Source organism: Mycobacterium sp. NPDC050853 (genome assembly GCF_040653875.1).
In the GTDB taxonomy this organism is placed as follows: Bacteria; Actinomycetota; Actinomycetes; order Mycobacteriales; family Mycobacteriaceae; genus Mycobacterium.
Genome location: NZ_JBFAGW010000002.1, coordinates 528,121 through 584,075, shown reverse-complemented (window position 1 = coordinate 584,075; position 55,955 = coordinate 528,121). Strand labels below are relative to the sequence as shown.

Sequence of the window (55,955 nt, the reverse complement as noted above, 5' to 3'; positions counted from 1 at the left end):
CGTGGGCCATTGCGTGCGCCCGAACCGGCCGTCCACAGATATGCGCCCCGGCCCCAGCAGGATCGCGGACATCGCGCCCATCCCGAGCACGAGCGGGAACTTGATCGCTTCCCAATCGGGGGTAAGCCCTAGGTCGGATCGCGCGGAGTAGCCGTGCAGTCCCATGTACAACATCGAGGCCAGCACCGCGCCGGCGCCGAAGGGTGTGAGCACGCCGGCGACGAGCATGGCGCCACCGATCGTGTACGCGCCGACGAGTAGACGTGCCGCCAAATCCGGATACGACTGCGCGGGTGATCCGCCGAGCTGCGCCAACTGTGTTGACCCGAACAGCAGCTCTATGCCGCTCCAGCACAGCACCACACCCAATGCGACACGCAGAGTCAGTAGACCAATATCGTTGCGGGTCAACGCTTCACTATATTGATCCGCACTCGGCACCTCGGAATCCTATGACACGCGCGCTATGGTGAGTCCGCTATGGCGGCGGTCACTTCCCGGTATGACGACGGCAACGACATCCCCGGCATACCGTCCGTACGGGTTGCGCGTGCGGACCTGACAGCGATCACCGTCGTGACTGCCTTGGTGTTCGGATGGGCGAGCAGGGGTTACGGGTACTTCTTCGACGAGGCCTACTTCGTGGTCGCGGGACGCGACCACCTGTCCTGGGGATACTTCGACCAGCCCCCGCTGGTGCCGTTCATCGCGGGCATGGCCGACAACCTCGCCCCCGGGTCGTTGTTCGTGCTGCGCCTCGCGGCGACGGCGGCGGTGGCGATCGGGACGTTGATGTGCGGGCTGATCGCCGCGGAGCTCGGTGGGGGTCGCATGACGCAATCCCTGTCGGCGATCGCCTATGCCACCGCGATGTTCCAGATCCTGGCCCATTGGCTGCAAACGCCGGCGATCGATCCGGCCCTGTGGTCGGTGGTGTGCTGGCTGTTGGTGCGCTGGACCCGCGGATACCGAGAAGGCCTACCCGATGATCGGCTGCTGCTGTGGGCAGGAATCGTCACCGCGATCAGCATGCAGACCAAGTTCCTCATCCCCTCCTTGTGGCTGGCGGTGCTGCTGGGTGCCGCGGTCCTCGGCCCGCGTGCGCTGCTTCGTCGTAGGCAGCTGTGGATCGGGGCGGCCGTCGCCGTCGTCGCCACCATCCCGACCCTCATCTGGCAGGCCACCCACGGTTGGCCCTACCTCAGAATGGCCGGGATCGTGGCCGCGGAGTCCGAGCGCGGAGCGGCCCTACTGGCCGGCATGCTCGTCGGCTCGGCGGTCATCGGATTGGTACTGCTGCTGGCAGGAATCGTCGCGCTGTCGGCGGCGCCGTCACTGCGGCCCTACCGGTACCTGGGTGTGGCGGCTGTGCTGGTCGGGGCTTTCATGTTCGTTTCCCACGGCCGTGCCTACTACGCCATGGGCCTGTACGCGCTGCTGATAGCCGCGGGCGCGGTGGGGCTTTCACGGTGGCGACCTTCGCGGCCCGCGCTGCGTGGGGTGGTCTATGGACTTATCGCGCTGGTCACCGCGGCGTCAGTAATCATGGCGATAGTCCGGCTTCCGATCGTGTCTGAATCGACTGCCGCGCGCTGGTTTTCCTGGGCAGGGCCCATGGGCCCCACCATGCTGTCCGAAGGGGACCACTCCACGGACGGCCTGCGCCGGGTAGCCCGGGACACCTACGACTCGATGCCGCCGGACGTACGCGACCGCACCGCCTTGGTTCTGCAGATCTACCCCATGGCCGCCGCCTATGACCTTGAGGCCGGACGCGAGGGCATCTCCCGTGCCTACAGTTTCCACCGCGGCTACTACTACTTCGGGGCGCCGCCGGAATCCATGACGGACATGATGTACATCGGCGTCGACGATCCGGATCCCACACTTGCCCAAGGATTCCGGGGTGTGCAGCGGATCGAGCTGTTGCACGCGCCCGACGAGGATGAGGCGCATGTCTACCGCTACTACGGCAGAATTGCGCCGTGGCAACAGCTGTGGGACACCTGGCGCACCTACAAGTAGGTGCCCGATATGACTATTGAGCAGATGGCGCCGCGCGACGCCCAGATGTACTGGATGTCGGCGAAGATCCCGAACGATCAGTTTCTGCTGTTCTGCTTCGACGCGCCCACCGCCGATCTCGCCACCGTGGGCGAAACGATCGCCGAGCGTGCGGCCTTGATCGCAGACCTCCGCGTACGGACCGTCGACGTCCCCGGCCATCTCGACTATCCGTATTGGGGGCCGCGCGACGAATCGCACCGGCCAGTGACCGTGCATACGCTCGCCGAACCCAGTTGGGGGCACTGCCGGGCCGCTATCGCAGCGCTGCTCACCAGCACCGTGGACATTCGGGAAAGTCCGTGGCACCTGCATCTTTTCCCGGGAGTGAGCGGTGCACCTCAGGTGTCGGTCCCAGCGCTCGTTGCGGTGCTGCAGGTATCACACGCGCTGGCCGACGGTCGCCGCGCCAGCGCCGCCGCGCGCGCATTGTTCGGCGGTGAGGCACCGGTCGGTGGGGCGCAGCCTTCGGTGCCCGCGCACACCGCCCTGCGCGGGTTGGTGGATTTCCCGGTGAAGTTGGGACGGCTGCTGGGTGCGAGCAGGGGTGGCTACCTGGCCTACCGTCGGCAACAGGAACTCGTCGCATTGGGCGAGTTGGAGCCGGAACCGCAAGGCTTTCCGCTGATTTCACTCAACGCGCGGCCCGATGAGCGTCGCGAGATCCGCATGATCGTGCGGCCGCGCGACGAGCTTCGGACCTTCGATGTGAGCGTGACCGTCGCGGTCATGGTGGCGATCGGCATCGCGTTGCCGCAGTACCTACGTGACCACGGGCAGTGGGTTCCGGATCGGCTGGGTGCCGAGCTCACCGTCGCCGACCCTGGAGAATCGGCTGCCCGCAATCACTTTCGGAATGTCGGCGTCGACCTGTGCTGGACCGAGCCGAATCTGCGTGCCCGGGCACAGCGGATCTCCGAAGGCATCGACAGCAGGCGACGTCGGGCCGCGCACCCGGTGTTGGTCGCGCAACGCGCGGGCGGTGCGGCGATACCTGCACCGATGATGTGGGCCGGAGTGAACGCGTTCAGCCCCGATGTCATGCCGCCCACCGTCGCGGGCAACACCGTGGTGTCGAGCGTGGTTCGCGGCGCCGCGGACCTGACGCTTGCTGGTGGGCGAGTGGTGTTCACTGCTGGGTTTCCGGCGCTGTCACCGGTGATGGGTCTGACGCACGGGGTGCACGGGATCGGTGACACCGTAACGGTGAGTGTGCACACGAGCGCGGCGGTGATGCCCGACGCCGACCACTACGAAAGCCTGCTGGCCGACGCACTCACCGAGGTATCCCGCCAGTTGCGATGAGTTTTTACGGTGCGACGGGTCGATATGGATATGCCGACGATTACCCCTTGCCTCTGGTTCGACACCCAGGCCGAAGAGGCCGCCAACTTCTATCTGTCCGTGTTTCCGAACTCACGGATTCTCGAAATCACCCACTACGGGCCGAACACTCCACTTCCAGAGGGAACGGTGCTCACGGTGGAGTTCGAACTCGACGGGCAGCGGTACACCGCTCTCAACGGTGGACCCCAGTTCACCTTCGATGAGGCGATCTCCTTCCAGATCGACTGCGAATCGCAGGAGGACGTCGACCGCTACTGGACGGCGCTCACCGCGGACGGGGGAGAGGAGTCTCAATGCGGTTGGCTCAAAGACAAGTTCGGGGTCTCCTGGCAGGTGGTTCCGCGCGAGCTGATCGACCTGATCTTCCACTCCGATCCCGTCACCGGTAACGCGGCGATGCAAGCCATGATGGGTATGCGCAAGCTCGATATCGCGGCGGCTCGGGAGGCCGTGGCCGCAGCGACGGCTGGCTCCTGAGACATTCCACATCGGCTGACGCCGTCGCGTGCGGCATGTTTTGCCGGAGCTTCATACACTGAACGCGATGGCCGTCGAGAGTTGTACCGGGTACACACGCGGCTGTCGCTGTCCGCAATGCGCCAGGCATCGGCGGAAGCGTGAGGATCGACTCGTTCAGGCCGAACAGCAGGCGGTGCACGAGCGGGTCGAACGCCGGGCCCAATTGCAATCGAGCCTTGCCGACAGCGCCCCGGGAACCTCTCGAAGTCAGGTTGCAGAGCCGGCGAATCATGCGCGCGAGTTGGAACGAGAGCGGTCCCGCGCCCGGCATGTGCAGGGTCAGATCGCGGCACTGCGCCAGATGGCGACTCAACACTCGCCGGGCGTGGACAGCGCCGTACTGGCGTTACTTCAGATGCGCCAGCTCGTCGAGCTACTAGAACAACACCGCGATCAGCTGCGCGTGCTGCTCAACGGATCGTCCGTCGAGGAGCAGCGGTCGGTGCTCGATCCCTAATCCTCGTCGCCGAAATCGACGTTCCAGCCCATGGACTTGTAACGGCGTTTCTCTGATTCGCGGCGCTGCTTTTCGGCGCGCTCGTGTTCGGTCCAATCACCGATAACGCCGGGGGATGCCTTGGGGAGATCGCCGAACAGTTCGTTGCCGTTGTCCCAGTTGATGAGGAATTCGGGTGTCTGGTGTTCGTCGTCCTCTTCGCCCTTGCCGCCGCGGCCGTGGGCGCCGCCCATACCGGCCATCCCCACGCCGCCCATACCCATTGCGCCACCGCGGATTCCGGCGCCACCGATGCCCGCGGGGTTGGTGCCGCTGCCAGCTCCCGGTCCGGGAATGCCTGCGCCGCCACGTAATGCTCCTGGGCCGCTGAGGGTTCCGGTGCCCGAGCCCGGGGAGCTGAATCCCGCCGAGGTGGTGGTGCCCGGTGCTAGACCAGCGCCGGATCTGTCGGAACCGGCACCGAGGCCGCTCAGTGCACCGCCGAGTCCGCTCCCCGAACCGCCGGAGCCGCTTTGGGGGCTGCCGCCGCCCGAGCCACCGCCGGGGCTGCCTGCGCCCTGGCCTTGGCCTTGCCCGTTCTGACTACCCGCGCCGTCGCTGAAGGCAGGTTTGGTGTCCTTGCCGTCGCCGAACTTGTTCGCATCGTTCGGGCTCTGGCCGCCGCCACCACCGTTCTGGCCACCACCACCGCCACCGCCACCGGTGTTGTTGATCACGGGATTCGGTTCGCCACCGCCAGTTTCGGGGTTATATGCACTCTCAAACTTGCGCTGCTCACCGCTGAGCGGGTTGGTGTATGTGGACTGCGCGTACCCCTGCAGCAGCTTGAGCTGTTTGTCGTACTCGTCGGGATTCTTCTTCTTGTCTGGCCCAGGATCGTGGCTGAGCGCCATCTGAATCGCCGCCTGCAGATTCCGGGAATCGCTCCGCAGGATGTCCGCAACGTGCCGAGTTGTGATCGCCAGACTGTTGGACTTGCCGTCCAGTGCGACATTCTGCTCGTTCTTGGAGACCCCTTCCTTCGCTGCGTCAGCGGCCTTGCCTGTCCAGAAATCTGATCGGCCTAGCTTGCCGCTGAGAGCCTTCATCTCATTGCTGGCAGCGTTGAGCTCGGTGGCGATGCTGTTCCATACATCGGCCTTGGCCGAGACAAGGTCGGGAGCTAGACGTTTGAGTTCATCAATTATCTGCCGATAGTCATTCTTGCCGTACCAATTGTCATTGCCCATCTCGTTTCCCTCCCACTACTGTGGCAATCTTCCCGCGACAGCTGTCGCTACATCGATGGCCTTGTTGCATGCATCGGGCACCAGCTTGGGTCCCTCGTCCCCGCTGTAGACGTTGACGGTGAAGATCACGACCGCCTTCTCCGATGGCACGATCACATCGCACGAGGTTTGGCGGCCGTCCGGCGAATTCACGGCGCTTGATCGCCCGCCGATCGTTATTGGCTCCTGAAGCTTCAGGGTGTTATCCGGTTGTAGGTACTTCTCGACGGCTGAGTTGTGGACTCTGATGCCAAGAGACCACGATCGGTTTGTTGGCCTCCAGCGGCATCCACGCAGAAGGGGATTTCCGACGCCGACGTCCTCCACATTGGTGGGGTCAACACCCCAGTTCCGGAGCTCGTCGGCGCCGAACGCTGTGCATGGCTCGAATGTGGTTCCATTTGTGTATTCGTTAGGCGGCGGATGCGGCCCAGGCAACGTGCTACTTACCGTTGGTAAGGGCGACACGGACGAATTCGATTCACGAGAGTTTGGTGAGGTCGGACGGACTGCCTCGCCAGTGGTCGGGATCGAGCAAGCTACGAGAACACATCCCACCGTCGCAACCACCGCCAGCCGCGTTGCCCTACTGCATGCTGGGTGCATGAGGATCAATCGAGAGCTGCTGGCCTTTTAAGGCCTGGGTGTTGTTTGACTCCACGGCGCGGATGGCCATTTCGGTAGCGACGAATCGATCCGCAAAACCCTGGTATTCCGCGCTGAGAGCCGTCAGTGCCTCCCGAAGGCTAGCCGCCACCGATTTGTATTGATCGGCTACCGCTCGTCCCGTATCCAAGGGAACGTCCTCACCGAAACCCTTAACCACTTCTAGGTCGCGAATCTTGTCTACCTGCGCGTCGACTTTCTCTTTGGCGCGCAGGCAGTAAGCGGCGGCCTTCTGTCCGGCGTTCTCGGCCATGTGCAATGTCTGGCCGTTGGAGGCGTCGTACATCGCGTTCTGCTGTAGGTCGGGACTGAAGTTGTCCCAGTTGAAACCTGTAGCCATCGTGTCCTCCCCTCGCTCGTCAAGTGGACATGTTTGTCCTACGTATAGCTCTGACGTTAGAACACCCCGTTTGGTTCCATGTTTTTTCGAGTGATTCGCGGAGGTGCCAGCGCGTGAAGTTGTCAGGTTCCTGCGGTAGGGCAACCGGGGTCAGCGGTCAGGGGCAGGAAGTCAGATTGGGCGTGTTCGCCCCATAAGGTAGGACAGGCGTTCTCGTAGGAGCCAGGGATCTTCTTGGTGCACTCATGTATCGCGGTCAATCTGGAGAAATCGCGAGAATCATGGAACCGAATCGGGTCCGGCCTCGTCGGAGCATTACAGAGGGACATCCATGCCCTTAAGACGGGGGAGTCAGATATGTCGAGCGTTCCGGGTTCATCGGGTGGCCACCTGCATGTGGACCCGGCCGAGTTGCGGGCCCATGCAGACCGGCTCCACGGGCACGCTTCGGATCTCAAAGAAGCGCACGAGGCCGCCCATCGCGCGATGACGGATGCGCAGGCCGGTTTCGGATCGGGGCGGGCGGCCAACGCCCTGAGCCGACGGATTTCTGATTGGCAGAAGGAAACCGCAGGCCATTACGCCGAACTGACCAGTCACGGTGAGAACCACACATCAGCGGCGGCCAAGTTCGTGACGCTCGACGCGGCCAATCGTGGCCACATCGAACAAGCCGGGCCAAGCAGCGCGGTCTGAAGGGGGAGTCGATATGGGGATGACACTCGACGAATTGCAGAATTGGCCACCGCAGATCAAGGCGCTCGCGGACGCCGCGTCGAAGCGTGGTGACGCCAGCCAACAGGCTGCGGACAACGTACAAGCCATCGTCGATGCGTCGACCTGGAAAGGTGATGCCGGCGATGCAGCCAGGGACGCGATGACACGCTCGGCCGCCCGATTCCAGACCGCGGGATTCCAGACGACCTATGTCGCGATGCACGCCAATAAGGCCTACGGAGAGTCCCAAACGCTGGCCGCCGACATCGGCGACTTCTTGGGGTATGCCGCGGCTCCTCCCGCCGTGGTCATTGATCCCAAAACCAACGGCGCGACACCCCCCGACATCACCGGGATGGACAAGGACCAGCTACAGAAAGTCATCAACAAACTCAAGGATCTCCAGACTCGCGTGACGGGTCTTTTGGCGCGCGGCGAAACGCTCGACGGTGAGTTGGCCCGTGTGCTCGACGAGGGCACCGGCGGCCACTCAATGGCAGACAAAATATCCGGGGAGGAAATGCGGCGACCAGAAATGCGTCGGCGCGCCGAGCAGGATGTTCAGGACGCACTGGCGGGTGACCAGGAAGCGGCCAAGCGGGTCGAGACTGTTCTGAACGGCGTAAAGCCCGGGGAGGAGTTGACCGCCGAGCAGGGCTCATATTTGAGCCAGATGCAAGCCCAACAAAAGGGCATGACTGTCGAGGAGCTCAAGACTGCCGAAGAGCGGTTAGGGGATCGGAAGCACATCATCGGCGACTCCTGGCAGCTGATGAGCAATGAGAGCGTCCGCTTCCCGAAGACGGAAACTACGGTCGACGCCCTTGATGACCCGAACAACGTAGTCAAAGGCGGTTTCGATCAACTGCCGGATTCGGTGAGAAACACAATCTCGAACGGTGGGTACGACACACAAGCCGATCCCCGGAAGATTCAGGACCTGACTGACATCACGGACATTGTTCGGGATGGGCGGCGGGAGCTGCAGACCGGTACGGAGGTCGATCGTGAATTGATTCGCTTGGCCGACCGGAGGATGGATTTGCCTCCCCCGTCGGATGATTGGCAGGTGAGGGACATCTTCACGTCGGCCGGGCGCGATCATCAGGTGATCCACGACCAACTGCTCGGCCGTCGTGGTGAGGACGGCGACGACTTCCTGCACGACATCACTAATGTGCCGTGGGCTGACAAGGGTGCGGCTGCGGGGTCGTTGTTCAGTTGGACGAACGAGCACGCGACTGGCCCCGAGGCTGATATCGCTGCGGAGACTGCCGAGAAGTATGCGAACTACATCGGCTCGCACAAGGACGAGCTGTTGACCGATCGAGGCCCGTTCGCGAACCAAACTCTTGGGCAGGCCAATCCCGAATTGGTGAAGGCGTTCGCCCACGGGCTGACCCCATACATGGATGACATCGCCAGCGTGGCGGGTGCCGAACGTGACGGTGACAAGTTTGACCCGCTGGATCCCACGAACTCCGAAAGGCCAATCGCCAAGGGCCTTTTTGCGGTACTGGGCACGCAGCAGGACGCCTATGTGGAATTCAATGGGGCAGCCGACCATCTCGCGCTGGATAGAGCACATAACTATGCGGAGGACGTCAAGAACGGCGTACCGGTGAGCAAGGATGACTCGAGGCTGCTCGACGCAGCAATCCTCAAGGGCTTGGTGGCCTCGGGGACGGCTGAGGGGCTGCATGCAATTGGTCTCAACGATGCCGAGGCTCAGAAATGGCGGGGCTACGCGTATGACGCCGGTGCGAAATCGCTGTTGGGAAGCAACCCCCTTGCCGGAGCGTTCGGCGCCGCGATGAAGGAGTCGATCATCGGGGCACCGCCGAATACCTCGACACCGGTGGTGCCCAATATGGCTGGCGACGAGTCCGCACGATTCGTGCTCAATGCACTCATCGCCGATGGTGTACCTGTTCAGGGAATCGATGAAAGGTACGTCGTCAATGGGCACATCGGTTCGCGAGAGGAATTGCTGGAGCAAAAGATCAATCCGCCTTCGGACTCCGAGTACCAGCGGCAACTCAACGACGCGCTGAACAATACGCTCGGCAAAGAGAACAATCCGTCGGGAACGTTTGCGCAGAAATACGAGGACGTCATCAAGCGGCCGGACGCCAAGTGATGACGCGTATCCGAGCGATTACAGCGCTCATCCTGGCGGCGGCCGTGCTATCGGCAGGATGTCACTTCTCCGCCGACGGTGAATCACAGATTCAGCGGTGGGGCGGTTTGTTCAGTGAGGTGCGTGATCAGTGGAGCGCTGAACCCGGGATTGAGTTGACGACCGGCCCGGTTGTCTCTGTGCGGGCATACATTGAGTCAACATTCCTGGCGGCCGCGATGGGCAACCTCGACTACGCCTATCCCGGTTTCACGGAAGCGGTGGCCCCCAACGACACTACGGGCGCCTTGGGTGCCAACACTCGCAGACCCGCCCTCGACATACCTTTGAAGTCGGCGCTGGTTGGCAACTACCGCCTCCATGTTCTGTCGGTGCAGCACTCAGGGCGAGATGTCGCGGCGACGGTATGCACCTATAGCTATCGGGTAGCCAAAGAGCAAGACAATGGAACGTTCAAGAGTGTGCAATCAGGAATCGGGGAATCGCGTGGCATCTACGTCGAACGGGTAATGCTGGTCGCCCCCGCCGGCGATGTGGTCCAGCCGTCTCCGCAGGCTGGCTTCGGGTCGGCCCCCAGTAACAATGTGTTCGGCGGCTGGCGGATCACTGCAAATTTGGAGTTTTTCCACGCGCGCCAGCCGGGATTCGAAACCCTATGGCCGACATACGATGCAGATAATCAGGCATGCATCGACAAAGCGCCTGACCTGCCGCAGCGGCGGGCGTTCCTCATCGATGGCGAGCATCCCCGCAGCGAGTTCCCCACGGCGCCTCCTGACCCCGGCTGGCCGGCGCCCTGACGCACCAACGCGGCCCCTTGACCGCCTAACTTACCGCTGATAACTTAACGCCGTTATCTTCTGAGGGAAGGCGCGGCAAGATGCTGGAACGTTTGGCTCGGTCGGTCATCGCGGCACCCCGCCTGGTCTTAGGTGTGGCACTGCTTATCGCGGTGGGCGCCGCCATTTTCGGGGTACCGGTGACCAAGTATCTCGCCGCGGGCGGGCAGCAGGATCCCAATTCAGAATCCGCCTACGTGGCAAAGGCTCTCACCGAGAAGTTCGATATCAGCGACCAATCCCTGGTGTTCATGCTCACCAGCGAGCAGGGTGTCCAGAGCCCGCAGACGCGGGCCGTCGCGGCAGATCTGGAACGCAAACTCAAAGACTCGGGCGTGGTCCTCAACCTGACCTCGGCGTGGACCGCTCCGCCGCCCGTCGCTGGGGAGCTTTTCAGCACCGACGGCAAGTCGGGGTTGATCGTCGCCGGACTGACCGGAGGCGAGAACCTCGCCCAGAAACACGCAGCGACCCTCATCAAGACGCTCGCCATCGATCGCGACGGAGTCTCGATCAAGGCCGGAGGCGTTGCGACGCTGTACAACCAGATCGTCACGCAGACCGAGAAGGATCTGCTGGTGATGGAATCGATCGCGATTCCGATCAGCTTCGTGGTGCTGGTGTGGATCTTCGGAGGGCTTTACGCGGCGCTGCTACCCCTCGTCGTCGGGGTGTTCGCGATCCTCGGCGCGATGTCGATACTGCGGGGCCTGACCTACCTGACCGATGTGTCGGTGTTCGCGCTGAATCTCACTGTCGCACTGGGATTGGCGCTCGCCATCGACTACTCGCTATTGATCATCAGTCGCTATCGGGAGGAGGTGAGCGCCGGGAAGCCGCGGGACGAAGCGCTGGTATTGACCATGGCCACGGCCGGCCGCACCGTGCTGTTCTCGGCGCTGACGGTCGCCCTCGCGCTGGTGGCGCTGATCCTGTTCCCGATTTACTTCCTCAAATCATTCGGGTACGCGGGTGTCGCCACGGTCTTCGTGGGTGCCATCGCGGCCCTTGTCATCGTGCCCGCGGTGATCACCCTGCTGGGTGATCGGATCGATGCCCTCGATGTGCGCCGGCTCATTCGGAAAGTCCTGGGCAGGCCCGAACCCGCAGCCAAGGAGGTCACCGAAACCTTCTGGTACCGGACCACCAAACGGGTTATGGCCCGGGCGGTTCCGATCGCCATCGTGATCGTGACGGCATTGGTGGTTCTCGGCCTGCCGTTCCTCGACGGTAAGTTCGGCTTCCCTGATGACAGAGTGCTACCCGCATCCGCGTCGGCGCATCAGGTCGGCAATGAGATCCGTCGAGACTTTGACAACAACAGCTCCACCAATCTGTCCGTCATCGCCGAGGGCGTCGGTCCGGTGCGGCCACCGGAAATCGACCGGTATGCCACGGAGCTGTCGAAGATCGAGGATGTCAAGGAAGTGGCCGCACCCACCGGCGCCTTCATCCGAGGGATGAAGGTAGGCCCCCCGGCTGGTGCGACCGGAATCAAGGACGGTACAGCGTTTTTCACAATTCAGACGGGGGCCAAGCCGTATACCCCCGCCGCAGATCGTCAGCTCGACGCCGTGCATGCCTTACCGGGCCCCGGCGGCGTCGCCGTCAAGATCGGTGGAGGAGCTCAGCTGGATCGGGATGCTGTCGACGGCATCGTGCACAAACTTCCCTTGGTGTTGGCCATCATCGCGATCGTCACCTTCGTGCTGCTGTTCCTGCTGACGGGCTCGGTGGTGCTGCCTCTCAAGGCTCTCGTACTCAACGTGCTGTCACTGACGGCCACCTTCGGCGCGCTGGTCTGGATATTCCAGGAGGGGCACCTGGGTGGTCTCGGTACCGAGGTTACCGGCACGATCGTCGCCTCCATGCCGATGCTGTTGTTCTGTATAGCGTTTGGGCTGTCGATGGACTACGAGGTGTTCCTCATATCGCGGATCCGCGAGTACTGGGTGGCGTCCGGGCAGACGCGTGCCGACAGTGACGAGGCGGTGGCGCTCGGGGTGGCCCGCACCGGCCGAGTGGTCACGGCGGCGGCGGTGATCATGTCGATTGCCTTTGCGGCGCTCATGGCCGCGCAGGTGTCCTTCATGCGGATGTTTGGTACCGGACTGACCATTGCGATCCTGGTCGACGCCACCGTCATCCGGATGCTGCTGGTGCCGTCGTTCATGCGAATACTCGGGCGCTTCAACTGGTGGGCGCCCAAGCCGCTGGTCAAACTCCACGAACGGATTGGGGTAAGTGACTAGTCCGCGCCGCCAGCGTTCCTCGCGTGGCGAAGGTGAACAACTCCGCGACGAGATTGTCAACGCCGCAATCGATCTGGTCTTGGATACCACGGAGCTGCGGGCGCCATCGATTCGTGAGGTGGCGCGCAAGATCGGTGTGACCCCGCCGTCGATCTATCTGCATTTCGCGGACAAGGACGAATTGATGGACGCGGTATGTGGCCAGTACTACCAGCGACTCGACGATGAGATGGTTACCGCGGCCCTCGACCAGCCGACAGCCCTGGAGCGCCTGCACGCGCAGGGAATGGCCTATGTGCGCTTTGCCGTCGCGACACCGTTGATGTATCGGCTGGCCACCTCGGCGCCACCGCGCAACGACAGTGAGCTGGATGAAACGTTGGTCAGTGCGGCATTCGCACACCTGCACAAAGGAGTTCAGGAACTCGTCGCCGAAGGTTTCTACCCCGACGGTGACACGGTGGCCATGGGCTTACAGCTTTGGGCGGCGGCGCACGGGGTGGCATCGATGCTGGTCACCAAGCCGTACCTGCCCTGGGGTGACGGGGAGGTGTTCGCCGACAACGCTTTACGTGTCGCCTGCCTGGGTCAGGCGGTCAGCGATATCGATCTGACCGGCCTGCTGCCGCGTCAGAAGTAGAGCCGCACCGAGGACAGCGTGCCCGGGGCGGCCGAGTTGTCGGAGAACTCGAAGAGCCCGACTCCGCGCCGGTCGGCCAGACGCACCGTCGCGGAGACGGAGGAGCCCGCAGCCAACAGCTTGTCGACCGTCAAAGAACTTGCCGCCGAGCTGAACTCATCCAGCGATGCTTCGGATATCCCGTCGACGGACAGCGTGGCGTCACGAGAAAGCAACCTGGTGACCGTCGCGATATCGCGGGCCGTTAGGGCTGCCGCCAACTCCTGGACGCGCTGCCTTCCCGTGTCATGGACGCCCTTGAGTCCACGCATGAATCCCAGTACTCCGTTGAGGCCCTGGTTCTTCAGCAGCTGCGGACCCAGCTTCACGCTCGCGAGTAGACCGTCACTACCGGCGCCCAACAGCTGGCCGATCATCGCGCGCAATTCCCAGTACGCGAACAAACGGTCGATCTTGAGGGATGAGGCCGGTCCGTCCTCGACCAGGTCGTAGCGCAGGTGCATCGGAATGTGCATCGTGACGCCCGTTGACATGGTCGTATGAATGGTCAGATCGCGTAGCACCGACATTCCGGCGACCACATCGTTTTCGACCTCGAACACGATGGTGTTGGGCGCGATGAAGGTGTCATAGAACTTGCTGATCGCGTCCTCGCCAATGTGCGGTCGCGAACCTACCGGGTCATTCACCTGGCCGTAGGTGGCGAACAGGCCGACCCAGGTGTCCTTGTCATGTGCACCGACAGCTGCCGGCGACGCCTGAACGGTCGCCAGCAGCTCGTCGGAATAAGGGGTGCTCGACACAGCTCCTCAGATCAGTCTTAGGACAGTGCCGCGAACACCGCGTCGTAATCGGGTTCCTGGGCGATCTCGGGCACCAACTCGGTGTAGGCCACATTGCCGTCGGCGCCGATGACGACGATCGCCCGTCCCAGCAGGCCGGTCATCGGGCCGTCGGCAATGGTGACGCCGAAGTCCTCGCCGAACGAGCTGCGGAATGCCGAGGCGGTGCCGACATTCTCGATGCCCTCTGCACCACAGAAGCGCTTCTGAGCAAACGGCAGATCCTTGGAGATACAGAGCACCGGGGCTCCGGCCTCGGCGGCGCGCTGATTGAAGGTCCGCACGCTGGTCTGGCAGACGGGCGTATCAATCGAGGGAAAGATGTTGAGGATCACCGGCTTATCGCGGTACTGCTCGCTGGTGACGGGGCCGAGATCGGCGCCTACCAGCTCAAATGCCGGGGCAGGAGAGCCGACGGCGGGAAGCTCGCCGACCGTGTTGATGGGGTTTCCGCGCAACGTGATCTGTGCCATGAACCCAGTGTTCCAGAGTTGGGTTGCTGATTGGGTGGTGGGTGGGTGCTAGATCAGCGTCGGCGGGGCTAGGTTGGAGATATGGCGACGCCCGTCAGCTTCGACAACAAACTCTTCTCGGCCATCTGGTCGGCCATCGCACGGCGGGAACCTCCTGAGATCAAGGAGCTGCGTGCCGAGAATCTGCGCGGTCTCACCGGACGTGTCCTGGAGGTGGGTGCGGGAGTCGGCTCGAACTTCCCGCTTTACCCGGACACCGTCACCTCCGTGACGGCGCTTGAACCGGAATCCAGGCTGCGCCCGCAGGCGCAGGATGCGGCCGCCGCAGCCGCCATCCCGATAACCGTGACCGCGGGCGTCTTCGAGGACCTCACCGTCACGGGTGAAGACCGATTCGACGCGGTGGTGTGCTCGCTGGTTTTGTGTTCGGTGAGCGACCCTGATCGCGCCGCCGCGCAGGCATTCCAGGTGCTCAAGCCAGGAGGCGAGGTGCGCTTCTTCGAACACGTGGCGCACGGCGGTGCACTCGGACTGACGCAGCGTGCGGTCGATGCGACCTTCTGGCCGCGACTGTTCGGCAACTGCCACACGCATCGAGACACACTGGCCGCGATCGAACGGGCCGGATTCGAGATCGAGGGGCAACGCGACGACTGGCTGAAGGTTATGGGTATTCCGATGCCGTCCTCGTCGGTCGTGATCGGACGTGCGGTCAAGCCTGCCTAGGGGAAAGCCTGCGGATCAACCGAATTCGACGACGGTCATGGCCGGCCTCACCCGATCGGAAAACGGGAGATCGTAGAACAGCGGCGTCGCCAACTTCAGGAAGGTGCCGCGCCCGGGAGGCATCCGTACCTCCCGCACCGCGCGAACTCCGTCGAGGGCACGTAGCTCACCGTATTGGTGGGCGGTGAAGGAGAAGGGCATCGGCGGCACGGTGTAGTGCTCACTCAGTTTCCAGCCGCGCCGTTGCGAATACACACTCATCAACCAGGGAATGGTGTCGAAGACCATCCATCCACCGGGAAATCGTCGGGCGCAGGCGGCGATGAGGTCGAACACCACATCGCGCTCCAAATACATGAACAGCCCCTCGGCGGTGATCAGTACGCCGTTGGAGTCGTCGACCTGATCCATCCAGGAGTGGTCGAGTGCCGACTGTGCGAGATAGCGGAGCCGATCCGTCGGAGGAAGCAACTGCTGGCGCAGCCGCACGATGGGTTCCAGATCGACGGTCAGCCAGTTCAGCTCGCCGTTATCGATGCGCCAGAAGCTGGTCTGCAGTCCCTCGGCCAACGCCACCACCGTGGCGCGCGGGTGATCCGCCAGGTACTCGTTGGACACGTTATCGAATGTCAACGCCCGCAGCGCAATACCTTGATGGGTGCGACCAAAATGCTGGTAGTCGTAGTCGAGGCTGTCGCGCAGGACGATGGCCATCGGGTCTTCGAGAACACCGTCCAGCCGAGCCGCCTCGGTGGCCCGCTGATTCAAGGTGATGAGCGCGGTCTCGGATACGCCGTCGAGGTGGCGGGCGTCAATGGCAGCCATGGTTGCCAGAGTACTAGCGAACGAGCTTGTGCAACGTCCGCAGATTTCGGGTGGTCGTCGTCGACTTGTACCGCTTCTTTCCGGTGGTCTTGCCGATGGGGCTGCCCAGCGTCTGTGACCTGGGTACTTGCCAATACAGCACGCCATTACCGGCGGCTATGCGTTCGGTCTCGTCGAGGTCACCGCCGAGCGCGGCTAGCTCGGCAAGCACCGATGGGTCGCTGCAGAACATCACGTACGAGTGGACGTCCTCGATTTCGGGCTCCCAGGGGAATTCCGCGATGATGCGGCCGATGGTGTCCAGGTCGTACACCAGCACCCAGGCCTCGTAACCAAACCGAGCGCCGAGCACCTGCTGCAGTCGTTCCTTGACCGTGGACGCAGATTCCGTGGAGTCCAACAGCACGTTGCCGCTGGCGAGAATCGTTGTTACACCGGTGAATCCGTCGGCCTCGATGGCATCGCGGACATCGGCCATCTTCATCGTGATGCCGCCGACGTTGACACCGCGCAAGAGGGCGGCATATCTGCTCATGGTTTCTCCCAGGTGATCAGGTGACGCCACAGCACGTTCGGTGCGGGCATGCCTATCCGAACTGCAGGAGTGTCATGGAGGGCCGGGTTCGCCGCAGAAAACCGCGATCGAGACGCTTGGAGTTCACGAACTTCCAGATGCCGCGGCCCGGGTGCAGCGGTATGTCGATGGCCGCCACCACGCCCGGAACAGAGGTCAACGCCTCGCCTTCATCGGGGGTCAGCGCGAACGGCATGGGCGGCGCCACATAACGGTCGGACAGTTTGAATCCTTGTAGGGTGCGCTTGCTGAACCAGTGCGGGATGTTGTCGAACATCATCTGCCCGCCGGGAAAGCGTTTGGCGCAGGCCTCGATCAGTCCGAGCGATTCCTCGGGCTGCAAGTACATGAGGAGACCCTCGGCCGTGATGAACACGCCGTTGGAGTTGTCCACCCGGTCCATCCAGCTCAATTCCAGGGCCGACTGCGCCAGCTCGACGATCCGCTCGTTCTTGGGCAGCAGTTTGTTGCGGAGTTCCATAACCGGGGGAAGATCGACCGAGTACCAAGCAAATTGGGTTGTGGATTCCGCGCCGCCTAACCGCCAAAAGCTGGTTTGCATGCCCTCGGCGAGAGCGACCACTGCTGCCTTGGGGTGTGTCGCCAGATACACCCGTGCCTGCGTGTCGAAGGCCAGTGCCCGCAGCGCATGGGTCTGCGATGGGCGGCCGAACTTACGGTAGTCGTACTCGATGGCGTCGAAGAGCTCTGCGGCCAGCGGGTCCTGGATCACACCATCCGGGCGCTTGGCCTCGGTTCCGCGGTTGTGCAATGTCCACAAGGTGGTAGCCGAGACACCCTCCAGGCTGTCCCCGCTGATCCGCGATGAGCCGCTTGGGCGAAGAGCATCAGACTCGGTCATGAATCTGATGCTAGTGAAATGGTGCGACGACCGGGCTCTCCCTTGGATAGGCTAGCTGGCATGACCGAATCGAACGGGAGCGGCGAGCCGGCCGCTGACGACGCCAAGCGCAGGTTCCGTGAGGCGCTCGAGCGTAAGAACACCAAGGCCTCAGCGGCCGCCGACAACAAGGACACCGGAAGCAAGCCGACCCACGCACATGGCCGGGCCGGCTCGCACCGCGAATTCCGTCGTAAGAGCGGCGGTTAGACACCCTTCTTGTCACTGGCCAGTGCCCGTGCGGTGATCAAGCCGGCCAGGACCACCACCCAGCACACGAGGCCAAAGCCCTTGAGCCCCCAGACGACTGAGGCCAGGGTGAATCCGCCTGCGATCATCAGTGCTATCCCGACGGCGGCACTGCGTAGACCGGGATGCGCGACGTACCCTCCGTCCCAGCCGGGCAGCGGGTTGTTCTCCAGCGGTCGCAGGGCTAGGAAAAGCCCGGCCACCAGGACGAGCATTGTCGCCACCTGCAACACCGAGAGCAGTATGAAATCAGGTGCGGCGGTGTCGTATCGGGGAAACCCGAGGAAGTCGAACGCCAGGTGCATACCCAGTAGCGCAGGCATATGCCAGAGGTACAGCGTCATCGCGCCCGAGTTGCCGATGGCGACCGCCCACCACACCCGTGGGCGCTGAGCCCAACGATTGATGGCGGGCATCGCCGCGATGGCGAGTGCGGACAGGATGACTGCGTGCCCGGCCAGTACCAGCGACGGCGGGATCATGTTCGGCACCTTCTGCCCAGCCACTCCGACCAGGCTGATCGTGTACGGACCGAACGTCACCAGTGCGATGTTGACCGCGAGTGCGGCCAACGCGAGCATCAGCGCCGCCTTCTGGGTGATCAGCTGCCGGCGGTACCCCACGCCCAAAACCGCCGGCAGCAGCCACACCACGAAGTTCACGTACCCGATGCCCGAGGGTGCTCCGAGCCCCAGACGCAGCACGTCGACCGCCGCAATTCCCAGGTAGATCCCCGCCAGCGCGCCGAACATGCTCCGCGTCGTCGTGATGCGGGCAAGCAGCGGAACCGCGGCCAACACCAGCACATAGGCGCCGAGGAACCAGAGGAGTTGGGTGCTGACACCGGCGACCGGCTCGTACACGTGCAGCGGCAGGATCTGCCGGAGAATCAGCAGCGCCGCTGCCCAGAAGCCCACGTAGTAGAACACCGGGCGGTATAGCCGGGTGCAGCGATGCATGAGCCAGGACCCCCAGCTGGTCCCGGGCTTCCAGGACCCCACGCTCGCGGCGACACCGGCGAAGAAGAACAACGGCATGATCTGGAAAATCCAGGTCAACGCCTGGAAAATCGGGCGCCCGTTGAGCAGGTTGCCCCATAGCAGCACACCGTTGTCGATGGTGCTCACCGCCATGATGGTGTGCCCGAGAACCACGCCGACCAGCGACACGATCCGGATCACGTCAAGTGCACGGTCGCGCGTTGTCGGGGTGGCTGAGCACACCTCGTCGGCGGTGGGCAAGCCCAGAGTCGTCGTCATGCACCCAGCGTCGTCGAGTGGATCGCGCCGACACAGCGCGTCGCTACGCGACCTTGCTAGGTAATTTCCCCTGGGCCTGGCGAGTAGGACTAGCCGCCGAGAGCGGCGATGAGGTCCTTGATGCGCGCGGCCTCGTCATCGGTGACGGCTTCCTCGGCTTCGACCGCCGTCAGGAATCCGACCTTCAGACCGGCACCGTTCGCGGTTTCCTGCGCGGTGAGCCGCGCACGCCGACGTGCGGTGTAGAGACGTTGGCCCAGCGTCGCGCTGGAGCTGTCGGCGGCATCCTTCATCAGATCGTCATACCGATGGCGTACCCCGCTCAGCGCGAGGATGACCGAGGGCGTGACGCGGCTGCGGCCGGCCGCCTTCGCGATAGCGCCCTCGAGCTTGCGCAGCCCACCGAGAACGACAGCGACACGCTCGCCGTACTCGGGGTCGGTGGGTTCAGGCAAGGTGTCGATGGCGGATGCGTACATATGCACCGCCGCATCGACGAGGCTGACAATGACTGGGGCTTCTCCGTCATCCGGCACGACTTCAGGCACGACCCATCGACTCCTTCTGAAATAACCGGTGTATGCCCCCGAAAGACAAAAGACAGGCGGGGTCGCCGACACCGTAGCGCCGATCCGGATCCGGTACAACCCTTGTCGGATGAACGATTTTCTGACACCAGCGTCCATCTTGGAGAAGTGAACTGTGCTGTGCTACCTATCTTTTCGGTAGCGAAGCTGTGGACATGGGGTGTGGTGGCAACGGCAGTTGATTAGCCGGTGGTCGTGCTCGCCGCGACTTCTCGACGTGGACGCTCCTGCCAGATGACGGCGATGAGGCATAGCGCAGTCAGGGTGGCTACCGCGAGGGAGAAACTCACCCCCGCAGTGCGCAGTCCCCACTCTTGAGCGGCCAGCCCCTCACCGATAACCGGCAGTGCGATTCCGATATAGCCGACGACAAAATAGCTGGACGTCACCCCGGCGCGGTTGTCCTCGGGAACCTTTTCGGCGATGGAGGCCAGGCCGCGGCTGAAGCTGATGCCCTGGCCGACGCCAACCGCCACGGCGCTGGCCAAGTACCAAGGCAGCGATGATGTCAAGAGCGCGATCGCGATGAGCAGCATTCCTGCGAGCAGGATCGCGCAACCGATGATCAGCGCCCGGGCCGCCGGTACCTGTCGGGCGAATATCTGTGCAACACAAGAGGATCCGAACACAAGAAAGACGGTTGCCCCGGCCACGGCATGATTGTCGATGCCGATCACGGTGGACAGAAATCCGGGTGCCACCGCGGTGAACGACCCCAGTGCCGCGAATCCGGCGAAACCCGCGGTCGCGGCGGCGGCGAATGTGGTGCGCACCTCCTGCGGCAACGAAAGACGTTGCACACCAAGTTTTCCGTGTTTTGGCGCGGTTTCGGGTGCCAGGAGTAACGCCACCACGGCGATGAGCACAAGTGCGATATGAATGACGAATGCCAGGTGTGTCGGCCAGGGGGCGTACTGGACGAGGAACCCGGCCATCAGCGGGCCCAGGCCCAGGCCGCCGGTGTTGGCGACAGTAGCCACCGCGGCCGCCCGGCCGCGCCATTGCTCGGGTGCCGCCTCGATGACCGCGACCGTGGCTGCGCCGGTGAAGAACCCCGCCGATAGCCCCGAAACGATTCGCGCGATCAGCAGCAGGGGAACTGAGTCGACGAAGAGAAAGATGACCGAGCTGAGGATGGCGAATCCGGCGCCCGTCAGCAGCAGTGGGCGACGGCCGAGAACGTCTGACCAGCTGCCGAACAGCAGGAGCGCGAACAGCACCCCTGCGGCATAGGTGGCGTAGACGACCGTGGTGGTGAGCACAGAAAAGTGCATCTGCTGCGAGTACAGCGCATACATCGGGGTCGGCATCGTGGTGCCGATCATGACTACGGAGAAGCTGAACGCGAGCAGTGCGAAGGCTGCCGAACGGCGCAGACGGGCAATCACAACTCACTGTAAGTCGTGGGCGATGGAAGGTTGTTCCCGTCGAGATGACATCTACATGGGTGATTACCTCACAAAGACCAGCGTCAACGTCATCTCGGCGGCGGTCTACTAGTGCTGGACGGCCTTCTCCGCGCCGATACCCGTCAGGGAGCGCACCTCCATCTCTGCGTTCAGCCCCGGGTCACCGGTTTCCTTGGACGTCAGGGTCCCGACGATGCCGAGCAGGAAGGCCAACGGAATCGACACGATGCCCGGATTGGCCAGTGGGAACCAGGCGAAGTCGGCACCCGGGATCATCGCCGTCTTGGTGCCGGAGACGGCGGGAGAGAAGACGATCAGCACGATAGTGGAGATCAGCCCGCCATACATGCTCCACAGCGCACCGCGGGTGTTGAACCGCGGCCAGTACAGGGAGTAGATGATGGTCGGCAGGTTGGCTGCTGCCGCAACCGCGAACGCCAGGGCTACCAGGAACGCGACGTTCTGCCCGTTGGCCAGGATGCCGAGCCCGATCGCGACGACGCCCAGCACCACCGCGGTGATCCGTGACACCCGTACCTGCTCTTCCTCGGAAACTTTGTGCCCCTTCAAGACCGATGCGTAGATGTCGTGCGCGAACGATGCCGATGCGGTGATCGTCAGTCCCGCCACTACCGCGAGGATGGTCGCGAAGGCCACCGCCGAGATGACCGCCAGCAGAATGACCCCGCCCAGTTCGAAGGCCAACAGGGGCGCGGCCGAGTTCTGGCCGCCGGCCGCCGCCAGGATGCGATCGGGTCCCACGAGCGCCGCGGCGCCGTAGCCCAGCGCCAACGTGAAGAGGTAGAAGGCGCCGATCAGTCCGATCGCCCACACCACCGATCGACGCGCCTCCTTGGCGGTGGGGACGGTGTAGAAGCGCATCAGGACGTGGGGGAGACCCGCGGTGCCGAGTACCAGCGCGAGTCCGAGCGACAGAAAGTTGATCTTGGATGTCAACGAGCCGCCGTATTGTGCGCCCGGAGCCAGAACATCCCGGGATGCAACACCTTTGGTGTGGCTGCCGGAGACGGCATGCTGAGCCGCGCCGAGGATGTCGGAGAAATTGAAAGCGAACTTGGCCAGCACCATTGCCGTCATGAGTGCGGCGCCGGCGATCAGCAACACTGCCTTGATGATTTGCACCCAGGTTGTGCCCTTCATGCCGCCCACCAGGACATAGACGATCATCAGTAGGCCCACCACTCCGATCACCACCGACTGACCCACTCGGCTGTGGATGTTGAGCAGTAGCGCCACCAAACCTCCGGCGCCTGCCATCTGTGCGAGCAGGTAGAACAGCGACACCGCGAGGGTGGATGTGGCCGCCGCCAGCCGCACCGGACGCTGCCTGAGTCTGAAACTGAGCACATCGGCCATCGTGAATTTGCCTGTGTTGCGCAGTAATTCGGCCACAAGGAGCAGAGCAACCAGCCAGGCCACCAAGAACCCGATGGAATATAGGAATCCGTCGTAGCCGTATACGGCTATGGCTCCCGCGATTCCGAGAAAGCTTGCGGCGGAAAGGTAGTCGCCGGCAATGGCGATGCCGTTCTGCGGACCGGAGAACGCGCGGCCGCCGGTGAAGAACCCCTCGGCGGTCTTGTTGCTGCCGCTGGCTCGGATGACGAGGTAGAGGGTGACGGCGACGAAGACGGTGAAGATCGCGATGTTGGTGGCCGGATTGCCGACGGTATCGGCCGCCAGCGTCGATGGAGTGGTCATGCCTGTTCCACCTCGGCGCGGATGGCTGCGGCCCGCGGATCCAGCTCGCGATTGGCGAACCTGACGTAGAGGCCGGTGATGACGAACGTCGTGACGAACTGACCAAGGCCCAGCACTAGTCCCACGTTGATATTGCCGATGAGCTTGATCGCCATGAAATCGTGAGCGAACGCACCGAGCACCACATAGAGGCCATACCAGATGAGGAAGAACGCAGTCATAGGAAAAACAAAGCGGCGCAATGTTTTCCGGAGCTCTCGAAACTCTGGGCTGGCCTGGAGTTCCAATGCGCGTTCGGTGGATAGCTCGGGAGGATCGATAGCGGTCAACGCGGGCTCCTTGTCGATACCTGGCAGGCTGCTGGGAGAGCGTAATGAGGGCCGGGGTCACACCGCGGGGTTTCCAGCGCTGATTAGTCAGGTGTTCATCTGACAAGGCCCGGGTCGGTGGGCCCGAACGTCATACTTTCTTGGGTGACGGATCTTCCCAATACTGTTGGTTGACTGCACGCAAGAATTTCTCTGCATCGGTTGGCTCGCTGGGGGGAGCCATGGTGATCGTTTCGCTGACGATGCCGTCGGGAAGACGGGGTGCGGAACCCACATCGGGTATGAAGTTCTTCAATGCGCCATCGGTATAGGGCACGCCGGACTTGACCTGATCGTTGGACACCAGGGAGAACGCCCGCGCCATGGCGTCCTGAGATTCCTCGGGTAGTCCTGCCTTGATTGCGGCGATCTCAGCGGAGGATTTGCCATCGAAGGACTGTGCAAATTCGTACAGATACTGCAGCTGGTTGGACGGGATCGTCACGCTCTTGCCGGCCGCGAGGTCTTTGAGTTGTCGATCGTCCAGGAGTGATGCCGCGTTGACCCGGTTCAGCACGTTCGGATCTCGCTGGCTGCTCTCTTGGAAATGGGCCCCGTCCTGATTTCCCTGTGTGGAGGTCAGCCCGCTGAAGGGGTTGAAGGAGGCCGCCAGCTCATCGCAAATAGCGTCGATTTGATGCTGGGCTTCCAGTTCGGCTCCCCACCACTTGTCGTAGGCGGTCCGCATCATCCGTGTGAACTTGGCGGCGTACTGATTCCCCTTCTCGATGATCTCCGGGGTGGAGCGAGCCTGCGCGATCCAGGTGGTGGTGAGATCCTCTGCCACGGTGTAGCCGTGGTCGATGGCCTCGTTGTACAGGTCGACCGCCTCGCGGCGATACTCGATTGCCTGGAACTCTAAGGTGACCAAGGCTTTCGGGGCGTCCTCGAGTAGCACCTCGGTGGCCATGTAGATAGTCTTCTCGTCGTTGGCTGCGGTTTCTTGGACCGCGCGCGCGGTCTCACCGTCCCAGGGCAGGCCGCCAGGTCTTTCCACCGCATGCTTGTAGTCCTGGGCGCGATGCTGCAGCTCGGCGGCAGCAAGCATCGCTTGCCGCAACGGCACGATCGACTGCTCGGGGTGATTGGTCAGCAACCGTCTGGCCGAGTACTCGGATTTCATCGTGGCCTCGACAACGAGGCGGCCGAGAGGATGGTCTGCCGCACGTACTCTTCGGTGTCACCGAAGCGAGTCTGCGCCTGCTCGGATAGATCGGCCATGTTCTCGCAGCGCGCAGCGAACATGCGCTGTAATTCGGGAATCACCTCGGTAACGAGTCGCCTGACTGCAGTCAGCGATGGTGCATCCCCGTATTCAACCCTCGTGGGGTTGGCGGCCCTGCTGCATAGCTTTTGAGCCTGTTCTCGTAATTCCGGCGACAGCTTGCGCAACGCCTCTAGATCAACGTCCAATTGGCGTGACAGCGGCAGCCTCCCCGAGCAACGACGATCTTGGTCGCCTAAGTTGCCGTAGCGTAGCACCGCTGAGGTTGTCAAAGTCGGGAAGGAAGGAATGTCACATTGGCGAAATTGCAGCTAGCGCAGGACCCGGCCGCCGATGAGTTGCTGGAGGAGAATCCCCTGGCGTTGTTGATCGCGATGCTCCTTGACCAGCAAATACCTATGGAGGTTGCGTTCGCGGGGCCCAAGAAGATTGCCGACCGGATTGGCGGTATCGATGCGCACCAGATCGCCGAGTACGACCCCGACAAGTTCGTGGCGTTATGTTCCGAACGGCCCGCGATACATCGATTCCCCGGCTCGATGGGCAAGCGTGTGCAGGTGCTCGCGCAAGAGATCGTCGAGGAGTACGACGGCCGCGCCGAGAACATATGGAAGGCCGGCGACCCGAATGGGGCCGAGTTACTCAAGCGACTCAAGGCGCTTCCGGGTTTCGGCGAGCAGAAGGCCAAAATCTTCGTGGCACTGCTGGGCAAGCAGTACGGAGTTCAGCCCGCGGACTGGCGTAAGGCTGCGGGAAACTACGGCGAGAAGGGGACGCATCTGTCGGTGGCGGATGTCGTCGACGCCGAGTCTCTGGGTCTTGTGCGCGCCCATAAAAAGGAAATGAAAGCGGCTGCCAAAGCAAAGGCGGCCAAGGCATAACGCCCTGACCGCCTTGCCTCTGTATTGAAAAACTACGGCAGCGCCGCAAACATCGGTGCCGACGGAACCAGGCCCGCACCCGGGGTGGCCACGGTGGGCAGCCCCGCGGCCGGAGCGACGGCGGCCGGGACTCCATTGACCAGCGCCGGCGGGACCAGCGCCTGCTGCACACCGGCGGGTAGCAGCTTGGGCAGGTTGGTGGCCCACAGATCAACGGTGGAGGTAACGCCCTCTGCGCCGGGAATCTGCGGAATGGCGGGCAGGTTGTTGGCGGCGGGGACCGAAGCCGGTGACAAGGCCTGCGCGGCGGCCGGGGTCAGTGCCTGTGCGGCGACCGGAGGCAGTACGGCCGGGGCCGCGGGTGCCACACCCGGTGCCGGTGCCACTGCCGGAGTGGCGGGTGCCACACCAGGAATCGGTGCGACCGCCGGAGCGGCAGGCGCCAGGGCAGGCGCCAGGGCGGGTGCCGCAGGTGCGGCGATCGCGGCGGGTGCCGCAGGAGCTATCGCAGCCGGGGCGGCGGGGGCATTACCGAAGCCCGAGGCGGCCTGGCCGAGGATCGCGGCCGGGTTGGTGGGGTTCGGCCCGGGGGCCGGGATGGGGTCAGCGCCGGCGGTTGAGGCCAGGCCGAGTGCCAGGCCGGCCGAGGCGAAGGCCGCGATCGACGCGCCAACGAAGACGTTGGGGAGCCGGGACATAAACCGTGACATATTGAACTCCAATGCTGTTTCGCTAGACATGTGTACCGGTGTTAAACGCCAAGGTAATCCGTTACTGGTGTTACTCAAGTGACGCGAGTGGTGTAGATGGAACCGTTACCAAAACGAGTGAGCGAGGTTATCTAAGCCCCCATGGAAACGGAGCGAACCGAGCCGACCAGGGCGGATGAAGAGCCGTTGGTGCCGACACGCGGCGCGGCAGTGTGGCGGCGTGTCCGGGAATGGGGTCCGTGGCTGCTTGTGCTGAGTGTCGCGGTGCGGGTCGCCTGGGCCTACTTGACACCGCATGGCGCCGACCTTGTCGACCTGCACGTCTACGTCAGCGGTCCTGCCACCCTGGGACACGGAAATCTCTACGAGTTCACCTATGCGGATAAGACGCCAGGCTTTCCGCTGCCCTTTACGTATCCACCCTTCGCGGCCGTGGTGTTCTGGCCGCTTCACCTGCTTCCGTTCACCCTGCTTGGGCTGTGCTGGATTCTCGGCACCATCGCCGCGCTGTACGCGGTGGTTCGGCTGAGCCAGCGGCTGCTCGGATTCGACGACGCCCGTGCGGCGGCCATGTGGACGGCGGTGACGATGTGGACCGAGCCGGTGCGCTCGACGCTCGACTACGGGCAGATCAACGTGCTGTTGATGCTGCTGATCCTGCTGGCGGTGAGCTCCCCGCGCTGGTGGATTTCCGGCACGCTGGTGGGGCTCGCCGGAGGGGTGAAGCTGACCCCACTGGTCAGCGGGCTCTACTTCCTCGGCGCGCGCCGCTGGACGACGGCCATCTGGGCCGGCCTGGTCTTCGTGCTCACTGTGCTGGTGGGCGTCGCAGTCGTCGGGGCGCAGGGCCGGTACTACTTCACCGACCTGTTGGGTAAGCCGGACCGGATCGGGCCGATCGCCACCGTCTTCAACCAGTCCTGGCGTGGCGGGATCTCCAGGATCCTCGGACACGACGCGGGATCCGGAGCGCTGGTGCTGGTGGCCTGCCTGATCACCGCCGTACTGGCCTTCCTGGCATGGCGCGCCGTGAACGACAGGCTGGGGCAGATCTGTGTGGTGCAGATATTCGGCCTCCTCATTTCGCCCATCTCGTGGACACACCATTGGGTGTGGATGGTTCCCTTCATGGTGTGGCTGATCTACGGACCGTGGCGAGAGAAATTGGGTGCCAAGGTCTTTGGCTACGGGTGGCTGGCGCTGCTGCTGGTCGGAGTGCCCTGGCTGCTCAGCTTCGCCCAACCTGATATCTGGCGGATCGATCGCCCGTGGCCCCTGGCCTGGGCAGGGCTGGTGGACATCGCGGCTGCGGTGGCGACGCTGACCTGGATGGCGGTGACCGGGATCAGGTCGGCGCGGGCTTCAGGTCGAGCGGTATCGACCACCGGCTAGCGTTGCCGTCATGACAGAGCAGCGCACCGTCCTTGTCACCGGCGCCTCCAGCGGGATCGGTGCGAGCGCGGCCCGAATCTTCGTCGAACGCGGGCATCGTGTGTTGGGCACCAGCCGCAACCCCGACACCATCGCCGCCCCCATCGCCGGGGTGCAGTATCTGCAGCTCGATCAGACAGACAAGGCGAGTATCGCCGATTGCGTCGCGCAGGCGGGCGAGGTGGACGTGCTGGTCAACAATGCTGGAGAGAGTCAGATTGGCGCACTCGAAGACGTCCCGATGGATGACTTCGAGAAGCTGTTCGTCACCAATGTCTTTGGGCCCGTTGCCCTCATCAAGGCGGTGCTGCCCGGTATGAGGGAACGGCGTCGGGGCGCCATCGTCATGGTGGGGTCGATGGCGGGCACCCTGCATGTCCCGTTCCGGTCGACCTACAGCTCGGCGAAATCGGCGCTGCATACCGTGGCCGATTGCCTGCGCTACGAGGTGGCGCCGTTCGGGATCGCCGTGAGCACCGTGGAACCCGGAGTCATTGCGACCGGGATCGAGACACGGCGCAACCGCATCGTGTCCGAGGGCTCTGCCTATCGTGAAGCGTTCCAGACGGTCGACGCGGCCATGGCCGCACGGGAACAGCACGGTATGGCCTCCGACGACCTGGCGCGTCTGGTCGTCGACGTGGCACTGAATCCGAATCCGAAACCCTTGTACGCCAAGGGTAGTAATGCACCGCTCATCATGGCCGCCCAGCGACTGCTGCCCGCCGGACCGTTTCTCAAGTTCCTGGCGCGCATGCACGGTCTGAAGTCGAGGTAGGGCATGTTTCCGCAAGGTATGCACCCGACCGGTTCTTCAGATGCCTTCCACTCCAAGGACATCGGCAGGTTGCTACTGCAATGTCCCGACCGGATCGGCGTGGTGGCCGCAGTCAGCGCTTTCCTGGCCAACGCCGGAGCGAGCATCATCTCGCTGGCGCAGTACTCGACCGAACCGCAGGGCGGCTGGTTCATGCAGCGCACCGTGTTCCACCGTTCCGGACTCACCGCCGCACGAGAGAGCATGGAGACAGAATTCGCCTCTATTGCTGAAGAATTCGATATCCAGTACCGGTTTAGCGAGGCGACCAAGCCCAAGCGTGTCGCGATCATGGTCTCGCGCACGGATCACTGTCTGCTGGATCTACTGTGGCGCAACCGCCGCGGCGAGCTCGACATGTCGATCGTGATGGTGATCTCGAACCATCCCGACCTCGCCGAGCAGGTGCGCTCATTCGGGTTGCCCTTCGTGTATATCCCGGCTACCCGTGAGAATCGCGCCGAGGCCGAACGTAAGCAGTTGGACCTGCTACAGGGAAACGTCGACCTGGTGGTCCTGGCCCGATACATGCAGATCCTGTCGCCGGAGTTTCTGGCCGAGATCGATTGTCCGCTGATCAACATCCATCATTCGTTCCTGCCCGCGTTCACCGGTGCGATGCCGTATCGGCGTGCGCGTGAGCGCGGCGTCAAAATGATCGGTGCCACAGCGCATTACGTGACGCGGGAGCTCGACGAGGGACCGATCATCGAGCAGGACGTGATCCGGGTCGATCACACCCACACCGTCGAAGACCTGGTGCGGCTCGGTTCCGATGTGGAACGCCTCGTGTTATCGCGTGCGGTGGCCTGGCACTGTGAAGACCGGGTCATGCGGCACGGCAACGTCACCGCGATCTTGTGATCCCGTGACGCGCTAGCGCCCAACCTCCGAGTCGATCGCCTGGGCCAGCGCCACGTCTTTCTCGGTGAGACCGCCCTCGGAATGGGTGGACAGTGCAAACGTCACTGTGCGCCAACGGATATCGATATCGGGGTGATGGTCGACCGATTCTGCGTGCTCGGCAATGCGGCGCACCGCGGCGATACCGTCCAGGAAGGCGTCGAACTTGACGGCGCGGCGCAGTGTGTCACCGTCGCGAGTCCACCCGGGAAGTCCGGCGAGCGCTGCGCTGATCTGGTCATCGGTGAGCAGGGCCATGGACTCAACGTATAACGTCGACCGCCATGGCGATAGTGGTCGCGGGCGCGGTGATCGATGGGGACAAGCTGCTCATAGCGCAACGATCCAAACCCGCCGAACTTGCCGGGCAATGGGAGCTTCCTGGAGGAAAGGTCGTCGAGGGCGAGTCGGAGCCGCAGGCGCTCGTTCGTGAGCTGCACGAGGAACTGGGTATCACGGTGACCGTCGGGTCGCGGCTGGGGGAGGACATCGTCGGGATAGGCCCAGCCGGAAATCTGGTGCTGCGGGCCTATCGGGTACAGCTGCACAGTGGCACGCCGCATCCCCATGAACATCTGGCGCTGCGCTGGGTGAAGTCCGACGACCTGGACGCGGTGCAGTGGGTGGCCGCCGACCGCGAATGGATCGGCGCCCTACGGGACGCGTTAGTGGCCGCGCGCCCGGTGTAGCGCCTTTTTCAGCTCTTTTTCCGTCAGCCCGTGATGCTCGGCCTTCTGCATCTTGTGCACCACAACGGGGCACTTCATGCAGCGTGGCTTGCTTTTACAGCACTTCTTTTTGGGCTTGAGCCGTGCGACCTTGCTGGCCTTCACTGGGTGTCCTACTTCTGGTCTAAATGTGTCTTGGGCTATGTCTGGATCTATGTCGGGCGTCACACGTGATAACGCCAGTTTCGTGAACTGGGGTGTTCACTGCCAGAATTGACAGACGTGACCCATAGTTTCCGGAACGTAGCCATTGTTGCGCACGTCGACCACGGCAAGACAACCCTGGTCGACGCGATGCTCAAACAGTCCGGTGCGCTCACGCATCGAGGTGATGACGCCATCGAACGCCTGATGGACTCCGGTGACTTGGAGAAGGAAAAAGGCATCACCATCCTGGCCAAGAACACCGCGGTGCACCGCCAGAACCCTGACGGGTCCATGACGGTCATCAACGTCATCGATACCCCCGGGCACGCCGACTTCGGCGGCGAGGTGGAGCGCGGCCTGTCCATGGTCGATGGTGTGCTGCTGCTGGTCGACGCTTCCGAGGGCCCGCTGCCGCAGACCCGCTTCGTGCTGCGCAAGGCGCTGGCCGCGCACCTGCCGGTGATCCTGTGTGTGAACAAGACCGACCGGCCCGATGCCCGCATCGCCGAGGTCGTCTCGGAAAGCCACGACCTGCTGCTCGACGTCGCCTCCGATTTGGATGACGAAGCGCAGAAGGCCGCCGAGGAAGCGCTGGGTCTGCCGGTCCTGTACGCATCGGGCCGCGCCGGAATCGCCAGCACCGTCGAGCCCGCCAATGGTGCCAATCCCGACGGCGAGAACCTCGATGTGCTGTTCGACGTGCTGCTCGAGCACATCCCGCCGCCGCAGGGCGACCCCGAGGCCCCACTGCAGGCGTTGGTCACCAACCTGGACGCATCCGCGTTCCTGGGCCGTCTCGCGCTCATCCGCATCTACAAGGGCCGGATCAAGAAGGGCCAGCAGGTGGCGTGGATGCGGGAGGTGGACGGCCACCCCGTCATCACCAACTCAAAGATCACCGAACTCCTGGCGACCGAGGGCGTCGAGCGCAGCAGTACCGACGAAGCCGTTGCCGGTGACATCGTGGCCGTCGCCGGAATGCCCGAAATCATGATCGGCGACACACTGGCCGACCCTGAACATGCCCACGCGCTGCCGCGGATCACCGTCGACGAGCCCGCCATCTCGGTGACCATCGGCACCAATACCTCGCCGCTGGCAGGCAAGGTGTCCGGGCACAAGCTGACGGCGCGGATGGTCAAGTCGCGGCTGGATTCGGAACTCATCGGCAACGTGTCGATCAAGGTCGTCGATATCGACCGTCCCGACGCCTGGGAGGTGCAGGGTCGTGGTGAGCTGGCGCTGGCCATCCTCGTTGAGCAGATGCGCCGTGAGGGCTTCGAGCTGACCGTCGGAAAGCCGCAGGTGGTCACGAGGCAGATCGACGGCAAGCTGCACGAGCCGTTCGAGGCCATGACCATCGACTGTCCCGAGGAGTTCGTCGGGGCTGTCACCCAGCTGATGGCAGCCCGCAAGGGCCGCATGGAGGAGATGGCCAACCACGCCGCGGGATGGGTCCGCATGGACTTCATCGTGCCCAGCCGTGGTCTCATCGGCTTCCGCACCGACTTCTTGACGCTGACCCGAGGCACCGGCATCGCCAACGCCGTCTTCGAGGGCTACCGGCCGTGGGCCGGGGAGATCCGCGCGCGGCACACCGGGTCGTTGGTATCCGACCGCACCGGCTCTGTTACCCCGTTCGCGATGACCCAGCTGTCCGATCGCGGGCAGTTCTTCGTGGAGCCAGGGGATGCCACCTATGAGGGCCAGGTCGTCGGCATCAACCCACGTGCCGAGGACCTCGACGTCAACGTCACCCGCGAGAAGAAGCTGACCAACATGCGGTCCGCGACCGCCGACGTCTTCGAGACCCTCGCCAGACCGATGGAACTCGACCTTGAGAAGGCCATGGAGTTCTGCGCGGGCGACGAGTGCGTCGAGGTGACGCCGGAAATTGTGCGGGTGCGCAAGGTGGACCTGGACGCCAACACCCGCGCGCGCAACCGCTCGCGGGCGAAGGCCGCCTCCAACAACAGCTGACCTGGCGGATTTCTCTCCCTACGCTCGCGCGGCCGACGAAATCGGCGCACACTGCACTACGTGGCCGACTTCAACGCCGTCAAGCGGCGCGTGGTGCACACGGTGCAGAAGTACGTCGTCAACCCCGTCGGCCGGCGCGCGCCGGTCACCATGCTCGAGACCATCGGCAGGAAGAGCGGGCAGCCGCGTAACACCGCTGTCGGCGGTCGCCTCGTCGACAACCAGTTCTGGTTGGTCTCCGAGCATGGCGAGCACTCGGATTACGTCCGCAACATCAAAGCCAACCCCGCGGTGCGGCTACGCATCCGCGATCAGTGGCGCACCGGTACTGCGCACCTGCTGCCTGAGGACGATGCACGAGCAAGACTGCGAGAGCTGCCGGACTCGCGCTGTATCGCAGCCACCGCGGCGACCGGAGCGTCACCGGGTTGATCTACACCCATTCGCATGTCGACCACTTTGGCGGTGCGCTCGGGGTCACCACGAATGAGGATGTGGCGGCAGGGCGTTGTCCGGTGATCGCGCCCGCCGGGTTCCTGGAGCACGCCGTCGCCGAGAACGTCTACGCCGGCACCGCCATGACCCGCCGTGCTGTCTACATGTACGGAGCGGTATTGCCCAGGGGGCCGCTCGGGCAGGTGGGGTCCGGTCTCGGACAAACCAATTCGATCGGCACCGTGACCCTGATCGCGCCAACACTGGACATCACGCACACCGGGCAGGAGGAGACCGTCGACGGTGTGCGCATCGTCTTCCAGATCACCCCCGGTACCGAGGCCCCGGCCGAAATGAACTTCTACTTCCCGGCGCACCGAGCTCTGTGCATGGCCGAGAACGCCACTCACACCCTGCACAATCTGCTGACGTTACGCGGCGCGCTGGTCCGCGATCCGCATGTGTGGGCGCGCTACCTCACCGAGTCGATCAACCTGTTCGGCTACGACTCCGATGTGGTGTTCGCATCGCACCACTGGCCCACCTGGGGCACCGAACGTTTGGTGGAATACCTTTCCCTGCAGCGTGACCTGTACGCCTACCTGCACGATCAGACGCTGCGCCAGCTGAACCAGGGCTATGTCGGTTCGGAGATCGCTGAAACCTTTCAACTGCCTCCGGCCATCGCCAGCGCCTGGCATGCCCGCGGCTACTACGGCTCGGTGAGCCATAACGTCAAGGCCATCTATCAGCGCTACATGGGCTGGTTCGACGGCAATCCCGCGCATCTCTGGGAACATCCGCCGGTGGCCGGCGCGCAACGACACGTGGACTTTATGGGTGGCGCCGACGAGGTGCTGCGTAAGGCGCGCAAGGCATTCGATGAAGGCGACTATCGCTGGGTGGCGCAGGTGGTCAACTATGTGATCTTCGCCGACCCCGCCAATGAGCCGGCAAAAGCATTGCAAGCCAGCTGTTTTGAACAGCTCGGATATGGCGCGGAAAACGCGCCGTGGCGCAACTTCTACCTGATGGGTGCCCATGAGCTGCGTCACGGGAGCGTCGGGACCCCGATCGCGACCAACGCGCCGACCATGCTCGCTGCGCTGACCATCGACCAGGTCTTCGATGCGCTCGCGCTCCGCGTCAACGGGCCCAAGGCGTGGAATGAACGGTTCGTCAGTGACTGGCACTTCACCGACGAGGATCGTGTCCATCGTCTGGAGCTGCGCAACGGGGTGCTGGTGCACTACCCACGCCCGTCCGGGACATCGCTGCCCTCCGCCGATGTGACCTTCACCCTCACCCGACCCGCCCTGATCGCGGTGCTACTCGGCGGCGGCGATCCTGCCCAGGCGTTCGCCTCAGGCGACATCACCGTCGACGGTGATGCAGGCGGGTTCGTGCGGCTGGTCGCGGTGCTTGATCAGCCGGATCCAGACTTCGCGATCGTGACCCCATAACCAGTTGGGGCGCAGGTGCATGTGGCGGGTAACTAAGGTTGGTCCTCATGCTCACGTCGCGACTCGCTGCCCTGGCTGGGGCCGTGCTCCTCGCCGGGTGCACCGTCAGTGCGCCTCCGGCCGTGCAGGGCAGTGAAACAACCGACTCCACGACGCCGCCACCACCCAAGAAAGAGCAGATCGTGGTGGGTATCGATTCGATCGGCGCGGGATTCAACCCGCATCTGTTGTCCGATCAGTCGCCGGTGAATTCGGCGATCAGCTCGCTGGTGCTGCCCAGTGCGTTCCGCCCGGTGCCCGATTCCGCGACCACCACCGGCTCACGCTGGGAGCTGGACCCGACGCTGCTGGTATCCGCCGAGGAAACCAGCCAGGAGCCGTTCACGGTGACCTACACGATCCGCCCCGAGGCGCAATGGACCGATAACGCACCCATCGGGGCCGATGACTTCTCTTACCTGTGGCAACAGATGCTCACCCAGCCCGGGACTGTCGACCCTGCGGGCTACGGAAACATCACCGATGTCCAGTCGCGCGACGGTGGCAAGCGTGTGGTTGTCACCTTCGACCACAAGTACCCGGCCTGGCGCGAGCTGTTCACCGACTTGCTGCCCGCGCACATCGTGAAGGACATCCCGGGCGGCTTCGCCTCCGGGCTGGTCAAGTCGATGCCCGCCTCCGGGGGACGATTCCGGGTGGACGCGATCGACCCTCAGCGGGACGAGATCCTGCTGGCCCGTAACGACCGGTACTGGGCAGCCCAAGCGATTCCGGACGAGATCCTGTTCCGTCGCGCGGGTGCTCCGACGGTATTGGCGGATTCCGTTCGCAACGGGGACACCCAAGTGGCTCAGGTACATGGCAGCGCGGTGACCTTCGCCCAGTTGTCCAACATTCCCGGCGTGCGGACCGCACGGATCGTCGCACCGCGGACCCTGCAGCTGACGCTGCGCGCCGGGCAGCCGACGCTCACCGATTCCAAGGTGCGCCGGGGGCTGCTCGGTCTGCTCGACATCGGGCTGCTGGCAGCGGTGGCCGCGGGGAACGACAACGCCGTCACCCTGGCAGCGGCGCAGGTGCGCTCTCCCTCGGATCCCGGATACAAGCCCACCGCGCCCGTCGCCCTCACCCGTGACGCCGCCCTCGCGTTGCTTACGGAGGCCGGGTACGAGGCGGTCGAGGTGCCCCCACCACCCGGCGCACCAGCGGGTCCCGCGCAGATCACCAAAGACGGAGAGCCGCTGCGGCTCGTCATCGGCGCTGCCGCCAACGATCCGACCTCGGTCGCCGTCGCCAACACCGCCGCCGATCAGCTGAGCAATGCGGGGGTGCGGGCCACTGTCCTCGCCCTCGATCCGCCCACGCTGTATGGCCAGGCGATTCCGGATGGTCGTGTCGACGCCATCGTCGGCTGGCATCAGTCCGGTGGGGATCTGGCCACCGTGCTGGCCTCTCGGTACGGCTGCCCGGCGCTGCAGTCGGGCAAGGTGCCCGATACCCGCACCACCACGCCCCCTCCACCGCCGGCGAGCAATACGCCGTCTCCGCCGTCGAGGGAAGAATCTGTCCGTGCCCCAAGCAATCTCACCGGGTTGTGCGATGAGGGACTGCAAGCCGGTATCGACGCCGCGCTGACCGGTCACGCTGACGTGGGCAAGATCGTCGATCAGGCCGAGCCTCAATTGTGGAAGATGGCAACGGTTTTGCCGATCATGCAGGACACCACGATCGCCGCGGCGGGGCCCAGCGTGCAGAATGTCGAGCTGACCGGCGCGGTCCCGGTGGGTATCGTCGCGACGGCCGGGGAGTGGAAGAAGACACGCCCATGACCCGACGACTCATGCTGGTCCACGCTCACCCCGACGATGAATCTCTCACGACCGGCGGCACTATTGCGCGGTATGCCGCCGAAGGTGCCGACGTCCGCGTGGTGACCTGCACCCTCGGTGAGGAAGGCGAGGTGATCGGCGAGCGCTGGGCACAGTTGGCCGTCGATCACGCCGATCAACTCGGCGGGTATCGGATCGCTGAATTATCCACCGCGCTAAGGCATCTCGGTGTGAATGAGCCCACGTTCCTGGGTGGTGCGGGGCATTGGCGTGACTCCGGCATGGCGGACACCGGACCGCTGCATCCACGGGCGTTTGCCGGCGCCGACATGGGCGAGGCGGTGGCGGCGCTGACTGCGTTGATTGAGGAGCACCGCCCGCAGGTCATCGTCACCTATGACCCCTTCGGTGGATACGGGCATCCCGATCACATCCAGGCACACCTGGTGACCACTGCTGCTGTGAAGAAGGCCACCTGGCAGGTGTCCAAGCTGTACTGGACCGTCATCGCAACCAGCGCGTTGGATGCAGGACTCGCAGCAATGACGCAGCTCCCTCCGGGATGTGAACCGGCACCCGTCGATCTCATACCCACCTATGCCGACGAGGAGATCAGCGCCGCCATCGACGTATCGGCCCACCGCGGTGCAAAGGCTGCGGCGCTGCGCGCGCATGCCACCCAGCTCACGGTCTCCGAAGACGGGACCGCGTTGGCGCTGTCGAACCTGATCGCGTTGCCCATCGCGGACACCGAACATTTCGTGCTGGTGCGTGGTGTGCGCGGCGTCGACAGCGGGTGGGAATCCGATCTGTTCGCCGGGGTGGAGTTGTAAGCTCGACCCATGCCACCCGATCAAGACCTGGATCCCAACCAGCAGCACTGGCAAGACCGGCTGGATAATTTCCAATGGGTCGTCGGCTCGCTGGCGGCTCAGCTCGACTCGATCCCGATCTAGACGCCTGAACGGTTTCTTGCGCGCGTTCGTCCTGACCGCGCTCATTGTCGACGGGATCATCAGCGCCATCCTCGGCGCCGCTCTCCTGAATCTGCGGATCGGCGGGGTGCTTGTTCCGCTCGGTCTGATCATTAGCGCTGTGCTCAACGTGCTGCTGGTGTGGTGCGCCGACCAGTGGGCGCCGTCGCCGCGGTGGGCGGGCGCGCCGCTCTGGGCGTTCGTGGCGACCACGACGCTGCTGCTCTTCGGTGGGCCGGGCGGCGATGTTGTCTTCGCCGGGCTCTGGCCCCTTCTGCTGATGGTGGTCGGCGTGCTGCCCGCGGCGTATGTCTTGCGTCGCGCGAACGGCTAGCCCAAATACTCGGATTCGAGAACCAAGTCCTTCACCAACGTCTGGTACTCGACATGGGTCTCGTGCTCGACGGTCTGCCAGAGCTTGCCCTGCTGTTCCTTCATGTACGCGCGGTACTTGGGGGAGCCGGGGAATCCGACGTTATCGGCGACCACGATCGTCCCGGGATGCAACCAGCCCCGTTCCATCAGCCGCTGCAGGTCGTCGAGATACACGTCCTTCCAGTGGTCGATGAACACGAAATCCAGGCATCCTTCGGTAAACCCGTAGTCCTTGGTCAGTGCGTTCAGGGTGGTGCCGTCGTCGGCCGTGCCGTTGATGCAGGTGACACGGTCTGCCAGGCCGGCATGCGACCAGACCCGGCGAGCGACCGAGGCGTTGGCGCCGGACTTCTCTATGGAGAACACCTTGGCGCCCGGAGCCGCACGAGCGATCCGCAGGCCGCTGTACCCGCAGTAGGCGCCCAACTCCAGGGCGATCTTCGGGTTGGCGCGCGTGACAGCGGCGTCGAGCAGCTGCCCCTTCTCGTCGCCGACATTCATCAGGATCGATTGGTCGTACGCGAAGTTGTCGATGGCCTCGATGGCGGCGTCGACATCCCCCGCCGGGGCGGTGGCGATGACGTGCTCGGCGGTGGCCTCCTCGCGGCCATCGCCCATCTGACCGGTGCGCATGACGGTCAAACCGCCGAATACCGCCCGCAGAAATGAATACCGCAGAAACGGAAGTTTCTGCTTAAGGGTTCTGGTGAGACTCACGGATATCAGCCTAGCGATCCCTGGCGTTTCCGCAGGGTGGCCCCGTTGATGAGCCCCCGAGTGGTCGGCTTTTTGGTACGGGCGGATGATCTGGGGGTGACCGACGGTTGTACAGGCGTGCCCGACGACGTAAAGCCGCTGCCGAATCCTGCGTTTCCCGCTAAGAAGGCGGTGTCCTCTGCGGCGCTGCGACGGGTGTTGCGTCGCGCACGAGACGGCGTGGTGTTGAACGTCGACGAGGCCGCGACGGCTCTTACTGCGCGTGGTGAGGACTTGGCCGATCTGATGGCCAGTGCCGCGCGGGTGCGTGATGCCGGGTTGGAGTCTGCGGGCCGCCTGGGTGCGTTGGGCCGTCTTCCGATCTCGTATTCGCGCAAGGTGTTTATCCCGGTCACGCATCTGTGCCGCGACAAGTGCCATTACTGCACGTTCGTGACGGTTCCGGGCAAGCTGCGCGCCCAGGGTCAGGGTATGTATCTGGAGCCAGACGAGATTCTGGATATTGCCCGCCGTGGCGCCGAATTGGGATGTAAAGAGGCTTTGTTCACGCTGGGGGATCGGCCCGAGGACCGCTGGCCGGAGGCCAAGCAGTGGCTCGATGAGCGCGGCTATGACACCACGCTGGACTATGTGCGGGCGATGTCGATTCGGGTGTTGGAGGAGACGGGTCTGCTCCCGCACCTGAATCCGGGGGTGATGAGCTGGTCGGAGCTGGCGCGGCTCAAGCCGGTGGCGCCGTCGATGGGCATGATGTTGGAAACAACCTCGCGCCGGTTGTTCGAGACCCGCGGTGAGGCGCACTACGGCAGCCCCGATAAGGACCCTGCCGTGCGGCTGCGGACGCTGACCGATGCGGGCCGGCTGTCGATCCCGTTCACGACAGGGCTGCTGGTTGGGATCGGCGAGGATCTGACCGAGCGTGCGGAGACCATTCACGCGATCCGCAAGGTGCACAAAGAGTTCGGTCATGTTCAGGAAGTGATCGTGCAGAACTTCCGAGCCAAATCCGATACCGCGATGCAGACGGTGCCCGATGCCGATATTGACGATTTCCTGGCGACGATCGCGGTGACCCGTTTGGTATTGGGTCCCAAGATGCGGGTGCAAGCACCGCCGAATCTGGTGTCCCGCAGCGAATGCCTGGCCTTGATAGGTGCCGGAGTGGACGATTGGGGTGGGGTGTCGCCGCTGACCCCCGATCATGTGAACCCCGAGCGGCCGTGGCCGGCGTTGGAGGATTTGGCTTCGGTGACGGCGGAAGCCGGATACGACCTGGTGCAGCGTCTGACGGCGCAGCCTCAGTACGTGCAGGCCGGGTCGGCGTGGATCGATCCTCGGGTGCGTGGGCACGTGGAGGCCCTGGCAGACCCGGAAACCGGTTACGCCCTGGATGTTTCGCCGACGGGGTCGCCGTGGCAGGAGCCCGACGAGACGTGGGAGTCCACGGGCCGGGTCGATTTGCACGCGGCCATCGATTCGGAGGGCCGCAATACCGATACCCGCAGCGACCTGGCGAGTGCGTTCGGGGATTGGGAGTCGATCCGCGAACATGTACGAGAACTGAACGCGCGGGCACCGGAGAAGGTGAGTTCCGATGTGTTGGCGGCCTTACGTTCGGCCGAGCGGAATCCGGCCGGATGCAGCGATGACGAGTATCTGGCGCTCGCGACAGCCGAAGGGCCTGCGATGGATGCCGTTGCCGCGCTCGCTGATTCGATCCGCATCGATGTGGTCGGCGATGACGTCACCTACGTGGTGAACCGGAACATCAACTTCACCAACATCTGCTACACGGGTTGCCGTTTCTGCGCGTTCGCGCAGCGTAAGGGTGATGACGACGCGTTCTCCCTGTCTGCCGAGGAGGTGGGTGAACGGGCGTGGGAAGCCTATGTCGCCGGAGCCACCGAGGTCTGCATGCAGGGCGGCATCGACCCGGAACTGCCTGCGACCGGGTACGCCGACCTGGTGCGCGCGGTCAAGAAGCGGGTGCCCAGCATGCATGTACATGCCTTCAGCCCGATGGAGATCGTCAATGGCGCCTCCAAAGGTGGTCAGAGCGTGCGTGATTGGCTGACCGAGCTGCGTGCCGCAGGTCTGGACACCATCCCGGGCACCGCCGCCGAGATCCTCGACGACGAGATTCGGTGGGTGCTGACCAAGGGCAAGTTGCCCGCCTCCGAATGGATCGACGTCATCAGCACCGCGCATGAGGTGGGGCTACGGTCCAGCTCGACCATGATGTACGGGCACGTCGACACTCCCAAACATTGGGTGGGGCATCTGCGGGTTCTCGCCGGAATTCAAGACCGCACAGGCGGGTTCACCGAGTTCGTGCCGCTGCCGTTCGTGCACCAGAGCGCACCGCTGTACCTAGCGGGCGCCGCCCGCCCGGGGCCCACAAATCGGGATAACCGGGTCGTACATGCGCTGGCGCGCATCATGCTGCACGGGCGTATCGACAACATTCAGACCAGCTGGGTCAAGCTCGGTATCGAAGGCACCCGAGTGATGCTGCAAAGCGGCGCCAACGATCTCGGCGGAACGCTCATGGAGGAAACCATCTCCAGGATGGCCGGCTCCGAACACGGATCTGCCAAAACCATCGCCGAGCTGCAGGAGATCGCGGAGGGTATTGGACGTCCCGCGGTGGAACGCACCACCACCTACTCGCGGCGGCCGTCCGCCGCCTGACGCCGAGCGTGAAGCCATGGCGGGATTTCTCGAGAATCTCCGCCACAGGTTCACGCTCGGCGAGATAGCCTCGTGCCCTGATGACCAGTATCCCGCCCGATGAGGGGTCGATGCCGCCGACTACCCAGCGGCCGTTGGACTCGCCTTCAACCGCGTACTCCGAGGCCGATGATTCCGAAATCCTCGTGCGTGATCGCTCTTGGCGCTGGGTGTGGATCATCTGCGCAGCAGCGGGCGTGGCCATTGTGGTGGCGCTGGTCCTGGCCCTGGTGGAGGTCGACAAGGTTGAGGAGCCGGCGACACCGGCCCCGGCGACGTCAACAACCGAACGTCCGGCTGCGCCAAGTAGTTCGGTGCCGGTAGCGCCGCCGCCTCCGACCGTGATCAGTACCGTCATCGAAACCACCGTGGTGGTTGAGACGCCCGCGCCGGTCGCACCGACGGAGGTAGCGCCGACGGAGATCGTGCCGACGCGCCCAGGGGAGGGCCGGTTGTGCCACGAGCTGCATCCGCGCCGCGACTGTGAGGGATACCGGTAAGTTGACGGTCTCTGTCCGCACCTGACTGACTGGTTTGCGGTGAGTTAACTCCGTGGGTCGTTTTGGGCATCGTGATGTTCGTGATTGCCCGCCTTGTAGCGACAAGTTTCATCGTTGCCATGCTTGGGTTTCCCGATGCCGCCCCGGCCAACGCTGAGCCGAGAGAAATGGCGCCGCAGTCCTATTCGAGGACGACCCGGGACGGCTGGCAGCTGCAGATCCGGCTCGATAACGAACGTGTGAACCCGGTGCCCAATCTGGCGGCGGCCACCAACTCACGCGAGGCGTTCATCACCCTGTCGGGCACTGCGACGGCGAACGGCGGCACCAACCCCATCACCGACAGCCTCTTCGTCATCGGCTACCAACTCGGTTGCCAGTCCGATGTTTCCTCGGGTTTGCAGCTCGGCGGATCGGCAGGTATCGCCCCGTCAGTGAGCCTAGGTGTGGCTCCCACCCCCTCAGTGGGAGTGGGTGGGAGCGCCGGGGTGAGTGGGTTCGTGCAGACCGTGGTGCAGCCTGGTGTCATCGTCAACCTGCCGATGGGCAATATGGTGCTCTCCCATGGTGGTACGGGGGCACTGGACTTGGACAACGTGCACGTGAAGGCCGACGCCTGCGGTGGTGACGTGACGATCCGCTCATTCGCCTCCTTGCGTGCTTCGACCGAGACCGGTCACACCGAGTTCGCCGTCTACGGCGATCCGATCAAGATCTGACGATGAAATTCGTCTGCGCCGCAACACTCTTGGTGTGCTCGTTGTGTTGGGCGCCACTGGCCGCAGGAGAGCCGAACCCCGCAGTACCTATTCCGGTGCCCGGTGGGACGCCCAACTATGCGGCCACTGCGTCCCAGCCGCCTTTCGGACTATCCCCGGCACCGCCGCGCGGAGCCCGGATCTCGGCCGGTGTCGACTCCGGGTACACCACTCGGATCGGCGCCGGGATGACCGGCGGGCAGCTGGAGGACCCTCGTGGACTGTCAGAAGGAGTAACACCGTGATTCGATCACTCTGTGTGGCAACGATTATCGCCGGACTTGCGATCGGACTTGCCGCGCCTGTCACCGCCGCGCCACCGCCTCCGAATCCGGCGCCCTACAACCCGGTCTTCGTGCCCGGGCAGCTTCCTGCACTGCGTCCGTCGCGAGGGACGCAACTACCGGTGCTGATGTCGGGTCCGTCGCGTGGCCCCAAGATCTCCGCGGGGGTGGATGCGCCGGCGCCACCGGGCGGTGTCAAGGCGGGTGCCGGTATCGGAGACGGGAAGCTGGAAAGCCCCACCGGGGCGCCTACGCGATAGCCACTCTCCGCGCATTTGTCAGTCGCATTGACATGTTTTGCGAGTCGGCGCACGCTGGGTGCATGAGTGAGCCGATCGTCTTCATCAACGTTTTCGAAGTCGCCGCAGAGAAAGTCGACGCGTTCCTCGCCGGATGGCGGAAACGGGCTGAGTTCATGACCGAGCAGCCGGGGTTCCTGTCGTTCCGGATACACCGGGCGGTGGTGCCGGGCGCTCGGTTTCAGCTCGTGAACATTGCGACCTGGGAGAGCATCGAAGCGTTGACCACGGCCACGAGCGGTGACCGGTTTCAAACCATGGTTCGCGAAGCCGCCGCCGAGTTCGGTGCGGTTGCCTACCCGGCGGTGTACGAGGTCGCCCTGGAGATGTAGCCCCTGTCTGCTCGCGAGGGAAACTACAGCTTGGCGGCCAGCTCCGTGCCCTGCCTGATGGCGCGCTTGGCATCAAGCTCGCCGGCGAGTAAGGCCCCACCGATGACGTGCGCGGTGACTCCGGCTTCCTTCAGCACGTCCTCCAGATCGCGCACCGATTCCTGGCCCGCGCAGATCACCACGTTGTCGACCTCGAGAACGCGCGGGTCCTTGCGCTCCTCACCGAAACTGATGTGCAGCCCGGCATCGTCGATCTTCTCGTAGTTGACCCCCGCAAGCTCCGTAACCTTCTTGGCCTTGAGCGATGCCCGGTGTACCCAGCCCGTGGTCTTGCCGAGGCCCTTGCCCAGCGAGCCCTTCTTGCGCTGGCACAAATAGACCTCGCGAACCGCCGGAGCCGGAATGGGTTTCGTGAGCGAACCGCGGGAATCGTGTTCCTCCGAGATGCCCCACTCGGCGCGCCACTCCTTGAGGTTCAGCGTCGGTGACTCGTCGATCGTCAGGAACTCTGAGACGTCGAAGCCGATACCGCCCGCGCCGACGACTGCCACCCGCTTACCGACGGGCTTACCCCCCTTGATGACCTCCGGGTAGGAGAGCACCATCGGGTGGTCGATACCGGGGATCGCGGGAACGCGCGGCTTCACGCCGGTGGCGAGGATGACGTCATCGAACTTGCCGGTAATGAGTTCCTGGGCGTCCACCTTCTTGTTCAAAAGCACTGTGACGTCGTACTTTTTGAGCATGGCGGTGTAGTACCGGATGGTCTCGTTGAACTCTTCCTTACCGGGGATGCGCCGCGCCATATCGAACTGGCCGCCGATCTCGGCGTTGGCCTCGAACAGCACGACCTTGTGTCCGCGCTGCGCGGCGCTCACCGCGGTTGCCAGCCCGGCGGGTCCGGCGCCGACTACCGCGACCTTCTTGGTGTGGCGGGTGGGCAGCAGCTTGAGCGTCAGCTCGTGACCTGCCCTGGGGTTGAGCAGGCAGCTGGCCTTCTTGTTCACGAACGAATGGTCAAGGCAGGCCTGATTACAGGCGATGCAGGTGTTGATCTCGTCGGCGTGATCAGCCGATGCTTTGTTGGCCCAGTCCGGGTCGGCCAGCAGTGGGCGGGCCATCGAAATCAATTGCACCTGACCGTCGTTGAGAATCTGCTCGGCGGACTGCGGCATGTTGATCCGGTTGGAGGCCATTACCGGGATGCTGACTTCTTGGGCGATCTTGTTGGACAGGTCGACGAATGCGTTCTGCGGGACCGAGGTGACGATGGTGGGCACCCGTGCCTCATGCCAGCCGATACCGGTGTTGATGATGGTTGCACCGGCGGCTTCGATCTCCTTGGCGAGCGCCACGATCTCGTCCCAGGTTTGGCCGTCGGGTACGTAGTCCGCCATGGACATCCGATAGCAGATGATGAAGTCTGGGCCCACGGCCTCGCGGACCTTCTTGACCACCTCGACCGCCAGCCGCCGCCGGTTCTCCGGACTGCCACCGAACTCATCTGTGCGGTTGTTGGTGTAGGGCGCCAGGAACTGGTTGATGAAATAGCCTTCGCTGCCCATGATCTCGACACCGTCGTACCCGGCCTTCTTGGCCATCTTGGCGCTGTGTGCCCAGTCGTCGATGGTCTGCCAGACACCCTTGGTGCTGAGCTTGCGAGGCTTGAACGGGGTGATGGGCGACTTCTTGCTCGACGCGCTGACCGAGAATGGATGGTATCCATAGCGTCCTGCGTGCAGGAGCTGCACGATGATCTTGCCGCCGTTCTTGTGCACCGCGTTCGTGACGATCCGATGCCGGTATGCCTCAAGAGAAGTGGTGAGTTTTCCGGCCAGCGGCTTAAGCCACGCGGCGCGGTTGATGGCATATCCACCGGTGATGATCATGCCGACCCCGCCCTTGGCGCGTTCCGCGAAATATGCCGCCAAAGCCGGGGTGTCCCAGGGGAAATCCTCTAGGCCGGCGTGCATGGATCCCATGACGACGCGGTTCTTCAGCGTTGTGAAGCCAAGATCCAAGGGGGACAGCAGGGTTGGATAGGGGTTACTCATGATTCTCGCTTTCAGTCCGGGCTGTGGACAAGGAAGTGATCATTTCGTCGCACCAATCGATGAAGCCCTCTTCCATGCGGACACCTCCGCGTAGGACGAGATATTGGTGCAGGGCCGCGCCGGTGAGTTGATCCGGAGCGGAAAACTGGCGTTTTTCCATCTGGCGGTAGTTATCGAGCATGACGGCGTGTGTGTCGCGTTGAACGCGGATGTTCTCGACCACAACCTCAATCTCGCCATAGGTGCCTGCGCGGACCTTGAGAGCCAAGTCGCGCATATCGGTGCCCTCGGCGCTGTTGACCCACCGGGACAACTCGCGATAGCCGAGCTCGGCAACGTCGTACACCTTCTTGGCTGGCCGCCCTTCTTGGTCGACGACCGTGCAGCGCAACCAGCTGTCGTCTTCCATCCGGCGCAGAGTGCGATAGATCTGCTGGTGGGTGCCGCTGTAGAAGTACCCGATCGACCGGTCGAACCGGCGCGTGAGCTCGTAACCCGACCCGTTCTGCTCGGCCAGGGACAACAAGAGGGCGTGGGTGAGTGCCACGGCAGCATGTTGGCACGGAACGGGACCCCTATGCAACTTGTTGCAGTGCAACAGTCTGCATACGGCAGGTCAGTTAAGTGTTGCCATCGGTAACTGTAACTGCTAGAAACGTGTAGTCGCCCGGAACTCACCAGGAGGTTCTCTCGTGACGTATGTGATTGCCGAACCGTGTGTTGACGTGATGGACAAGGCGTGTGTCGAAGAGTGTCCTATTGGATTGCATCTACGAGGGTGCTCGGGCGATGTGCATCCACCCGGACGAGTGCACGGATTGCAATGTGTGCGAATCGGTTTGCCCCGTGGAAGCGATCCTCTATTGGGATGCTGTGCCTGACGAGTGGAGTGGCTACGTGCGGGCGAATGCTGACTTCTTCGCAGATCTCGATTCGACGTCCAGCGCGCGGAAGGCCGGCAAGATCGACCGGGACGTACCCCTCGTCCCGCAACTCCCGCGCAAGGTCTGGGCACGCCTGCTGGACGCCAGGCCAAGTTAAACGATAAGCTAAGTATCTGTAACCGGTAGAAACGGCTAGATGGTCCGGCAAGTTAGGACAGCCTGTGTCGTTGGGCACAGCTGCGGACCGGAATACTGGCCGCAACGCATGAACTGGACATCGAGGAGACCTGCGTGACCTACACGATCGCGGAACCGTGCGTCGACATTATGGACAAGGCATGTATCGAAGAATGCCCCGTCGACTGCATCTACGAGGGTGGGCGCATGCTCTACATCCACCCCGATGAGTGTGTGGACTGCGGTGCTTGCGAACCGGTGTGCCCGGTGGAGGCCATCTTCTATGAGGACGATGTGCCGGATCAGTGGACCGGTTACATCCAGGGCAACGCCGACTTCTTCGTAGACCTGGGCTCGCCCGGCGGTGCCGCGAAGGTCGGCAAGACCGAATACGACCCGCCGTCGGTCAAGGAGCTTCCTCCCATGGGTGAAGGACACTGAGCTCGTCGTCTGGGTCTCGACGCCGGGTATCGGCTGTGTCCTCCTTGCTGCCTGAGTTTCCCTGGGACACCATCGCCGAAGTCAAGGTGACGGCTGCGGCGCACCCCGATGGGATCGTTGACCTTTCTGTCGGTACCCCTGTCGATTCCGTCGCGCCGCCGATCCGAGAGGCGTTGTCCGCGGCTGGCGACCTGCCCGGATATCCGGCGACCGCCGGCACACCGGAGCTACGCCTGGCGATTCGTGAATCGGTGACCCGCCGATATGGCGTCATTCCGTTGGCCGACAATGCGGTGCTGCCGGTCATCGGTACCAAGGAGCTCATCGCGTGGCTGCCCACCCTGCTCGGCTTGGGGGCCGACGATCTGATCGTCATCCCCGAATTGGCCTACCCCACGTACGAAGTGGGCGCACGGTTGGCCGGGGTACCCACGGTTCGGGCGGACTCGCTGACGCAGCTGGGACCGCAGCACCCCGCGCTGATCTATCTCAACTCGCCCAGCAATCCGACCGGCGCGGTGCTGCCGGTCGAGCATCTGCGCAAGGTCGTCGACTGGGCACGTGAGCGAGGCGCTCTTGTCGTCTCCGATGAGTGTTACCTCGGCCTCGGGTGGGACGCCGAGCCGGTCTCGGTGCTGGATCCCCGGGTCTGCGACGGCGACGCGGCCGGGTTGTTGGCGGTGCACTCGCTGTCCAAAACCTCATCGCTGGCGGGGTATCGGGCAGGTTTCGTATTGGGTGACGCATCGGTGGTCGGCGAGCTGCTCGCGGTGCGCAAGCACGCCGGGATGATGGTGCCGGGCCCCGTGCAGGCCGCGATGACCGCGGCACTGAGCGAGGACCAACACCAGCTCGACCAGCGCGCACGTTACGAGGGTCGCCGCGCCAAGCTCTCGAAGGCATTGACCGGTAATGGATTCCGGATTGACCATTCCGAGGCTGGGCTGTACTTGTGGGCCACTCGAGGTGACTCCTGTGACGACGCGCTGGCATATCTGGCACGGCGGGGGATCCTGGTGGCCCCCGGACGGTTCTACGGCCCCCGCGGTAGGGAACATGTTCGGGTGGCACTGACCGCAACGGATGAGCGCATCGACGCCGCCGTCGCCCGCCTCGCGGACTGACCGTCGAAGACCCGCGCTACCACACGTAACGTCCTGCCGGATTTGGCCGGCACCTGGTGCTTCGTTGCGCATTCTCCGGAATCCTCGACACCCGCGGGGCAACAGGACGATGCTGGACACATGGATGCCATCACCAACGTGCCGGCTCCCGCCAACGAGCCGGTGCTCACCTACGCGCCGAACAACCCCGAACGCGACCGATTGATTACGGCACTGTCCAGCCTCGCCGCGACGCCGATCGACCTGCCACACGTCGTCGGTGGTGCTCGCCGGATGAGCGATGGCGAACGCATCGACGTGGTGCAGCCGCACAACCATCGCGCCGTGCTGGGCACCGTCACCAACGCCGGACATGCTGAGGCCCGCGACGCGGTAGAAGCCGCCCTTGCTGCTAAAAATGATTGGGCAGCACTATCTTTCGATGACAGGGCGTCGGTCTTCCTGCGTGCCGCTGATCTGTTGTCCGGCCCATGGCGTGCCACGCTCAACGCGGCCACCATGCTTGGGCAGTCGAAGACCGCCTATCAGGCCGAGATCGACTCGGCCTGCGAGCTGGCCGACTTCTGGCGGTTCAACGTGCAATTCGCGCGGCGTATCCTCGCCGAGCAGCCGGACAGTGGCGGCGGTGCATGGAACCGGATGGAATACCGGCCGCTAGAGGGCTTCGTCTATGCCATCACGCCATTCAACTTCACCGCGATTGCGGGCAACCTCCCCACGGCCCCAGCGCTTTTGGGAAACACCGTGGTCTGGAAGCCGTCCATAACCCAGGCCTTCGCCGCACACTTCACCCTTGAGCTCCTCGAAGCGGCCGGGTTACCGCCCGGCGTCATCAACCTGCTCAACGGGGACGGGATCGCGGTATCCGATGTGGCACTGGCCGATCCGCGCCTGGCAGGTATCCACTTCACCGGCTCCACGCGAACGTTCCAGCATCTGTGGCGTGAGGTCGGTGCCAACATCGACCGGTATGACACCTACCCGCGGCTCGTCGGTGAGACCGGCGGCAAGGACTTCGTCGTCGCACACACGTCGGCCCGTCCAGACGTGTTGCGTACAGCGCTTATTCGCGGCGCCTTCGACTACCAGGGTCAAAAGTGTTCCGCAGCCTCCCGCGCCTTCGTGGCCAGGTCGGTATGGGATCAGATGGGCGATGAATTCCTCGATGCCACCTCCGCGCTGACCTACGGCGACGTCACAGACCTCTCGAACTTCGGTGGTGCCGTCATCGATGAAAAGTCCTTCGCGCGCAATGCGGCCGCAATCGATCGTGCCAAGAGCGCCGGGGTGACGATTGCCGCGGGAGGCGAATACGACGACAGCGAAGGATATTTCGTCCGGCCGACCGTGCTGCTCTCGGACGACCCGACCGACGAGGCATTCTCCACCGAGTACTTCGGTCCCATCCTGGCGGTGCACGTCTATCCGGACGACGACTACGAGCGCATCCTCGATGTCGTCGACACCGGCTCGCGATACGCACTCACCGGTGCCGTCATCGCCGATGACCGGCAGGCCGTTCGGGTGGCAGGCGACCGGCTTCGTTTCGCGGCCGGAAACTTCTACGTCAACGACAAGCCCACCGGTGCCGTCGTCGGCCAGCAGCCCTTCGGCGGCGGCCGGGCGTCCGGCACCAACGACAAGGCCGGATCGCCGCTCAATCTGCAGCGCTGGCTGTCGCCGCGAACCATCAAGGAAACATTCAACGCCCCAACAGAATATCGATACCCGCATATGGATGAGCCGCTTGCGCGACGACCAGCAGCCGGGGAGCGTGGGGATGGCTGAATGGTTCGGAAGAACGGCGAGACCCGTCATCCTGGCGGCCAGTAGATCGGGGCGGCTGCGGCACACCGCCGAACGGATGCCGCTGACCCGGCAGGTGGTGCGCCGCTTCGTCCCCGGTGAATCCCAGAACGATGTGATCGCGGCCGGTACGGCGCTGCTCGACTCGGGGCGATTCATCTCGATTGACTACCTGGGGGAGGACACCACCGATATCGAGCAGGCCACTCGCACGGTTTCGGCCTACCTGTCACTGCTGGATGCCTTGGCGTGGCGCAGTGACACCGTGCATACCGGCGTACGGCCGCTGGAAATCTCCCTCAAGCTCTCCGCCCTGGGGCAGGCGCTGCCGCGCGATGGGGAGCGTATCGCCCTGGAGAACGCACAGCTGCTGTGCGCCAAGGCTGATCAGGCCGGTGTGTGGGTCACCGTCGACGCCGAGGATCACACCACCACAGAATCAACGCTGAGCATCGTGCGTGAACTGCGTGCCGACTTTCCATGGCTGGGCGCCGTGCTCCAGGCATATCTGAAACGCACCTATGCCGATTGCGCGGACCTCGCGGGCGAAGGCTCACGCATCCGGTTGTGTAAGGGCGCCTATGACGAGCCCGAGTCCGTTGCGCACCGAGACCCCGAGGACGTCGATGTCGCCTACCTGCGCTGCCTGCGCGTACTGATGGAGGGCGAAGGGTATCCCATGGTGGCCTCGCATGACCCTGCCATCGTCGACGCGGCAGGGCTGATGGCGCGCGAGACAGGCAGAGGGCCGGGCGATTTCGAGTATCAGATGCTCTATGGGATCCGCGATGCCGAACAACGTCGACTCGCCGGTGAAGGCCACCATATGCGTGTGTACGTGCCGTTCGGCGAGCAGTGGTACGGGTACTTCGTGCGGCGCATCGCCGAACGTCCCGCCAACATGACATTCTTCCTGCGCGCGCTGCTCTCCCGGGGGTAGCTCTAGGCTGGCCAGATGCTGCTGAACTCTCTTCACCCCACGGCGCCCGACCTCGCGGATGCGGTTCGTATCGGTGAGGACAGTTGGGGCCGCGGCGACCTCGTGGGTGCTGCCACCGCCGCCGCCGAGCGGATCGGGGGCGCGGCAGGACCGGTCGCCGTGCTGGCCCGCCCGAGCGTCGAGACAGTGCTGGCGGTCATCGCCGGCCTCATCGCCGGGGTGCCGATAGTGCCCGTACCCGCGGACGTCGGAGTGGCCGAACGCCGCCACATACTTGCCGACAGTGGCGCGATCGCCTGGCTGGGCGAATCACCGGATGAACCAGAGGGATTGCCGCATGTGCCGGTGCGCCGGCACGCCCGATCCTGGCATCAATACTCAGAACCGCGCCCCGAGTCGACGGCACTCATCGTCTACACCTCGGGGACCACCGGCGCACCGAAGGGGGTTCAGCTGAGTCGACGCGCGTTGGCCGCCAGCCTCGACGGACTTGTTGACGCGTGGGCGTGGACGCCCGATGACGTTCTGGTGCACGGGCTTCCACTGTTCCATGTGCACGGTCTGGTGCTCGGCCTGCTCGGATCGTTGCGGGTGGGAAATCGGTTCATTCACACCGTCAAACCAGCACCCGAGGCCTATGCGGCTGCGCAGGGCACGTTGTACTTCGGCGTGCCGACGGTGTGGTCCCGGGTAGTGGCGGACGAATCCTGCGCGCGTGCACTGTCTACCGCGCGGCTGCTGGTATCGGGTAGTGCTCCACTGCCGGTGCCGGTTTTCGATGAGCTGCGCCGACTAACGGGGCAGGCCCCCGTCGAACGATACGGAGCCACCGAAACCGTCATCACGCTCTCCACACGCGTCGACGGCGAACGTCGCGCCGGTTGGGTCGGTCATCCGTTGGCGGGCGTTCAGACTCGCCTGCTTGGTGAGGATGGCACCGCAGCCCCGCATGATGGGGAAACCGTTGGCCAGCTACAGGTTAAGGGGCCAACGCTGTTCAGCGGCTATCTCAACCTGTCGGAGAAGACCACCGAGGTGCTCACGGAGGACGGGTGGTATCGCACCGGCGATGTCGCCGTCGTCGACGAGGGCGGGATGCACCGCATTGTCGGACGCGAATCAGTTGACCTGATCAAATCGGGTGGCTACCGCATAGGTGCCGGTGAGATCGAAACCGTGCTGCTCGGGCATCCCGGGATCGTGGAGGCAGCGGTCGTGGGAGTTCCCGACGACGACCTGGGGCAACGCATCGTCGCCTACATTGTCGGTGACGTGGCGGAGGATGACGTCATTGGCTACGTAGCGCAACAACTATCGGTACATAAGCGTCCCCGCGAGGTGCGGAAGGTGGATGCGCTGCCCCGGAACGCCATGGGCAAGGTCCTCAAAAGGGAGCTGATCACATGAACTGGACCGAAGAACTTCTGGATCAGATCGAATTGCACTGGCGCACCCAGCTGCGCCCGCGGTTGGACGGACTCACCGACGACGAGTATTTCTGGGAGCCGGTACGCGACTGTTGGAGCCTGCGTCCCCGTGGCACCTCGAATGCGCCACTGGTAGGAGGATCCGGCGATTTCGTCATCGAATTCGCTGCCCCGCCGCCGGACCCGGCACCGGTGACCACGATCGCCTGGCGGCTTGGCCACATCCTGGTAGGCGTGCTCGGGGCACGCATCGCCAGCCACTTCAACGGGCCGGCCGTTGATTACATGACCTTCGACTACCCAGGTACGGCTGAGGGTGCCCTACAGCAGCTCGACGACTTCTATGCGGCATGGCGCGAGGGCATTGCGAGCAAGGATGAGGCCGGGCTGCTGACTCCTTGCGGCCCCGCCGAGGGCCCATGGGGCCACCGGTCTTTCGCGACGCTCGTCCTGCACATCAACCGCGAGCTGATCCATCACGGCGCGGAGATTGCGCTACTGCGCGACCTATACGCCCGGCAGTGATTGGCTAGTTGGCGTGCAGGGCGGCGTTCAGCTCGAAGGTGCCGCCGTCGCGGGCCACCACCTGGACGGCACCGGTCTGTGAATTGCGCCGGAACAGCAGGTTATTGGTGCCGGACAGTTCCAGCGCCTTGATGGTCTTGCCGTCCGGTGTAGCGACCTTGGTGCCCGCCGTGATGTAGAGCCCGGCCTCGATGATGCAGTCGTCGCCCAAGCTAATGCCCAGACCCGAATTGGCGCCCAAGAGTGAGCGCTGGCCCACCGAGATCACCTGGCTGCCGCCACCGGAGAGGGTGCCCATGATCGATGCGCCGCCACCGATATCGGAACCGTCCCCGACCACGACACCGGCCGAGATGCGCCCTTCGACCATGGAGGCGCCCAGCGTGCCCGCATTGAAGTTCACGAAGCCCTCGTGCATGACCGTCGTACCGGGGGCCAGGTGCGCGCCCAAGCGCACGCGGTCGGCGTCGGCGATCCGGACACCGGCCGGCACCACGTAGTCGACCATGCGCGGGAACTTGTCGACGCCGAACACCGTCACGGTGCCGCGCGCACGCAGCTTCGCGCGCGTCGTCTCGAATCCCTCGACGGCGCACGGGCCGAAGTTCGTCCACACCACATTGGTGAGCACACCGAACAGCCCGTCAGTGCTGGCGCCATGCGGCTGGATCAGCCGGTGCGACAACAGATGCAACCGCAGGTACGCGTCGTAGGCGTCGGTGGGCTTATCCGCCAGCGAGCCGATCGTGGTGCGCACCAACACCTTCTCGACACCGCGGTCGGCGTCTGTGCCGGCCAGCGCAGCCAGCTCAGCGGGTGCCACTGTTCCGTCGATACGTTCGGTGCCCGGCGTGCCGGGTGCGTCGGTCAATTCGGGCGCCGGGAACCAGGTATCCAGAACCGATCCGTCTGCCGCGATGGTCGCCAGGCCAAGTGCTACTGCTCCGCTCACGGTGTACACGCTAGCCTGAATCGGTGGTGCTTGATCTCGCTGGTGACCCGGTTGCGCTGACTGCTGCACTGGTGGACATCCCCAGTGAGTCCCGGCACGAGGCCCAGATCGCGGACGCGGTCGAGGCGGCCCTGCGGGAACAGACCACCGGCTTCGAGGTCATCCGCAACGGCAACGCGGTACTGGCCCGCACCAACAACGGCCATGACACCCGCGTGATGCTGGCCGGGCACCTGGACACGGTGCCCGCCGCCGATAACGTCCCCAGCCGCCGCGAGGGCGATCTTCTCTTCGGATGCGGCACCGTCGACATGAAATCCGGCGATGCCGTGTTCTTGCACCTGGCCGCCACCGTCACGCCTCGTGTCGACCTGACATTGGTGTTCTACGACTGCGAGGAGATCGAGTCCTCGCTCAACGGCCTCGGCCGCATCGAGCGTGAACTGCCCGAGTGGCTCGATGCCGATCTGGCCATCCTCGGTGAGCCCACCGCCGGCCTCATCGAAGCGGGTTGCCAGGGCACGCTGCGGGTGGTTGTCCGGGCCGCGGGAACCCGCGCGCATTCGGCACGGTCCTGGCTGGGCGACAACGCCATTCACAAACTCGGCATGGTGCTGCAGCGGCTGGACTCGTATCGCGCACGCATAGTCGATATCGACGGCTGCGAGTATCGGGAGGGCCTGTCTGCGGTGCGGATCGATGGCGGTGTCGCAGGGAACGTCATCCCCGACGCCGCGGCTGCCACCGTGAACTTCCGGTTTGCCCCCGATCGCAGCCCCGAGCAGGCGCTCGTGCATGTGCGCGAGGTCTTCGACGGGCTCGACGTCGAGATCGAGCTCACCGACTCCGCCGCCGGGGCGTTGCCGGGCCTGGATCGACCCGCGGCCGCCGAATTGGTCGGCGCGGCAGGGGGAGTGGTGCGGGCCAAGTACGGATGGACCGATGTGTCCCGGTTCGCGGCACGCGGTATCGCCGCAGTCAACTACGGACCGGGTGATCCCAATCTGGCGCACACCCGCGGCGAACACGTTCCGGTCGAGCAGATCACCGATGTCGCCGAGGTGCTCCAGCGCTACCTCAGCGCGTAACGGGTGAGGCGTACGTCCCCGGAGTCTGACCGAGGGTGCGCCTGTACACATCGATGAACGCGCTCGGTGTGGCCCAACCACATTGATGCGCCACGTAGGTCACCGGTCGATCCTCCGCGAGCAGCCGTAACGCCTGATGAAGGCGGATCTGGGTGCGCCACTGCGGGTACGTCATACCCATATCGGTGCGGAACAGTCGGGTCAGCGTCCGTTCACTGGCGCCCACTCGCCGTCCCAGCTCGGCCACGGTCCATATCTGTGTCAGATCGGCTTCCACCAGCGCGCACGCCTCCGCCAGGCGCTCATCGCGAGGAGTGGGCAGCTTGAGGGCCTGTTCCGGGCTGTGCCGCAGCTGGTCGACGAGAACGACACGGAGCCTTGCGATCTCGTCCTCGGGTAGCGACCCGGGATCGGAGCACGTGATGATCAGCTCCCGCAGCAGCGGTGACACCGCGATCACCGTCGGGCCGCTCATGTCCACGGCGTACTTATCGGGATTGAAGCCCACCGAATGAAATGCGGTGAGCCCGTAGAACCGGTGCTCGTGACGGGCGCCCGCGGGGATCCACAGCGCACGGTTCGGCGGCGCGATCCAGGTGCCCTCGGCAGTGGTCACCGCGATCACCCCGGTGGCCGGGTACACGATCTGGTGCACCTCATGCCAGTGCCTGTCGATGCGCTGCCCACCGGGCACCGACATCACGCCGGTGATGTGGCGGGTAATCAACATAAAATGGGATTTTATCGGAAGCTTGCAGCACTCTTCGCCTCGTGTCGATTCTTGCGATTGTGCTGGCCGGCCTGTTGCCGTCGCCCGGGCGGGAATAGCGACCCGAACGTGGGGGGTTGGCCGAGTATGAAGCTCGGAGTAGCCATCGGCCGACCCCTCAGCGAACAGGGCGACACCAATCTCGTCGACTCCTTCATCGCGCACGGGCGCAGGGTGGCCGATGCCGGGATTGGCACGCTATGGCTCGGGCAGATGTATCACTACGACTCCATCACGATGGCCGCGCTCGTCGGCCAAGCGGTTCCGGATGTCACCGTGGGGGTTTCGGTCATTCCCATCAATCCACGCCACCCTATCGAGGTATCCGCCGCTGCCCAGACAGCGCAGGCAGCCACCCACGGAAGATTCCAGCTGGGGCTGGGGCTCGGCGCACCGGTCATCGAGGGTCCGAGCTACGGCCTGCGCGTGGATAAACCGATCCGCCACCTGCGCGAGTACCTGACCGTTCTACGGCAGCTGTTGGATACCGGAACTGCAGACTTCCACGGTGAAACCATCACGGTTGCACCGAAATTCACTACCTCGCAGCCCGGCGGCGAGAACATCCCCGTGTTGGTGGCAGCCATGGCGCCGCAGGCGTTGCGGGCCACCGGAGAGCTGGCCGACGGCACAATTCCCCTGCACGCCGGGCCGCGCGCACTGGGTCAGGACATCGTGCCGGTCATCGATGGTGCCGCCGAGCGGGCCGGACGGCCACGGCCACGTGTCATCGCCGGAGTGGCCGTTGTCGTCACCGCCGACCCGGAACGTGTGCGGGCGCTGGCCATCGAGGATATGGCGTTCTACGAGAACATCCCGTCGTATCGGAAAGTGCTTGACGCCGAAGGTGTTCAGCACACCGGGGAACTTGCGATCGTCGGTGACGAGGAGCATGTTGCCAAGGAGCTGCAGCGGTACTTCGACGCCGGGGCCACCGAGGTCTTCGCCAGCCATACCGAATTGGGCGGACCGGAGGACGAGGCGCGCACCTTGGCACTGCTGGGTGAGCTGAGTACCTTGCGTCGACACGCCCGCTAGTGGAGGGATTGTGCGATACGAATCCGCC

Annotated in this window: 57 protein-coding genes and 3 pseudogenes (1 of these 60 running past the window's edge); 37 read left to right on the top strand and 23 right to left on the bottom strand. The window is 64.1% G+C overall.

All coding sequences use genetic code 11. The features are described 5' to 3' along the window. Positions 1–441 carry the 5' portion of a DoxX family protein gene (locus AB0H22_RS11165; protein ID WP_180752088.1) on the bottom strand. It extends 87 nt beyond the left edge of the window, so the window shows 441 of its 528 coding nt (coding positions 1–441); its start codon is at positions 439–441; the stop codon falls past the left edge of the window. Between the two features lie 39 nt (positions 442–480). On the opposite strand from AB0H22_RS11165, the gene AB0H22_RS11160 reads away from it, so the two are divergent. The 4 genes from AB0H22_RS11160 (at position 481) to AB0H22_RS11145 (ending at position 4,387) form a co-directional block, all read left to right on the top strand. Beyond that, entirely contained in the window at positions 481–2,025 is a 1,545-nt protein-coding gene (locus tag AB0H22_RS11160) for a glycosyltransferase family 39 protein (RefSeq protein ID WP_358146623.1), read from the top strand. A 9-nt stretch (positions 2,026–2,034) separates the two neighbouring features. Next, the gene (locus AB0H22_RS11155; protein WP_358146622.1) at positions 2,035–3,369 is read left to right on the top strand and encodes a WS/DGAT domain-containing protein; all 1,335 of its coding nucleotides are present in this window, start codon (positions 2,035–2,037) and stop codon (positions 3,367–3,369) included. Between the two features lie 30 nt (positions 3,370–3,399). Next, a complete protein-coding gene (locus tag AB0H22_RS11150; RefSeq protein ID WP_358146721.1) occupies positions 3,400–3,888 on the top strand; it encodes a VOC family protein in 489 nt (162 codons plus the stop codon). 67 nt (positions 3,889–3,955) lie between these two features. Then, positions 3,956–4,387 (top strand): hypothetical protein, encoded by a 432-nt coding sequence (locus AB0H22_RS11145; protein ID WP_358146621.1) that lies wholly within the window; start codon positions 3,956–3,958, stop codon positions 4,385–4,387. Here AB0H22_RS11145 and AB0H22_RS11140 read toward each other — a convergent pair. Genes AB0H22_RS11140 through AB0H22_RS11130 form a run of 3 tightly spaced genes read right to left on the bottom strand, consistent with a single transcriptional unit; the run spans position 4,384 to position 6,661 of the window. Next, positions 4,384–5,616: a hypothetical protein gene (locus AB0H22_RS11140; protein WP_358146620.1), complete on the bottom strand. Its 1,233-nt coding sequence runs from the start codon at positions 5,614–5,616 to the stop codon at positions 4,384–4,386. The two genes, AB0H22_RS11145 and AB0H22_RS11140, sit on opposite strands and share 4 nt — an antisense overlap. Positions 5,617–5,631: 15 nt before the next feature. Next, on the bottom strand, positions 5,632–6,261 hold the full coding sequence (locus AB0H22_RS11135) for a DUF3558 domain-containing protein (RefSeq protein ID WP_358146619.1): 630 nt from the start codon (positions 6,259–6,261) through the stop codon (positions 5,632–5,634). Then, positions 6,242–6,661, bottom strand: coding sequence for a hypothetical protein (locus tag AB0H22_RS11130; RefSeq protein ID WP_358146617.1), 420 nt, complete (start codon positions 6,659–6,661; stop codon positions 6,242–6,244). Before AB0H22_RS11130 ends, AB0H22_RS11135 begins: the two co-directional genes overlap by 20 nt. 357 nt (positions 6,662–7,018) lie before the next feature. Between AB0H22_RS11130 and AB0H22_RS11125 the strand changes: the two genes are divergently transcribed. The 5 genes from AB0H22_RS11125 to AB0H22_RS11105 all read left to right on the top strand — a co-directional run bounded on the left by AB0H22_RS11125 (position 7,019) and on the right by AB0H22_RS11105 (position 13,249). Then, the gene (locus tag AB0H22_RS11125) at positions 7,019–7,357 is read left to right on the top strand and encodes a WXG100 family type VII secretion target (protein WP_358146616.1); all 339 of its coding nucleotides are present in this window, start codon (positions 7,019–7,021) and stop codon (positions 7,355–7,357) included. 13 nt (positions 7,358–7,370) lie between these two features. Beyond that, positions 7,371–9,518: a hypothetical protein gene (locus tag AB0H22_RS11120; protein ID WP_358146615.1), complete on the top strand. Its 2,148-nt coding sequence runs from the start codon at positions 7,371–7,373 to the stop codon at positions 9,516–9,518. Then, positions 9,518–10,318 carry a hypothetical protein gene (locus AB0H22_RS11115; RefSeq protein WP_358146614.1) on the top strand — a complete coding sequence of 267 codons (801 nt, stop codon included), beginning with the start codon at positions 9,518–9,520 and terminating at the stop codon, positions 10,316–10,318. The genes AB0H22_RS11120 and AB0H22_RS11115 overlap by 1 nt, the downstream gene beginning before the upstream one ends. Positions 10,319–10,398: 80 nt before the next feature. Further along, complete coding sequence (locus AB0H22_RS11110) at positions 10,399–12,609, top strand: MMPL family transporter (protein WP_358146613.1); 2,211 nt, start codon at positions 10,399–10,401, stop codon at positions 12,607–12,609. Next, the gene (locus AB0H22_RS11105; protein WP_180752099.1) at positions 12,602–13,249 is read left to right on the top strand and encodes a TetR/AcrR family transcriptional regulator; all 648 of its coding nucleotides are present in this window, start codon (positions 12,602–12,604) and stop codon (positions 13,247–13,249) included. Before AB0H22_RS11110 ends, AB0H22_RS11105 begins: the two co-directional genes overlap by 8 nt. Here the strand turns inward: AB0H22_RS11105 and AB0H22_RS11100 are convergent. Continuing rightward, complete coding sequence (locus tag AB0H22_RS11100; RefSeq protein WP_358146612.1) at positions 13,240–14,052, bottom strand: nuclear transport factor 2 family protein; 813 nt, start codon at positions 14,050–14,052, stop codon at positions 13,240–13,242. The two genes, AB0H22_RS11105 and AB0H22_RS11100, sit on opposite strands and share 10 nt — an antisense overlap. A 17-nt stretch (positions 14,053–14,069) precedes the next feature. After that, on the bottom strand, positions 14,070–14,564 hold the full coding sequence (gene tpx / locus AB0H22_RS11095; RefSeq protein ID WP_180752101.1) for a thiol peroxidase: 495 nt from the start codon (positions 14,562–14,564) through the stop codon (positions 14,070–14,072). Between the two features lie 81 nt (positions 14,565–14,645). Here tpx and AB0H22_RS11090 point away from each other — a divergent pair, with 81 nt between their 5' ends. Beyond that, entirely contained in the window at positions 14,646–15,290 is a 645-nt protein-coding gene (locus AB0H22_RS11090) for a class I SAM-dependent methyltransferase (protein ID WP_180752102.1), read from the top strand. A gap of 15 nt (positions 15,291–15,305) precedes the next feature. Here the strand turns inward: AB0H22_RS11090 and AB0H22_RS11085 are convergent, their stop codons facing one another. The 3 genes from AB0H22_RS11085 to AB0H22_RS11075 are packed head-to-tail and all read right to left on the bottom strand — an operon-like array spanning position 15,306 to position 17,551. Continuing rightward, positions 15,306–16,115, bottom strand: coding sequence for a class I SAM-dependent methyltransferase (locus AB0H22_RS11085; RefSeq protein ID WP_180752103.1), 810 nt, complete (start codon positions 16,113–16,115; stop codon positions 15,306–15,308). A 13-nt stretch (positions 16,116–16,128) separates the two neighbouring features. Next, positions 16,129–16,650 (bottom strand): DUF1697 domain-containing protein, encoded by a 522-nt coding sequence (locus tag AB0H22_RS11080; RefSeq protein ID WP_358146611.1) that lies wholly within the window; start codon positions 16,648–16,650, stop codon positions 16,129–16,131. A 52-nt stretch (positions 16,651–16,702) separates the two neighbouring features. Continuing rightward, a complete protein-coding gene (locus AB0H22_RS11075) occupies positions 16,703–17,551 on the bottom strand; it encodes a class I SAM-dependent methyltransferase (RefSeq protein WP_358146610.1) in 849 nt (282 codons plus the stop codon). Positions 17,552–17,611: 60 nt separating this feature from the next. Between AB0H22_RS11075 and AB0H22_RS11070 the strand changes: the two genes are divergently transcribed. Continuing rightward, entirely contained in the window at positions 17,612–17,800 is a 189-nt protein-coding gene (locus AB0H22_RS11070) for a DUF5302 domain-containing protein (RefSeq protein ID WP_180752106.1), read from the top strand. Here AB0H22_RS11070 and AB0H22_RS11065 read toward each other — a convergent pair. The 7 genes from AB0H22_RS11065 to AB0H22_RS11035 all read right to left on the bottom strand — a co-directional run bounded on the left by AB0H22_RS11065 (position 17,797) and on the right by AB0H22_RS11035 (position 24,597). Continuing rightward, positions 17,797–19,098, bottom strand: coding sequence for an acyltransferase (locus AB0H22_RS11065; RefSeq protein ID WP_358146609.1), 1,302 nt, complete (start codon positions 19,096–19,098; stop codon positions 17,797–17,799). The genes AB0H22_RS11070 and AB0H22_RS11065 overlap by 4 nt on opposite strands. Before the next feature lie 89 nt (positions 19,099–19,187). Further along, positions 19,188–19,577 (bottom strand): hypothetical protein, encoded by a 390-nt coding sequence (locus tag AB0H22_RS11060; protein WP_180752265.1) that lies wholly within the window; start codon positions 19,575–19,577, stop codon positions 19,188–19,190. Between the two features lie 290 nt (positions 19,578–19,867). Further along, positions 19,868–21,073 carry an MFS transporter gene (locus AB0H22_RS11055; RefSeq protein ID WP_358146608.1) on the bottom strand — a complete coding sequence of 402 codons (1,206 nt, stop codon included), beginning with the start codon at positions 21,071–21,073 and terminating at the stop codon, positions 19,868–19,870. A gap of 108 nt (positions 21,074–21,181) precedes the next feature. Beyond that, entirely contained in the window at positions 21,182–22,816 is a 1,635-nt protein-coding gene (locus AB0H22_RS11050; protein ID WP_358146607.1) for a cation acetate symporter, read from the bottom strand. Further along, positions 22,813–23,145, bottom strand: a complete 333-nt coding sequence (locus AB0H22_RS11045) for a DUF485 domain-containing protein (protein WP_180752110.1) — start codon at positions 23,143–23,145, stop codon at positions 22,813–22,815. The genes AB0H22_RS11050 and AB0H22_RS11045 overlap by 4 nt, the downstream gene beginning before the upstream one ends. A gap of 130 nt (positions 23,146–23,275) precedes the next feature. After that, entirely contained in the window at positions 23,276–24,307 is a 1,032-nt protein-coding gene (locus AB0H22_RS11040) for a hypothetical protein (RefSeq protein ID WP_180752111.1), read from the bottom strand. Further along, entirely contained in the window at positions 24,304–24,597 is a 294-nt protein-coding gene (locus tag AB0H22_RS11035; protein WP_180752112.1) for a hypothetical protein, read from the bottom strand. Before AB0H22_RS11035 ends, AB0H22_RS11040 begins: the two co-directional genes overlap by 4 nt. 117 nt (positions 24,598–24,714) lie before the next feature. On the opposite strand from AB0H22_RS11035, the gene AB0H22_RS11030 reads away from it, so the two are divergent. Then, positions 24,715–25,290 (top strand): HhH-GPD-type base excision DNA repair protein, encoded by a 576-nt coding sequence (locus AB0H22_RS11030; protein WP_180752266.1) that lies wholly within the window; start codon positions 24,715–24,717, stop codon positions 25,288–25,290. Positions 25,291–25,322: 32 nt separating this feature from the next. Here the strand turns inward: AB0H22_RS11030 and AB0H22_RS11025 are convergent, their stop codons facing one another. After that, complete coding sequence (locus tag AB0H22_RS11025) at positions 25,323–25,988, bottom strand: hypothetical protein (RefSeq protein WP_358146720.1); 666 nt, start codon at positions 25,986–25,988, stop codon at positions 25,323–25,325. Positions 25,989–26,141: 153 nt separating this feature from the next. On the opposite strand from AB0H22_RS11025, the gene AB0H22_RS11020 reads away from it, so the two are divergent. Genes AB0H22_RS11020 through purU form a run of 3 tightly spaced genes read left to right on the top strand, consistent with a single transcriptional unit; the run spans position 26,142 to position 29,112 of the window. Further along, on the top strand, positions 26,142–27,392 hold the full coding sequence (locus tag AB0H22_RS11020; RefSeq protein WP_358146606.1) for a mannosyltransferase: 1,251 nt from the start codon (positions 26,142–26,144) through the stop codon (positions 27,390–27,392). 10 nt (positions 27,393–27,402) lie between these two features. Then, complete coding sequence (locus AB0H22_RS11015; RefSeq protein ID WP_358146605.1) at positions 27,403–28,209, top strand: SDR family oxidoreductase; 807 nt, start codon at positions 27,403–27,405, stop codon at positions 28,207–28,209. A 3-nt stretch (positions 28,210–28,212) separates the two neighbouring features. Then, positions 28,213–29,112, top strand: coding sequence for a formyltetrahydrofolate deformylase (gene purU / locus AB0H22_RS11010; protein ID WP_180752115.1), 900 nt, complete (start codon positions 28,213–28,215; stop codon positions 29,110–29,112). A 12-nt stretch (positions 29,113–29,124) separates the two neighbouring features. Here the strand turns inward: purU and AB0H22_RS11005 are convergent, their stop codons facing one another. Then, positions 29,125–29,409 (bottom strand): 4a-hydroxytetrahydrobiopterin dehydratase, encoded by a 285-nt coding sequence (locus AB0H22_RS11005; RefSeq protein ID WP_358146604.1) that lies wholly within the window; start codon positions 29,407–29,409, stop codon positions 29,125–29,127. 26 nt (positions 29,410–29,435) lie between these two features. On the opposite strand from AB0H22_RS11005, the gene AB0H22_RS11000 reads away from it, so the two are divergent. The 7 genes and pseudogenes from AB0H22_RS11000 (at position 29,436) to AB0H22_RS10970 (ending at position 37,041) form a co-directional block, all read left to right on the top strand. Continuing rightward, a complete protein-coding gene (locus AB0H22_RS11000) occupies positions 29,436–29,840 on the top strand; it encodes a (deoxy)nucleoside triphosphate pyrophosphohydrolase (protein WP_358146603.1) in 405 nt (134 codons plus the stop codon). Positions 29,841–30,101: 261 nt separating this feature from the next. Then, positions 30,102–32,006, top strand: coding sequence for a translational GTPase TypA (typA, locus tag AB0H22_RS10995; protein WP_180752118.1), 1,905 nt, complete (start codon positions 30,102–30,104; stop codon positions 32,004–32,006). A gap of 60 nt (positions 32,007–32,066) precedes the next feature. Further along, positions 32,067–32,387 (top strand): annotated as a pseudogene (locus AB0H22_RS10990) (nitroreductase/quinone reductase family protein); the annotation flags it as partial. Next, a pseudogene (locus AB0H22_RS10985) lies at positions 32,381–33,904 on the top strand (alkyl sulfatase dimerization domain-containing protein); the annotation flags it as partial. The pseudogenes AB0H22_RS10990 and AB0H22_RS10985, both read left to right, overlap by 7 nt. A 47-nt stretch (positions 33,905–33,951) precedes the next feature. Further along, a complete protein-coding gene (locus AB0H22_RS10980; protein WP_180752120.1) occupies positions 33,952–35,733 on the top strand; it encodes an ABC transporter family substrate-binding protein in 1,782 nt (593 codons plus the stop codon). Between the two features lie 11 nt (positions 35,734–35,744). Beyond that, positions 35,745–36,566: an N-acetyl-1-D-myo-inositol-2-amino-2-deoxy-alpha-D-glucopyranoside deacetylase gene (gene mshB, locus AB0H22_RS10975; protein WP_358146719.1), complete on the top strand. Its 822-nt coding sequence runs from the start codon at positions 35,745–35,747 to the stop codon at positions 36,564–36,566. A gap of 139 nt (positions 36,567–36,705) precedes the next feature. Beyond that, the gene (locus AB0H22_RS10970; protein ID WP_180752121.1) at positions 36,706–37,041 is read left to right on the top strand and encodes a hypothetical protein; all 336 of its coding nucleotides are present in this window, start codon (positions 36,706–36,708) and stop codon (positions 37,039–37,041) included. Here the strand turns inward: AB0H22_RS10970 and AB0H22_RS10965 are convergent. Then, positions 37,038–37,799 carry an O-methyltransferase gene (locus AB0H22_RS10965; protein WP_180752122.1) on the bottom strand — a complete coding sequence of 254 codons (762 nt, stop codon included), beginning with the start codon at positions 37,797–37,799 and terminating at the stop codon, positions 37,038–37,040. The genes AB0H22_RS10970 and AB0H22_RS10965 overlap by 4 nt on opposite strands. Before the next feature lie 117 nt (positions 37,800–37,916). Here AB0H22_RS10965 and AB0H22_RS10960 point away from each other — a divergent pair, with 117 nt between their 5' ends. The 6 genes from AB0H22_RS10960 to AB0H22_RS10935 all read left to right on the top strand — a co-directional run bounded on the left by AB0H22_RS10960 (position 37,917) and on the right by AB0H22_RS10935 (position 42,702). Further along, positions 37,917–40,490 (top strand): bifunctional FO biosynthesis protein CofGH, encoded by a 2,574-nt coding sequence (locus AB0H22_RS10960; protein ID WP_180752123.1) that lies wholly within the window; start codon positions 37,917–37,919, stop codon positions 40,488–40,490. A gap of 80 nt (positions 40,491–40,570) precedes the next feature. Beyond that, on the top strand, positions 40,571–41,029 hold the full coding sequence (locus AB0H22_RS10955; protein WP_180752124.1) for a hypothetical protein: 459 nt from the start codon (positions 40,571–40,573) through the stop codon (positions 41,027–41,029). Between the two features lie 80 nt (positions 41,030–41,109). Next, the gene (locus AB0H22_RS10950) at positions 41,110–41,748 is read left to right on the top strand and encodes an MspA family porin (RefSeq protein ID WP_180752125.1); all 639 of its coding nucleotides are present in this window, start codon (positions 41,110–41,112) and stop codon (positions 41,746–41,748) included. Positions 41,749–41,750: 2 nt separating this feature from the next. Beyond that, positions 41,751–42,032 (top strand): hypothetical protein, encoded by a 282-nt coding sequence (locus tag AB0H22_RS10945; protein ID WP_180752126.1) that lies wholly within the window; start codon positions 41,751–41,753, stop codon positions 42,030–42,032. Continuing rightward, the gene (locus tag AB0H22_RS10940) at positions 42,029–42,331 is read left to right on the top strand and encodes a hypothetical protein (protein WP_180752127.1); all 303 of its coding nucleotides are present in this window, start codon (positions 42,029–42,031) and stop codon (positions 42,329–42,331) included. Before AB0H22_RS10945 ends, AB0H22_RS10940 begins: the two co-directional genes overlap by 4 nt. 62 nt (positions 42,332–42,393) lie before the next feature. Beyond that, the gene (locus AB0H22_RS10935) at positions 42,394–42,702 is read left to right on the top strand and encodes an antibiotic biosynthesis monooxygenase family protein (RefSeq protein ID WP_358146602.1); all 309 of its coding nucleotides are present in this window, start codon (positions 42,394–42,396) and stop codon (positions 42,700–42,702) included. A 23-nt stretch (positions 42,703–42,725) separates the two neighbouring features. Here the strand turns inward: AB0H22_RS10935 and AB0H22_RS10930 are convergent, their stop codons facing one another. Further along, entirely contained in the window at positions 42,726–44,756 is a 2,031-nt protein-coding gene (locus AB0H22_RS10930; protein WP_180752129.1) for an NADPH-dependent 2,4-dienoyl-CoA reductase, read from the bottom strand. Continuing rightward, the gene (locus AB0H22_RS10925) at positions 44,749–45,303 is read right to left on the bottom strand and encodes a PadR family transcriptional regulator (RefSeq protein ID WP_358146601.1); all 555 of its coding nucleotides are present in this window, start codon (positions 45,301–45,303) and stop codon (positions 44,749–44,751) included. The genes AB0H22_RS10930 and AB0H22_RS10925 overlap by 8 nt, the downstream gene beginning before the upstream one ends. Before the next feature lie 145 nt (positions 45,304–45,448). On the opposite strand from AB0H22_RS10925, the pseudogene fdxA (AB0H22_RS10920) reads away from it, so the two are divergent. From fdxA (AB0H22_RS10920) to AB0H22_RS10890, 7 genes and pseudogenes are all read left to right on the top strand, one after another. Beyond that, a pseudogene (gene fdxA, locus AB0H22_RS10920) lies at positions 45,449–45,797 on the top strand (ferredoxin). A 134-nt stretch (positions 45,798–45,931) separates the two neighbouring features. Next, positions 45,932–46,258 carry a ferredoxin gene (fdxA, locus tag AB0H22_RS10915; RefSeq protein ID WP_180752131.1) on the top strand — a complete coding sequence of 109 codons (327 nt, stop codon included), beginning with the start codon at positions 45,932–45,934 and terminating at the stop codon, positions 46,256–46,258. A gap of 35 nt (positions 46,259–46,293) precedes the next feature. After that, a complete protein-coding gene (dapC, locus tag AB0H22_RS10910; RefSeq protein WP_358146600.1) occupies positions 46,294–47,382 on the top strand; it encodes a succinyldiaminopimelate transaminase in 1,089 nt (362 codons plus the stop codon). Positions 47,383–47,502: 120 nt separating this feature from the next. Beyond that, positions 47,503–49,170, top strand: a complete 1,668-nt coding sequence (gene pruA / locus AB0H22_RS10905; protein WP_358146599.1) for an L-glutamate gamma-semialdehyde dehydrogenase — start codon at positions 47,503–47,505, stop codon at positions 49,168–49,170. Continuing rightward, the gene (locus tag AB0H22_RS10900; RefSeq protein WP_358146598.1) at positions 49,163–50,128 is read left to right on the top strand and encodes a proline dehydrogenase family protein; all 966 of its coding nucleotides are present in this window, start codon (positions 49,163–49,165) and stop codon (positions 50,126–50,128) included. The genes pruA and AB0H22_RS10900 overlap by 8 nt, the downstream gene beginning before the upstream one ends. Before the next feature lie 15 nt (positions 50,129–50,143). Further along, positions 50,144–51,535: an acyl-CoA synthetase gene (locus AB0H22_RS10895; RefSeq protein ID WP_358146597.1), complete on the top strand. Its 1,392-nt coding sequence runs from the start codon at positions 50,144–50,146 to the stop codon at positions 51,533–51,535. Continuing rightward, the gene (locus AB0H22_RS10890; RefSeq protein WP_358146596.1) at positions 51,532–52,080 is read left to right on the top strand and encodes a DinB family protein; all 549 of its coding nucleotides are present in this window, start codon (positions 51,532–51,534) and stop codon (positions 52,078–52,080) included. Before AB0H22_RS10895 ends, AB0H22_RS10890 begins: the two co-directional genes overlap by 4 nt. 4 nt (positions 52,081–52,084) lie before the next feature. Here the strand turns inward: AB0H22_RS10890 and dapD are convergent, their stop codons facing one another. Continuing rightward, positions 52,085–53,041 (bottom strand): 2,3,4,5-tetrahydropyridine-2,6-dicarboxylate N-succinyltransferase, encoded by a 957-nt coding sequence (gene dapD, locus AB0H22_RS10885; protein WP_358146595.1) that lies wholly within the window; start codon positions 53,039–53,041, stop codon positions 52,085–52,087. Positions 53,042–53,058: 17 nt separating this feature from the next. Here dapD and dapE point away from each other — a divergent pair, with 17 nt between their 5' ends. Continuing rightward, positions 53,059–54,120: a succinyl-diaminopimelate desuccinylase gene (gene dapE / locus AB0H22_RS10880; protein ID WP_358146718.1), complete on the top strand. Its 1,062-nt coding sequence runs from the start codon at positions 53,059–53,061 to the stop codon at positions 54,118–54,120. Here dapE and AB0H22_RS10875 read toward each other — a convergent pair. Continuing rightward, positions 54,110–54,850, bottom strand: a complete 741-nt coding sequence (locus tag AB0H22_RS10875; RefSeq protein ID WP_180752138.1) for a helix-turn-helix transcriptional regulator — start codon at positions 54,848–54,850, stop codon at positions 54,110–54,112. The genes dapE and AB0H22_RS10875 overlap by 11 nt on opposite strands. A gap of 126 nt (positions 54,851–54,976) precedes the next feature. On the opposite strand from AB0H22_RS10875, the gene AB0H22_RS10870 reads away from it, so the two are divergent. Then, a complete protein-coding gene (locus AB0H22_RS10870) occupies positions 54,977–55,927 on the top strand; it encodes a TIGR03564 family F420-dependent LLM class oxidoreductase (protein WP_358146594.1) in 951 nt (316 codons plus the stop codon). Positions 55,928–55,955 lie beyond the last annotated feature (28 nt).

Excerpts from the sequence above, each read along its gene's own strand:
- AB0H22_RS11160 (WP_358146623.1), top strand. The coding sequence starts at position 481 with ATGGCGGCGGTCACTTCCCGGTATGACGACGGCAACGACATCCCCGGC.
- AB0H22_RS11155 (WP_358146622.1), top strand. The coding sequence starts at position 2,035 with ATGACTATTGAGCAGATGGCGCCGCGCGACGCCCAGATGTACTGGATG.
- AB0H22_RS11150 (WP_358146721.1), top strand. The coding sequence starts at position 3,400 with ATGCCGACGATTACCCCTTGCCTCTGGTTCGACACCCAGGCCGAAGAG.
- AB0H22_RS11145 (WP_358146621.1), top strand. The coding sequence starts at position 3,956 with ATGGCCGTCGAGAGTTGTACCGGGTACACACGCGGCTGTCGCTGTCCG.
- AB0H22_RS11140 (WP_358146620.1), bottom strand. The coding sequence starts at position 5,616 with ATGGGCAATGACAATTGGTACGGCAAGAATGACTATCGGCAGATAATT.
- AB0H22_RS11135 (WP_358146619.1), bottom strand. The coding sequence starts at position 6,261 with ATGCACCCAGCATGCAGTAGGGCAACGCGGCTGGCGGTGGTTGCGACG.
- AB0H22_RS11130 (WP_358146617.1), bottom strand. The coding sequence starts at position 6,661 with ATGGCTACAGGTTTCAACTGGGACAACTTCAGTCCCGACCTACAGCAG.
- AB0H22_RS11125 (WP_358146616.1), top strand. The coding sequence starts at position 7,019 with ATGTCGAGCGTTCCGGGTTCATCGGGTGGCCACCTGCATGTGGACCCG.
- AB0H22_RS11120 (WP_358146615.1), top strand. The coding sequence starts at position 7,371 with ATGGGGATGACACTCGACGAATTGCAGAATTGGCCACCGCAGATCAAG.
- AB0H22_RS11115 (WP_358146614.1), top strand. The coding sequence starts at position 9,518 with ATGACGCGTATCCGAGCGATTACAGCGCTCATCCTGGCGGCGGCCGTG.
- AB0H22_RS11110 (WP_358146613.1), top strand. The coding sequence starts at position 10,399 with ATGCTGGAACGTTTGGCTCGGTCGGTCATCGCGGCACCCCGCCTGGTC.
- tpx (WP_180752101.1), bottom strand. The coding sequence starts at position 14,564 with ATGGCACAGATCACGTTGCGCGGAAACCCCATCAACACGGTCGGCGAG.
- AB0H22_RS11090 (WP_180752102.1), top strand. The coding sequence starts at position 14,646 with ATGGCGACGCCCGTCAGCTTCGACAACAAACTCTTCTCGGCCATCTGG.
- AB0H22_RS11085 (WP_180752103.1), bottom strand. The coding sequence starts at position 16,115 with ATGGCTGCCATTGACGCCCGCCACCTCGACGGCGTATCCGAGACCGCG.
- AB0H22_RS11080 (WP_358146611.1), bottom strand. The coding sequence starts at position 16,650 with ATGAGCAGATATGCCGCCCTCTTGCGCGGTGTCAACGTCGGCGGCATC.
- AB0H22_RS11075 (WP_358146610.1), bottom strand. The coding sequence starts at position 17,551 with ATGACCGAGTCTGATGCTCTTCGCCCAAGCGGCTCATCGCGGATCAGC.
- AB0H22_RS11070 (WP_180752106.1), top strand. The coding sequence starts at position 17,612 with ATGACCGAATCGAACGGGAGCGGCGAGCCGGCCGCTGACGACGCCAAG.
- AB0H22_RS11065 (WP_358146609.1), bottom strand. The coding sequence starts at position 19,098 with ATGACGACGACTCTGGGCTTGCCCACCGCCGACGAGGTGTGCTCAGCC.
- AB0H22_RS11060 (WP_180752265.1), bottom strand. The coding sequence starts at position 19,577 with ATGTACGCATCCGCCATCGACACCTTGCCTGAACCCACCGACCCCGAG.
- AB0H22_RS11050 (WP_358146607.1), bottom strand. The coding sequence starts at position 22,816 with ATGACCACTCCATCGACGCTGGCGGCCGATACCGTCGGCAATCCGGCC.
- AB0H22_RS11040 (WP_180752111.1), bottom strand. The coding sequence starts at position 24,307 with ATGAAATCCGAGTACTCGGCCAGACGGTTGCTGACCAATCACCCCGAG.
- AB0H22_RS11025 (WP_358146720.1), bottom strand. The coding sequence starts at position 25,988 with ATGTCCCGGCTCCCCAACGTCTTCGTTGGCGCGTCGATCGCGGCCTTC.
- AB0H22_RS11020 (WP_358146606.1), top strand. The coding sequence starts at position 26,142 with ATGGAAACGGAGCGAACCGAGCCGACCAGGGCGGATGAAGAGCCGTTG.
- AB0H22_RS11015 (WP_358146605.1), top strand. The coding sequence starts at position 27,403 with ATGACAGAGCAGCGCACCGTCCTTGTCACCGGCGCCTCCAGCGGGATC.
- purU (WP_180752115.1), top strand. The coding sequence starts at position 28,213 with ATGTTTCCGCAAGGTATGCACCCGACCGGTTCTTCAGATGCCTTCCAC.
- AB0H22_RS11005 (WP_358146604.1), bottom strand. The coding sequence starts at position 29,409 with ATGGCCCTGCTCACCGATGACCAGATCAGCGCAGCGCTCGCCGGACTT.
- AB0H22_RS11000 (WP_358146603.1), top strand. The coding sequence starts at position 29,436 with ATGGCGATAGTGGTCGCGGGCGCGGTGATCGATGGGGACAAGCTGCTC.
- AB0H22_RS10980 (WP_180752120.1), top strand. The coding sequence starts at position 33,952 with ATGCTCACGTCGCGACTCGCTGCCCTGGCTGGGGCCGTGCTCCTCGCC.
- mshB (WP_358146719.1), top strand. The coding sequence starts at position 35,745 with ATGCTGGTCCACGCTCACCCCGACGATGAATCTCTCACGACCGGCGGC.
- AB0H22_RS10955 (WP_180752124.1), top strand. The coding sequence starts at position 40,571 with ATGACCAGTATCCCGCCCGATGAGGGGTCGATGCCGCCGACTACCCAG.
- AB0H22_RS10945 (WP_180752126.1), top strand. The coding sequence starts at position 41,751 with ATGAAATTCGTCTGCGCCGCAACACTCTTGGTGTGCTCGTTGTGTTGG.
- AB0H22_RS10935 (WP_358146602.1), top strand. The coding sequence starts at position 42,394 with ATGAGTGAGCCGATCGTCTTCATCAACGTTTTCGAAGTCGCCGCAGAG.
- AB0H22_RS10930 (WP_180752129.1), bottom strand. The coding sequence starts at position 44,756 with ATGAGTAACCCCTATCCAACCCTGCTGTCCCCCTTGGATCTTGGCTTC.
- pruA (WP_358146599.1), top strand. The coding sequence starts at position 47,503 with ATGGATGCCATCACCAACGTGCCGGCTCCCGCCAACGAGCCGGTGCTC.
- AB0H22_RS10900 (WP_358146598.1), top strand. The coding sequence starts at position 49,163 with ATGGCTGAATGGTTCGGAAGAACGGCGAGACCCGTCATCCTGGCGGCC.
- AB0H22_RS10895 (WP_358146597.1), top strand. The coding sequence starts at position 50,144 with ATGCTGCTGAACTCTCTTCACCCCACGGCGCCCGACCTCGCGGATGCG.
- AB0H22_RS10890 (WP_358146596.1), top strand. The coding sequence starts at position 51,532 with ATGAACTGGACCGAAGAACTTCTGGATCAGATCGAATTGCACTGGCGC.
- AB0H22_RS10875 (WP_180752138.1), bottom strand. The coding sequence starts at position 54,850 with ATGTTGATTACCCGCCACATCACCGGCGTGATGTCGGTGCCCGGTGGG.
- AB0H22_RS10870 (WP_358146594.1), top strand. The coding sequence starts at position 54,977 with ATGAAGCTCGGAGTAGCCATCGGCCGACCCCTCAGCGAACAGGGCGAC.